This window comes from Sulfuricurvum sp. (assembly GCF_049277495.1).
Taxonomy (GTDB): Bacteria; Campylobacterota; Campylobacteria; order Campylobacterales; family Sulfurimonadaceae; genus Sulfuricurvum.
Window position 1 is genome coordinate 1 of sequence record NZ_JBASYM010000034.1, and the last position, 41,091, is coordinate 41,091.

32 protein-coding genes are annotated in these 41,091 nt (G+C 46.1%); 16 read left to right on the forward strand and 16 right to left on the reverse strand.

The genetic code is table 11. From position 1 onward, the window contains the following. Positions 1-201: 201 nt before the first annotated feature. From WAO38_RS06735 to WAO38_RS06770, 8 genes are all read left to right on the forward strand, one after another. Positions 202-1,260 carry a quinone-dependent dihydroorotate dehydrogenase gene (locus WAO38_RS06735; RefSeq protein WP_422235568.1) on the forward strand — a complete coding sequence of 353 codons (1,059 nt, stop codon included), beginning with the start codon at positions 202-204 and terminating at the stop codon, positions 1,258-1,260. A gap of 38 nt (positions 1,261-1,298) precedes the next feature. Then, the gene (locus tag WAO38_RS06740) at positions 1,299-2,558 is read left to right on the forward strand and encodes a M16 family metallopeptidase (RefSeq protein ID WP_422235570.1); all 1,260 of its coding nucleotides are present in this window, start codon (positions 1,299-1,301) and stop codon (positions 2,556-2,558) included. Next, positions 2,555-3,448, forward strand: a complete 894-nt coding sequence (gene dapA / locus WAO38_RS06745; RefSeq protein WP_422235572.1) for a 4-hydroxy-tetrahydrodipicolinate synthase — start codon at positions 2,555-2,557, stop codon at positions 3,446-3,448. Before WAO38_RS06740 ends, dapA begins: the two co-directional genes overlap by 4 nt. A gap of 6 nt (positions 3,449-3,454) precedes the next feature. After that, complete coding sequence (locus tag WAO38_RS06750) at positions 3,455-4,222, forward strand: enoyl-ACP reductase (RefSeq protein WP_422235625.1); 768 nt, start codon at positions 3,455-3,457, stop codon at positions 4,220-4,222. A 116-nt stretch (positions 4,223-4,338) separates the two neighbouring features. Continuing rightward, positions 4,339-4,887, forward strand: a complete 549-nt coding sequence (gene pgsA, locus WAO38_RS06755; RefSeq protein ID WP_422235574.1) for a CDP-diacylglycerol--glycerol-3-phosphate 3-phosphatidyltransferase — start codon at positions 4,339-4,341, stop codon at positions 4,885-4,887. Positions 4,888-4,889: 2 nt separating this feature from the next. Beyond that, complete coding sequence (gene rseP / locus WAO38_RS06760; protein ID WP_422235576.1) at positions 4,890-5,942, forward strand: RIP metalloprotease RseP; 1,053 nt, start codon at positions 4,890-4,892, stop codon at positions 5,940-5,942. Beyond that, positions 5,939-6,616 (forward strand): YggS family pyridoxal phosphate-dependent enzyme, encoded by a 678-nt coding sequence (locus WAO38_RS06765; protein ID WP_422235577.1) that lies wholly within the window; start codon positions 5,939-5,941, stop codon positions 6,614-6,616. Before rseP ends, WAO38_RS06765 begins: the two co-directional genes overlap by 4 nt. Positions 6,617-6,694: 78 nt before the next feature. Continuing rightward, positions 6,695-8,911, forward strand: coding sequence for an EAL domain-containing protein (locus WAO38_RS06770; RefSeq protein ID WP_422235579.1), 2,217 nt, complete (start codon positions 6,695-6,697; stop codon positions 8,909-8,911). Here WAO38_RS06770 and WAO38_RS06775 read toward each other — a convergent pair. The 10 genes from WAO38_RS06775 to efp all read right to left on the reverse strand — a co-directional run bounded on the left by WAO38_RS06775 (position 8,903) and on the right by efp (position 19,385). Beyond that, entirely contained in the window at positions 8,903-9,889 is a 987-nt protein-coding gene (locus WAO38_RS06775) for a sensor histidine kinase (RefSeq protein ID WP_422235581.1), read from the reverse strand. The two genes, WAO38_RS06770 and WAO38_RS06775, sit on opposite strands and share 9 nt — an antisense overlap. Further along, a complete protein-coding gene (locus WAO38_RS06780) occupies positions 9,889-11,127 on the reverse strand; it encodes a M18 family aminopeptidase (protein WP_422235583.1) in 1,239 nt (412 codons plus the stop codon). The genes WAO38_RS06775 and WAO38_RS06780 overlap by 1 nt, the downstream gene beginning before the upstream one ends. 9 nt (positions 11,128-11,136) lie before the next feature. Next, on the reverse strand, positions 11,137-14,673 hold the full coding sequence (dnaE, locus tag WAO38_RS06785; RefSeq protein ID WP_422235585.1) for a DNA polymerase III subunit alpha: 3,537 nt from the start codon (positions 14,671-14,673) through the stop codon (positions 11,137-11,139). 60 nt (positions 14,674-14,733) lie between these two features. Next, positions 14,734-15,180: a YaiI/YqxD family protein gene (locus tag WAO38_RS06790; RefSeq protein ID WP_422235586.1), complete on the reverse strand. Its 447-nt coding sequence runs from the start codon at positions 15,178-15,180 to the stop codon at positions 14,734-14,736. After that, the gene (locus WAO38_RS06795; protein WP_422235588.1) at positions 15,164-15,796 is read right to left on the reverse strand and encodes a DUF2238 domain-containing protein; all 633 of its coding nucleotides are present in this window, start codon (positions 15,794-15,796) and stop codon (positions 15,164-15,166) included. The genes WAO38_RS06790 and WAO38_RS06795 overlap by 17 nt, the downstream gene beginning before the upstream one ends. Further along, complete coding sequence (locus WAO38_RS06800; RefSeq protein ID WP_422235590.1) at positions 15,797-16,147, reverse strand: DUF3147 family protein; 351 nt, start codon at positions 16,145-16,147, stop codon at positions 15,797-15,799. It lies immediately after the preceding gene. Then, on the reverse strand, positions 16,147-17,412 hold the full coding sequence (locus WAO38_RS06805; protein WP_422235592.1) for a malic enzyme-like NAD(P)-binding protein: 1,266 nt from the start codon (positions 17,410-17,412) through the stop codon (positions 16,147-16,149). The genes WAO38_RS06800 and WAO38_RS06805 overlap by 1 nt, the downstream gene beginning before the upstream one ends. A gap of 31 nt (positions 17,413-17,443) precedes the next feature. After that, positions 17,444-18,175 (reverse strand): DUF1566 domain-containing protein, encoded by a 732-nt coding sequence (locus tag WAO38_RS06810; protein WP_422235593.1) that lies wholly within the window; start codon positions 18,173-18,175, stop codon positions 17,444-17,446. A gap of 13 nt (positions 18,176-18,188) precedes the next feature. After that, complete coding sequence (locus tag WAO38_RS06815; RefSeq protein WP_422235595.1) at positions 18,189-18,755, reverse strand: DJ-1 family glyoxalase III; 567 nt, start codon at positions 18,753-18,755, stop codon at positions 18,189-18,191. 63 nt (positions 18,756-18,818) lie between these two features. Beyond that, positions 18,819-19,385: an elongation factor P gene (gene efp / locus WAO38_RS06820; RefSeq protein ID WP_422235597.1), complete on the reverse strand. Its 567-nt coding sequence runs from the start codon at positions 19,383-19,385 to the stop codon at positions 18,819-18,821. Between the two features lie 204 nt (positions 19,386-19,589). Between efp and WAO38_RS06825 the strand changes: the two genes are divergently transcribed. The 7 genes from WAO38_RS06825 to WAO38_RS06855 all read left to right on the forward strand — a co-directional run bounded on the left by WAO38_RS06825 (position 19,590) and on the right by WAO38_RS06855 (position 30,238). Further along, entirely contained in the window at positions 19,590-20,966 is a 1,377-nt protein-coding gene (locus WAO38_RS06825; RefSeq protein ID WP_422235599.1) for a TolC family protein, read from the forward strand. Continuing rightward, positions 20,966-21,751 (forward strand): efflux RND transporter periplasmic adaptor subunit, encoded by a 786-nt coding sequence (locus tag WAO38_RS06830; protein ID WP_422235601.1) that lies wholly within the window; start codon positions 20,966-20,968, stop codon positions 21,749-21,751. Before WAO38_RS06825 ends, WAO38_RS06830 begins: the two co-directional genes overlap by 1 nt. An 8-nt stretch (positions 21,752-21,759) precedes the next feature. After that, complete coding sequence (locus tag WAO38_RS06835) at positions 21,760-23,349, forward strand: efflux RND transporter permease subunit (RefSeq protein ID WP_422235603.1); 1,590 nt, start codon at positions 21,760-21,762, stop codon at positions 23,347-23,349. After that, positions 23,349-25,058: an efflux RND transporter permease subunit gene (locus WAO38_RS06840; protein ID WP_422235604.1), complete on the forward strand. Its 1,710-nt coding sequence runs from the start codon at positions 23,349-23,351 to the stop codon at positions 25,056-25,058. The genes WAO38_RS06835 and WAO38_RS06840 overlap by 1 nt, the downstream gene beginning before the upstream one ends. A gap of 6 nt (positions 25,059-25,064) precedes the next feature. Then, on the forward strand, positions 25,065-26,870 hold the full coding sequence (locus WAO38_RS06845; protein ID WP_422235606.1) for a hypothetical protein: 1,806 nt from the start codon (positions 25,065-25,067) through the stop codon (positions 26,868-26,870). Positions 26,871-26,931: 61 nt separating this feature from the next. Further along, complete coding sequence (locus WAO38_RS06850; RefSeq protein ID WP_422235608.1) at positions 26,932-27,489, forward strand: protein adenylyltransferase SelO family protein; 558 nt, start codon at positions 26,932-26,934, stop codon at positions 27,487-27,489. Between the two features lie 169 nt (positions 27,490-27,658). Further along, positions 27,659-30,238, forward strand: a complete 2,580-nt coding sequence (locus WAO38_RS06855; protein WP_422235610.1) for a chemotaxis protein CheW — start codon at positions 27,659-27,661, stop codon at positions 30,236-30,238. Between the two features lie 2 nt (positions 30,239-30,240). Here the strand turns inward: WAO38_RS06855 and WAO38_RS06860 are convergent, their stop codons facing one another. Next, entirely contained in the window at positions 30,241-30,564 is a 324-nt protein-coding gene (locus tag WAO38_RS06860) for a thiamine-binding protein (protein ID WP_422235612.1), read from the reverse strand. Next, on the reverse strand, positions 30,561-33,500 hold the full coding sequence (locus WAO38_RS06865; RefSeq protein ID WP_422235614.1) for a MutS-related protein: 2,940 nt from the start codon (positions 33,498-33,500) through the stop codon (positions 30,561-30,563). Before WAO38_RS06865 ends, WAO38_RS06860 begins: the two co-directional genes overlap by 4 nt. Positions 33,501-33,620: 120 nt before the next feature. Between WAO38_RS06865 and WAO38_RS06870 the strand changes: the two genes are divergently transcribed. Next, the gene (locus WAO38_RS06870; protein ID WP_422235616.1) at positions 33,621-35,816 is read left to right on the forward strand and encodes an EAL domain-containing protein; all 2,196 of its coding nucleotides are present in this window, start codon (positions 33,621-33,623) and stop codon (positions 35,814-35,816) included. Between the two features lie 16 nt (positions 35,817-35,832). Here WAO38_RS06870 and WAO38_RS06875 read toward each other — a convergent pair whose 3' ends face one another. The 4 genes from WAO38_RS06875 to WAO38_RS06890 all read right to left on the reverse strand — a co-directional run. Further along, entirely contained in the window at positions 35,833-37,236 is a 1,404-nt protein-coding gene (locus tag WAO38_RS06875; protein ID WP_422235618.1) for an OprD family outer membrane porin, read from the reverse strand. Between the two features lie 138 nt (positions 37,237-37,374). Next, complete coding sequence (gene serA / locus WAO38_RS06880; protein WP_422235619.1) at positions 37,375-38,961, reverse strand: phosphoglycerate dehydrogenase; 1,587 nt, start codon at positions 38,959-38,961, stop codon at positions 37,375-37,377. After that, the gene (locus tag WAO38_RS06885) at positions 38,961-39,440 is read right to left on the reverse strand and encodes a hypothetical protein (RefSeq protein ID WP_422235621.1); all 480 of its coding nucleotides are present in this window, start codon (positions 39,438-39,440) and stop codon (positions 38,961-38,963) included. The genes serA and WAO38_RS06885 overlap by 1 nt, the downstream gene beginning before the upstream one ends. Before the next feature lie 4 nt (positions 39,441-39,444). After that, a partial coding sequence (locus tag WAO38_RS06890) for a 30S ribosomal protein S1 (RefSeq protein WP_422235623.1) occupies positions 39,445-41,091 on the reverse strand: 1,647 nt, incomplete at its 5' end.

Below are 41,091 nucleotides of genomic sequence, written 5' to 3' on the forward strand. Positions count from 1 at the left end.
CCACCGCCTGAGCACAATCACCCATGCCGATCTTATTTTGTATTTTGAAGAAGGGCGCATCATCGCACGCGGTACTCACCAAGAACTTCTCGAAACCTCTGAAAACTACCGCCGTCTTGCAGGAAAAATGGGAGAATAAACAGCCGTTAATGCTTTTTTGAGTATAATCGCGCCAACTTTAACCATAATGAGGCGGACGGTATGTTTGATTACGAATCTTTAAAACCCTGGCTTTTTAAACTTCAACCCGAAAGCGCCCATACCCTTGCCGAAGCGCTACTGCGCAGTGCAAGCTTTTGTCCTCCCCTGATCAATGGCTGGATGACCAAACATTTTGTAAGTCATCCTTCCCTGTCCCAAGAGCTTTTTGGCCGTACCTTTTTAAATCCGGTCGGCCTCGCTGCCGGTTTTGATAAAAATGCGACGATGTTCCACGGTGTGATGGCACTTGGATTTGGATTCAGCGAAATCGGTACCCTCACCCCAAAACCGCAAGAGGGCAATCCACGCCCCCGTTTATGGAGACATATCGAAGAAGAGACTCTCCAAAATGCTATGGGGTTCAATAACGACGGGCTCTTCCGCATCAGCCATCGTCTCAAAAATATCTATCCTTTCAGCACCCCTATCGGCGTCAACATCGGGAAAAACAAAACCACTCCGGAAGACAAAGCGATCAAAGATTACACCACCTTGATCAAAGCGTTGCATGAATATGCCGATTACATGGTCATCAATATCTCTTCTCCCAACACTCCGGGATTGCGGGATTTGCAAAATGAAGCGTTTATCAGCCAGCTTTTTGCCGAGGCAAAAGCGATTACAACCAAACCGATTTTGCTTAAAATCGCTCCCGATATGTCTGAAGATCAGGCAGTCGCTTTATGTGTCCATGCGGTGGAAAGCGGAGCAGATGGAATTATCGCAACCAACACGACGATCGATTATTCTCTCGTCTCTGAACCCGAAGAGATCGGAGGGCTCAGCGGTGAAGTCTTGCGCGAACGAAGTTTTTACATCTTCGACGCCATTGCACGCGAACTCTACGGAAAAGCTACACTGATCAGTGTGGGCGGCATCAGCACTCCCGAAGAGGCTTACCGTCGTATCCGTGCAGGGGCATCCCTCGTACAAATCTATACCTCGCTGATTTTCAAAGGGCCCGAAACGGTCGAAGAGATCAACAGCGGTCTGATCGATCTTTTGGCATCCGATGGCTATACATCGATCACGGAAGCAATCGGTGCGGATCGGCGATGAAAATCCTCGCCGGACTAATTTTGAGTTTAGGAACCCTTATGGCCTCATCACTACCTCACTTTGACACTAAAACCCTCTCTAACGGATTGCAAGTTGTTGCCATCCCGATGGATAACAATTCACAAGTTATCTCAACCGATATTTTTTATAAAGTGGGAAGCCGTAATGAAGTCATGGGCAAAAGCGGCATTGCCCATATGCTTGAACACATGAATTTCAAATCAACCAAAAACCTCAAAGCAGGCGAATTTGATGAAGAAGTCAAAAGCATCGGCGGTCTTAATAATGCCTCTACCGGATTCGACTACACCCATTACTACATCAAATCCAGCACTGAAAATCTCGGAAAATCGCTCTCGCTTTTTTCTGAACTGATGCAAAACCTCAATCTCAAAGACGATGAGTTTCAGCCTGAGCGCAACGTAGTCGCTGAAGAGCGCCGCTGGAGAACCGATAACAACCCGATGGGTTATCTTTACTTTCGCCTGTTCAACAGCGCCTATGTCTACCACCCCTATCACTGGACGCCGATCGGGTTTATGAACGATATTCAGACATGGACACTGGAGGATATCCGCAATTTTCATCAAACCTACTATCAGCCGAAAAACGCCATCTTAGTCGTTACCGGAGATATAACGGCGGAGAAAGTTTTTGATGCAGCGGAAAAACATTTCGGAAGTGTTCCCAACACTCTGGATATCCCTGCTGTGAAAACAATCGAACCTGAACAAGACGGTGCACGACGGGTTATCGTCAATAAAGAATCGGAAGTGGAAATGCTGGCGATCTCTTTCCCTATCCCTAATTTCCAGCATCCCGATCAGCCTAAACTCTCAGCCCTCAGCGAAATGCTCAGTTCAGGAAAAAGCTCACGCCTGAGCCGAATTTTGGTGGATGAAAAACGTCTTGTCAATCAGATTTATGCCTATAACATGGAAAATATTGATGCGGGCGTATTTTTGTTTTTAGCCGTCTGTAATAACGGGGTAAAAGCCGAAACTGTCGAGACTGAAATATGGAATGTCATCCATAACCTCCAGAACATGCCGGTGGAAAAAGCAGAATTGGATAAAGTGAAGATCAACACAAAATCCGATTTTATCTATTCTTTGGAGAGTTCGACATCCGTTGCCGATCTTTTCGGAAGCTACCTTGCCCGCGGTGACATTGCACCGTTGATGCAATATGAATCCGCTATCGAAGCACTTAGTCCGAATGAGATTCAAAAGGTTGCTTCGCAGTATCTCATTAATGAAAAATCGACTACCTTAATCCTCAGAAAAGGTCAAAAATGAATCTAGTAACAGGCTCAACGACAGCCTTGATAACTCCTTTTAAAAATGGAAAATTAGACGAGCAAAAATACGCGGATCTGATCGTACGACAAATCAACAATGGTATTAATGCCGTATGTCCTGTGGGGACGACAGGCGAAAGCGCAACATTAACCTATGATGAAGACAGACGCTGTATGGAAATTGCCGTTGAAGTGTGTCGCGGTACCTCGACCAAAGTATTAGCCGGCGCAGGAAGCAATTCTACCGCAGAAGCGGTAGAAGCGGCGAAAACGGCACAGAAATGCGGAGTTGACGCTATATTTTCCGTTGCCCCTTATTACAATAAACCTTCCCAGGAAGGTCTATACCAGCACTATAAAGCGATTGCCGAGTCTGTTCCCGAACTCCCTTTTATGCTTTACAACGTCCCGGGACGAACCGTAGTCGATATCAGTGCGGATACCGTTATCCGACTCTTTGATGATGTGAAAAACATCTACGGTATCAAAGAGGCGACGGGAAGCTTGGAGCGCACCATCGAATTGCTCTCACGCCGGCCGGATCTCAAAGTATTTTCCGGTGACGATGCCATCGATTTTCCGATACTGGCCAACGGCGGAGCCGGAATCACTTCGGTTACCTCGAATCTTTTGCCCGATTTGAAAAGTGCACTGGTAACCAAAGCATTAGCAGGTGACTTTAGCGGTTCAAAAGCGATAAACGACGCTCTTTTCCCGATCAATAAAGCGCTGTTTCTCGAATCGAACCCCGTTATGATCAAAGCGGCCATGTACATTGCCGGGTTGATCGATACACTCGAATATCGGCTTCCTCTTGTTGCCCCCAGCACGGAGAACATGAATCGGCTCGAGAGCATTATGAAAAACTACACAATCAAAGGACTCTAATTGAATATGCAAGGAAAAACACTACTCATCAGCGGCGGAACCCGAGGTATTGGTAAAGCAATCGTTTATGCGTTTGCGGCACAGGGCGTTAATGTGGCATTTACCTATAATTCAAATGCAGAAATTGCGGATGAAATTGCCAAAGATGTCGAAAAGACCTACGGTGTTAAATGCCGAGGCTATGCCCTCAATATCTTAGAACCCGATGAGTATAAAGAAGTCTATGCAAAATTTGACGAAGATTTCGACCGTCTCGATTTTTTTATCTCCAATGCAATTATTTCAGGCCGAGCGGTAGTGGGCGGTTTCGGACCGTTCATGCGTCTCAAACCTAAAGGATTGAACAACATATACATCGCAACGGTTGACGCTTTTGTCGTCGGTGCACAGGAAGCGGCAAAACGGATGGAAAAAGTAGGCGGCGGATCGATCATCTCCATGAGTTCTACCGGTAATCTCGTTTACACCCCTAACTATGCGGGTCACGGCACCAACAAAGCGGCAGTCGAAGCAATGGTCCGTTACGCGGCTGCGGAACTCGGTGAAAAAGGGATTCGCGTCAATGCCGTATCCGGAGGACCGATCGATACCGATGCGCTGAAAGCATTCCCGAATTATGAAGAGGTCAAAAGCGAAGTCGTCAAACGTTCACCGCTCAGCCGTATGGGTGAAGCGGATGACCTGACGGGGGCGTGTTTATTCCTCTGCGGCAACGGCTCATCATGGCTCACGGGTCAAACGATTGTCGTTGACGGCGGAACAACGTTTCAATAAATTTAATACGGCTGCGGGCAAAGCCCGCTAGCCTACGCTAACGCTGAGTTTCGCTCGGCGCGATGCCCACGCGCAGTTTCCGCGCTTAAAAAACCAAATCCGAAAAGGCAAACTTGGTGTTTAATATCCCCAATATCTTAGCATTTATCCGCCTTCTCATCGCTCCGGTGATGTTTTGGATCATTCTCAATCCTCAACTTTTCACCGATATGGGATGGCATATCAGCTGGAACTATTACATCGCGACATTATTATTCGTTATCGCGAGCACAACCGATTTTTTTGACGGGTATGTTGCCCGCGAACTCGATCAAATCACCATGATCGGACAAATCCTTGACCCTCTTGCGGATAAGATGTTAACATTAGCCGCATTTTTGGGGCTGATGATGACGGGCGCCGCATCTGCCTGGGCCATCTATATTATCATTGTCCGTGAACTCTTTATCACAGGGCTTCGCACTCTGTCGCTCTCTGAGGGGATTGATATCAGCGCATCTTGGGCCGGTAAAGTAAAAACGGTAGCCCAGATGATCGCTATCGGCTTTTTATTGATGCACTGGCCATTCGGGGATCTGCTGCTGTGGATTGCCGTTGCGCTCACGCTTTATTCCGGCGGTGAATATCTCGTCGGGTTCAGTAAAGCCTACAAAACGAAAGGATAACTGTGAGCTGGATTGTTGCCCTCGCCGTTTTATCGGCACTCATTTTCTTTCACGAACTCGGCCATTACAGTGCCGCCCGTTTTTTCGGAGTCTATGTCGAGGTCTTCAGTATCGGTTTCGGTAAAAAGCTGGCTTCGTTTACATGGCTCAATACCCGTTGGCAAATCTCGGCGATTCCTCTGGGGGGATACGTCAAGATGAAAGGCCAGGATGATCTCGACCCTGCTTCCACCAGTTCGGACAAGGACAGTTATAATTCTAAAAAACCGTGGCAGCGCGTTATCATACTTCTCGCAGGCCCGCTTGCCAATTTCCTTCTTGCATGGGTATTTTTTTACGCCATCGCTTTAGGGGGGCCAAAGACCCTTTCTCCGGTTATCGGAAACGTCGTCAAAGATTCTCCTGCTCAGGTTGCGGGACTCCAAAAAGGGGATATTATCCGTTCAATCAACGGAGAAACGATCACTGAGTGGAATGAACTCTCGGATGCGATCAAATCCTCCATCGGAGCCTTGAGCCTACGAGTTGAGAGAGACAATACCCTCCTTTCGCTTACCGTTGTCCCCAAAATAACCGAAACCAAAAATATCTTTAAAGAGAGTATTCAGCAGCGCATGGTGGGCATTGCACCCGCAGGCGTTACCCATACGATGGAACTCAGCACTGTTGATGCTCTGGGATATGCCAGTGAAGAGACCTACGGCGCCTCGTTAATGATTTTTCAGAGTGTCCAGAAACTCCTAACCGGTGTCGTACCGGCAAAAGAGGTCGGCGGAGTGGTCAGTATCGTCCAAATCACGGCCGACGCAACGGCGTATGGCTGGATGAGCCTCCTCTTTTTTTCAGCGCTTATCTCGGTCAACTTGGGAGTTCTCAATCTGCTCCCGATCCCCGCTCTGGATGGCGGCCATATCATGTTTAACCTTTACGAAATGATCCGCCGCAAAGCGCCCAGCGAAGCGGTGATTATGCAGCTTACAATCGGCGGATGGGTATTATTGCTCGGGCTCATGAGTTTGGGACTCTATAACGATATTACGAGGTTGATGCAATGACGACTCTGGAACAAAAACTCGCCTTTGACCGGATTATTGAGCGGGTTGAAAAAGCCCGTTTGCGTGTTGACGGTCATCACATCGTTAAAATTGTCGCTGCGAGCAAATATGTCGACGCAGAAGCCATCCGTTCTCTCTATGCCATAGGACAGCGGGCATTCGGTGAGAATAAGGTTCAGGACCTTATGAGCAAAAGCGAGGCACTGGAAGAGTTGCCGATAGAATGGCACTTCATCGGAACCCTTCAAAAAAACAAGATCAATCATCTCCTGAGCGTACGGCCGCACCTCCTCCATTCCATCGATTCCGTGGAACTTGCCCATGCCCTCAATGAGCGTCTGGAACGAAATGATATGACGCTGCGGGCCTTGATTCAGGTGAATTCCGCCTACGAAGAGTCTAAAAGCGGTTTCCTCCCCGAAGAAATCAGTGAAAACTACGCCCGAATACGCGAAGAATGCCCGCGATTGCACCTGCAGGGAATCATGAGTATCGGGGCGCATGTCGACGATCCGAAAACGGTTCGTAAAAGTTTTGAAACAACCCGTCGGATTTTTGAGTCTCTTCCGAATGCAACCACCTGTTCCATGGGAATGAGCGGCGATTTTGAACTGGCAATCGAATGCGGTTCCAATTTGGTTCGTTTAGGGTCAATTCTCTTCCCGAAACCCTGATTTTCATTCTATATTTATCACAATCGCCTTTATCCTATGTTATAATCAGCCTTTATAAGTAAAGGACAAAGGCGGCGAGTGCAAAAGATTAAACAACGGGCAACACTCTATGCATTAGGGTTGGTTGTTTTACTGATCGCCATCTTTATTGTTACAATCATTCAAGACAAAAAAAAAGTTTTAGACGAAAAAACTTCTGCACACCGGGCACTGTTACGCAACTCTTTTGATTTAGCGATGCTCGATACCCAAAAAGGTCTAAGCGAACTCGCCTGCAAGATTGCGGGGAACCGTGATATTGTTGACGCTTTTGCTGCACACGATCGGGAAAAACTCTATCGCCTATCCCTCCCCTATTTTCAAGATGCGAAAGAACGGGGGGATGTCGATACGAGCGGCTTTATCGGTGCAGACGGCGTCCATTTTCTCCGTATACAAGATCCCCGTAAATATGGCGATAATATTATCAAAAAACGTCCGGTTTTGGCCTATGCGATTAAAACACGCCAACCGGTTTCCGCGCTAGACGTAACCATCTATGATGTCGCCATCGTCACGATCATTCCAATCTTCAAAGACAACACTTTTATCGGAATTATTCAAACAGTCGCGAATATCGATAATGTGCAGAAACGGCTCAATGCCCATTCCGGGATTAAAAGTGCTATCGCATTCGACAGTAAAAAACTCGAACTGCTCATTCCCGGATCTAAAAATGTCATTTATGCGGGATATTCTCTTGTCTCCTTCAACGATCCGCTTTTTAAACGGCTACCGGCCGACTTTTCTTTTGAGCACAGTAACCGTTACACGATCGATACCCGGGATTATGTTGTCGCTTCACGTCCGCTGAATGATTTTCAGAACAAAACCATCGCGATGATGACCTGTGCCTTTGATATTACCAATGATGTTGCAGAGTACCGACAAGAGATCCGAAACCTTCTTATCGTAAGTCTCATTTTATTGAGCATCGTTGCCATTGTCCTCCATTACGGCTTTCGTATTTTAATCCGTCGAATCGATAAAGACACCCAAATTACACGCGAGCTGAACCAAAAACTCCAGCATCAGCTTCATACCGATAATCTGACGGCACTTCCCAATCGAAATGCTCTGATTCGAGATATCCATAGCAACCGTTTTTATGCGCTGATGCTGCTGAATATTGACAACTTTAAAGAGATCAACGATTTTTACGGACATGCCGTCGGGGATGAAACCCTTTTGGCAATAGCACATTCGATCCAAGAAGCCATTCATGACTTGCCGATGCAGCTGTACAAAATGCCCTCAGATGAATATGCAATTGCTCTGTATGAGCCGATGAAAACAGCGCAGCTTGAAGCAGCCCGTCTCAATATCGTCCATCATTTACAATCTCAATATTACGATTTACACGGTGCGAGTATCTATGTGACCCTGACGATGGGAATGGATATCGCCAACAGAAACCGCGACGCTGCGAATATCAGCCTTCTTACCAACGCCGATATGGCACTGAAATCGGCTAAGAAAAGACATCTTAATTATCTTCTGTATGATGAAACGATGCAGATCAAACAAGAATATCAGCATAATATTTTGTGGAGCAAAAAACTCAAAGAGGCGATTGAAGAGAAACGGTTTTGCCTCTATTATCAACCGATTTTTGACGCGAAAAACGGAGAAGTTGTCGAATATGAAGCGCTGATTCGTATGATAGACTCCAATGGAGCCATCATTGCCCCGGGCTATTTTCTCCCCGCTGCAAGACAATCCCGTCTTTATCCGTTACTCTCGCAGTTCGTTCTGGATGAAGTGTTCGCTATGCTGGAGAAAACTCCGCATACCTACTCGCTCAATCTTTCGGTGGATGATATTTTTGATAAGCCGACGAAAGAATTCTTGATCCAAAAACTCCGCACCTCGTCCCACACGAAACGGCTTGTCTTTGAACTGTTAGAGAGTGAAGGGATAGAAAACTATTCCGAAGTCTCATCCTTTATTGCCGAAGTCAAACAATACGGCTGCCGCATTGCGATCGATGATTTCGGAACGGGCTATTCCAACTTTGCCCACATTTTAAAACTCGATGTCGATATTCTCAAAATTGACGGCTCGCTGATCCGCAATATCGATACTGACACCAATGCGCAAACCATTCTCACCGCTGTAGGACAGTTTTCAGAACATTTAGGATTAATAACTGTGGCGGAATTTGTCCATTCCGAAGCGGTTTACAATAAATGTAAAGAGCTCGGCGTAGACTATCTGCAAGGATATTATCTCGGAGAACCGAAACCTCTAGTTTGAGAGGCTAAAGCGAAACCCTTTTCGCTCCCCTTCGCATAAAGCAATCTCTCCTCCGTGGGATTCGACAATGTTTTTTGAGAGTACCAGTCCCAGACCGTTTCCCCGTTCTTTCGTACTTTTAAACGCTTCAAAAAGCCATTTTTTGTTTTCGATGGCGATTCCGCTGTCGTAAATCTCAAAAGTATGGGTAACTCCTGAAGAGGTGTGAAGAATTTCGATAATACCCTCTTCCTCCTCATCAAGTTCGATTGCATCAATCGCGTTAAAGACGAAATTGCTAAAGAGCATCACCAGCAGATCCAAATCGCCGAAAAGTTCAAAATCCTCTTCCGGAAAGATGAATTCGATCGGTTTGGCATAACTGTAATAGCCGATGGCACTCTGCAGCGCTTCACGTATCTGCCACCAGCGCAAAGCATTTTTCTGGGCACTCACCCCTTTGGAAAACATCAGTGTCGCTTTGATAATCCTCTCGATGCGATACAGCGATTTTTGGATCTCGATAACGATCGGTTTGTTCTCCTCTTTGACCCGCTTGATCAACGTTGACGTGAGCAGCGCGATGGAGCCGATCGGATTACGTATTTCATGGGAGAGATGAGCAGCCATCTGCCCCATCGTCGCCAGATTTTCTTTCCGCTTCTGTTCGGTAATATCGGTGGCGCTGAGCAACCGTTTTTCATTGTGCCGCGCCGATTTGATCAGGTATGAACGATCGTTGAACATCATCTCGTAATCTTCTTCATCCAGACGAAGGGTATCAAACAGTTTTCCCAGCGCTTTTCCCTGCGAATTTTGCAGAAACACGGAACCGTCTTCTTCCACGATCCAAATAGCATTAGGAAGAAACTCGATCACCTGCTCGATCGTCGATTGCAGGAACTCATACGATTGGCGCAATGCCACATACTCTTCTTCGACCTTGTAGGTCTGATCGATAAGGGCTTTTAGCTCTGCGGGAGAGATGGCATCGCTCATCAAAAATCACCCAGGTGCATCAAAATACGGTAGAGTCCGTACGCGTCACTGGTGCCGGAAAGTTCGCGAATAGAGTGCATTGCCAGCGTCGGAACCCCGACATCAATCGTCTCAATCCCCAAACGGGCTGCACTGATCGGTCCGATCGTACTGCCGCATCCCATATCGCTTCGGGTGACAAAAGTTTGTGTCGGGATATGAAGCGCAGCGGCACACTGCACAAACCGCCCCATGGTTCGGGAACTGGTCGCATAACGCTGGTTTGAGTTGATTTTAATCGCAACCCCCTGATTAAGCAGCGGAGCGTGTTCACCCTCATGCTTGCTCGGGAAGTTTGGATGCTGTGCGTGGGCATTGTCACACGATACCATCAAAGATCGTCGCATCAGCGTCCCATATCCGTCACCTGCAATACGGCGCAGCGTCTCTTCGACAAATGTCCCTCCCGCACCTACATGTGAGTCACTGCCGACCTCTTCGTGATCCATACAGGCTAACATCATCGGATAAGAACTCTCCAACAGCGCCTGCAGCCCCACATAACAGCTGAGGAGATTGTCCAACCGTGCCGAAGTGATAAATTCGCTGTTGACTCCGATGAAAGAACCTTTTTGACAATCATAAAAACTGAGTTCATGGGCCAATAACGTGAGTTCACTGCTCTCTTCCTGAATCTGGGAGAGGATGAACGATTCGAAATCGACATCGCCGGTTGCGATGATAGGGACAATATCGGTTTGTGCGTTGATAGAGCGGGAACTGTTCGCTTCACGGTCGAGATGGATCGCGAGGGAGGGGATGATCGCGATCGGGCTGCTGATATTGATCAGCGCCTCTTTGCGTGCTCCTCCCTCGAGATACACGACTCGTCCGGCAAGCGCCAAATCGCGGTCAAACCACGGGTTCAGCAATACCCCGCCATAAGGTTCCACCCCGAGACGTTTGACCCCCGATACCGTAGTCAGAGGATTAGGTTTGAGACGCAAATGGGGAGAATCGGTATGGGCTCCGACAATGGTGTACCCTTTTTCCGCGCACGGAGGATAGGTAAAAGCGATGATCGAAGAGTCGTTACGGGTGACATAGTAGTCGCTTCCCTCTTGGAGATCCCACTCCTGATCCTCTTCCAAACGGATGAATCCGCGGCACTCTAATGTTTTTGCCATCCAATCCACTGCATGAAACGGTGTCGGCGACGCATCGATAAAATCAATCATCTCTTCATTAAATTCCCGCATTTTTATCTCCTAAATAATCTCTACTTCTTCAAGCCCCGAGAGCTCTTCTATTACCTTGTTATCCACCCGTATCGCTGAATCGATTACGACATCGGCAAGTTTCGAGACGATCGTGAGTTTGATCTCGCGGCGTCCCGGATGACGACGGACGAGGGTATAGAGTTTCTCCAGCGTTTCGAGATTGTCGCTGAGGCGGATACGTATTTGCAACGGCTCTTGCGGCGGGAGATTTTCGACGATCTTGGTCTCCACCTTTTTCGCCTCTTTTTTCGCTTCGGCGAGGGTCATGATTTTGGTCACGCTGATACGGGTGAACATCTCGGTATGGGTGACTTTGACCTTAAACGCGATCGGTTCGTCCTGATCCATTTTTTCGAGCTGTTCGAGCTTGTCAGAGAAGAGCATCATTTCGATGTTGCCGTGAAAGTCCATCAGACTGACCAATCCGAACATCGACCCTTTTTTCGACATTTTTTTCGTGATCGTTTCGACCTTACCGATGAAGATGGCACTCGACCCGTCTTCGATATTTTCGACCTCGGAGGAGAGGGTATAGTTGATCGCATCGATCTGATCGCGGAAATTATCGAGCGGATGACCGGAGACGTAAAAGCCGAGGGTATCCTTTTCAAAATCAAGAAGTGTTTTGAGATCAAACTCGTCCATGTTTTTGAGGGTAAGCTCAACTGCCGTCACCTCTTCGTCATCTCCAAAAAGGCTGAATTGGGCATCTTTTTTCAGAGACGACCCTTTTTTTGCCGTTTCCACAAGGGTTTCGACCTGTTCCAGCAGTGCTCGGCGCGAATAGCCGAAATGATCCAGCCCCCCTGCTTTGATGATACATTCGATCACCCTTTTGTTCACTTTCTGAGGTTCGATACGGTTGATGAAATCCTGGATGTCTTTAAACTCACCCTCGGTTCTGGCTTCGAGAATCGATTCGACGGCCGCTTCTCCGACCCCTTTGATCGCACCGAGACCGAAAAGTATCTGATCCTGGCCGTCTTTGTTGATCGCTGAGAACTCAAGCTGTGAATGGTTGATGTCGGGAGCTCCGAGGAAGATTTTCATCCGTTTCGCTTCGTCGATGTATTTGACGACTTTATCGGTGTTGTCTTTCTCCGAGGTGAGCAGCGCCGCCATAAATTCCTGCGGATAGTACGTTTTCAGCCATGCCGTCTGAAAGGTGACCATCGCATACGCCGCCGAGTGGGATTTGTTGAACCCGTATCCGGCGAATTTTTCGATCAGGTCAAAGAGTTCGGAGGCTTTTTTATAGTCTAATCCCTGATTTGCTGCCCCTTCACTAAACTCTTTGTTGTACTTTTGCATCTCTTCGATTTTTTTCTTACCCATCGCACGACGAACGATGTCCGCACCGCCGAGACTCATCCCTCCGACCGTTTGTACGATCTGCATGACCTGCTCTTGGTACACGATGACCCCGTAGGTCGGTTTGAGGATCGGTTCCATCGATGCGAAGGTATACTCGATCACTTCACGTCCGTGTTTACGTTCGATAAAACTATCCAGCATCCCCGATTCCATCGGTCCCGGACGATAGAGGGCGAGTACCGCGATCAAGTCCTCGAAATTACTGGGTTTAAGCCGCTTGTTCAAATCCTGCATCCCCGAACTCTCGATCTGGAACATCCCGATCGTATCCCCGCTTTGGATGATCCGATAGACCTCGGGATCATTTTCATCGATAGCGTGCCAGTCAACCTCTTTGTCGTAACGCTTTTTGATCAGTTTGATCGCGCTGTCGATGACGTCGAGGGTTTTGAGTCCCAAGAAGTCGAATTTGATCAGGTCGATATCCTCGAGGTAGTTAAGCGAGTACTGGGTGACGAACGTCTCCTCGCCGGAGGGTTTGTAGATCGGGGTTTTCTTCCAGAGCGGTTCGTTGGAAATAACGACTCCCGCCGCGTGCATCCCGGCGTTGCGTTTGAGCCCTTCGAGCTTTTTGGAGAACTCCCATACCCGTGCCGCCTGCGCGTCGCTTTCGATCAGCTCTGAAATCTTCGGCTCTTTCTGAAACGCTCCGGGTTTGAACTCTCCCCCTTTGGTTTTACCGTTGAGGGTGATTCCCAGCTCATCGGGGATCAGTTTGGCCATCATGTCGGCTTGGGAGAGGGGCATCTCTAAAACACGCGCAACGTCGCGAATAACCCCTTTGGCGAGCAGCGAACCAAACGTAATGATCTGTGCCACCTGCTCGCGCCCGTATTTACGCACGACGTAATCGATGATCTCACCGCGGCGCGCCTGCATAAAGTCCATATCGATATCGGGCATCGATACCCGTTCCGGATTGAGAAAACGCTCGAAAAGAAGGTCGTATTTCATCGGATCGATGTCGGTGATCTCCAAAGAGTAGGCGACGAGGCTTCCCGCTGCCGATCCCCGTCCCGGCCCGACAGCGATTCCCATCCGTTTCGCTTCGCGGACGAAATCCCAAACGATCAGCATATAGCCGGGGAATTTCATCTGATTGATCACCTGCATCTCGAATTCTAAGCGGTCACGATACTCCTGATGGCGTTCCGCAGGGACGTGCTTCAGACGCAGTTCCAAACCGATGCGGCATCGGTGGATAAAGTATTCGGAGTCTTCTTCGATCGTGAGCCCCTCTTCGAGGGCGTATTCGGTCGTAAATTTAAAATTCGGCGGTGTCGGATTTCCGAGTTTCAGTTCCAGCTGGCACTTATCGACGATTTCCTGGGTGTTGTAGAGCGCTTCGGGAATATCGGCAAACAGCCGTGCCATCTGCTCGGGAGATTTGATATAAAACTCATGAACCGAGTGGCGCATACGTTTGGGATCGTCGTAGAGTTTATTCATCCCGATACACATAAATGCTTCGTGATACTGCGCATCATCGGCGTAGGTGTAGTGGGTATCGTTGGTCGCGACGAGTTTGATCCCCGTCTCTTGAGAGATTTTGATCACCTGCTCATCGATGAAAAGCTGATCGGCAATCCCGTGACGCATGATCTCCATGTAAAAATCATCGCCGAAGATCTCTTTGTACTCCAGCGCGACCCGTTTCGCCTCTTCATATCCCCCTGCCCCGTTTTTCACGTTACGTTCGCTGTTAAGATTGAGGTGCCAGTTGATCTCCCCCTGCAAACACGCCGAAGTACAGATGATCCCCTCGCTATTCTCGCGAAGGAGCTGTTTGTTAATACGGGGAAAGTAGTAAAAGCCGTTGATATAGGCTTGGGAGGAGAGATACATCAGGTTTTTATACCCTGCTTCGTTTTTGGCAAACAAACAAACGTGAAAACGCTGTTTGATCGTTTTATCCCCTAACTCCTCGCCGTTATGGATGTAGGCTTCCATCCCGATAATCGGTTTGAGACCTGCCCCCCTCATCTGCTGATAAAAATCGATTGCACCGAACATATTGCCGTGATCACTCATAGCAACCGACGTCATCCCCAGCTCTTTCACCCGAGAGGCCAATGCGGAAATCTTGTTTGCGCCGTCGAGAAGGGAGTATTCGGTGTGTAAATGAAGATGGGTAAAAGGAGGGATGCTCATATCGGTGTGCCTTGAAAAAAAGTAAAAAGATTATAGTGTCTCACGGGTAAAGAGGAGCTTTCAAATCCGCTTTGATAGTAATTTATTCAGCCCGTCCGCAAATGCCCGCACCGTTTTTTCGCCGATGGCGCTCGGACCGCCCGTAATCTCCCCGTTGTTGCGGAGTTCTTCCATCAGATTGCGCATCGCGAGGAGATGTTTGATGTTATTTTCATCATAGATCGTCCCTCTCGGATCGAGGGCAACAGCCCCTTTCGTGACGATCCGGTCGGCGAGAGGAATATCGGCGGTAATAACGAAATCTTCCGCTTCGCACAGTTCGGCGATACGGTGATCGGCTTCATCGGGCCCTTGTGCCACCACTTCCATCGATACATGAAGAACATCGGGGATTCCGATCCTTTTGTTCGCAATAAAGATCGTCGTAATCTTCCGTTTTAATACCGCGCGGAGCAAAATTTCTTTGAGTGCATTGGGGAATGCGTCCGCGTCAACGAGGATTTTCATGGTTACCCGCTTTCTGAATCAATTTATCGTGGAATGCAGCGAAAAAAACGATCGCTGCGCTGCTTCCGATGAGGGCAAAAAACATATCCGATTGGGTATCCCAGATATCCCCCTGCGTTCCTAAAAACTCATCCGCACCCTGTCCCATCCATACCGCCGCTCCCCACTCGATAAGCTCATACGACGCGCTGATCGCGAGAACGATGCTGATGATAATAAAGTTCAGCATTCGGCGTCCGTTGACGTAGTTTCCGCGGATCAAAATCTCACGTGCGATCAATGCCGGACCGAATCCCTGCATAAAATGTCCGATCTTATCATAAGGGTTTCTATCAAGATCCAACCACTGTGCAATCTCAAATCCGAACGGAACGCGGGCATACGTATACATACCGCCAAAAATCAGTACGATCGAATGGATGAAAATAACCCAATAAACCAGCGACGTCAGCGGAAAAGTGCGATAGGTAAACGTCAAAATCACCAAGGCAATCATCACCGGGAGCGTTTCCATAAACCATGTCAGCGTATCATACGCGTATATCCCCGAATAGCCTAACAGACCGATGAGGATAACCGCTCCTAAAATGAGTGTTTTTGGATGAGAGGAAACCATTTACAGCAACTCGATTCCAAAATGTTTAAGAACCAACACTTCTATTCCGAAACAGGCGATCGTTAGAAGTGCCGATGCCCCCAGAGTCGGCCAAAATCCGATTTTAGCCAACATAACCGGAAACAGAAGAAACATCGGCATCGTCGGCAGAACATACCAAAAAACATACCCGACATAATTGCCGATTTTTTCCGTCGGCTGTTTTTCCATATACATCCAGATCAAAACACTAAACGTGACTAACGGCAAAGCGGTAATCAATGCACCCATTTTTTCGCTCCGCTTCGCCGCTTCGGAGATCAGAACGATCAATCCTGCCGTCAACAGATATTTCGCAATCAGCCAGCCCATTATGCCAACCGCTCGGAGAGTTCGCGTCTGTAGCGATCGATATCGAACGACTGAATCCCTGCAACACCGCTTTGCATCGCCGCTTGCGCCACACTGGAAGAGACTTCGACGATCAGGCGTTTATCGAACGGTTTGGGGATGATGTACTCTTTTCCAAAACTCAGCTCGCTCTTGTAAATCTCGTTAAGGTATTCCGGTATTTCGGCACGTGCCAATGCCGCCAAAGCTCTTGATGCGGCTACTTTCATCTCCATGTTGATCGTCTTGGCTCTCACATCCATCGCACCGCGAAAGATAAACGGAAAGCCCAGAACGTTATTGACCTGATTGGGATAATCGCTCCGTCCGGTCGCGATAATGGCATCGGGGCGTGCGGAACGGACATCTTCGGGGAAAAGTTCCGGAACCGGGTTTGCAAGGGTGAAAATAATCGGCTCAGGCGCCATGCACGCGATGTCCTCTAACGTAAAGCTCCCCGGTGCCGAAAGCCCGACAACCACATCGGCATTTTCAAACGCACTGCGCAAGCTCATCCCCTCAGGGGCAACAAATTCGAGTTTTTGGGCGTTAAGATCGCTTCGCCCCGCATGGATCAGCCCTTTTGAATCGGACATGTAAATCTCGCGGACTCCCATAAAACGGTAAATCCGTCCGCAGCTGATCGCTGCCGCTCCGGCTCCGACGATCACGACGCGGATCGTTTCCAGCGAACGCCCGGTCACTTGGCATCCATTCATGATTCCCGCCAATGAAATGACCGCCGTACCGTGCTGATCATCATGCATTACGGGGATATCGAGACGTTCGATCAGCCGCCGCTCGATCTCAAAACACTCAGGGGCTTTGATATCTTCGAGGTTAATCCCTCCGAACGTCGGGGCAATCGCCGCTACCGTATCGCAAAAACGCTCTATATCGGTTTCGTCGACTTCGATATCGTACGCATCCAAATCGCTGAACTTTTTAAACAGGATCGCTTTTCCTTCCATCACGGGTTTGGACGCCAATGCCCCCAAATTTCCCAGCCCCAATACGGCGGTTCCGTTTGAAATGACACCGATCAGATTTCCTTTGGACGTATAGCGGTACGCATCCTCGGGATTTTTTTGGATCTCCAGACACGGTGCGGCCACACCCGGTGAATAGGCCAGACTCAAATCACTCTGGGTAGCAAAAGGTTTCGTGATGAGCGTCGCAATCTTCCCGCCTTGCGGATGTTCATGGTAATCTAATGCTCTTTGATTCAGTATAGTGTCGTGACTCACGTCAACTCCTCATGCAATATCTTTAATTATACTATTGTATTTCTTCACTCACACAGCGCACATGTACCGATTCTTTTTTCGGTGCGGTTGCGATACCTCCGAGTTTGAATCCGACGACGTACGCTTCTTTGTCATTCAAGGAATCGCTTGTCCAGTAATAGCGCTGCATCATGACTCCGAAAAACTTCATATCGACCGTTGGCCGGGTAAATGCATAATCGACGATACCGTAAAGCTCATCGGTAGTCGGCAAACGCCAGGAACGCCCGAAAAGAGATAGATTTTCGCACATCTCTTTGGCATCGTCATAGGTGTATTTGGCACGTTTATCGGTCGCATCAAGGGATAACCACGTGATACCTGAATACGAATCGGCAGTCCCTTCCGCAGTGATTCGATAGTCTCTTATCCGTTGGGGCTTCACCTCATCGGTGCACGCCGCAGCGATGCGTTTCCATCCGGGGGAAAGGGTAATATTGCGTTCTTTGGGATAGAAACTGTAGCCGAGCATCGGCGTTTTGCCGCCGTCACCTTCGCTTCCCGTTCCGATTTCGCTGTTATCGGCAGGAGTCTGATCCGAAGACCAATAGCTGTACTTTGGGTTAAACGGGGTTGTTTGGGGAAGGGAATAGATTTCAGCGATACTCATCAGATGCCATGAAGGTCCGAATGAACGGCAATACTCTGAAGCACCTTCTTGCGTATACTCTTCGGCGGGAGCCAAATGAACGGCTCCCCATATACCGGGAGTAATGAGTGTCAAAAAAAGAACTATTTTAGAGAGTTTCACAATAATCGGCAAGCAGTCCGGCCCGAAGTTTTTCATATGCCGATTGGCCGAGAAGCTTTTTGACGATGGCAAGTCCGAAACAAATCGCCGTTCCGGGACCGCGGGAGGTCATAACGTTGCCGCTCACGATCACGGCATGCTTATCTCCCGAAAATCCCGCCACAGGAATATCGTTTTCGACGCCGGGATAACAGGTGTACCCCTCTTTCAGAACTCCCGCAGTATAGAGGGCATAAGGGGCGGCACAGATCGCACCGATATTTTTCCCTTTTGCATCCATCTCTTTGAGCAGTGCCTGAACCGCCGGATCGGAAGCCAACGCTTTGGTACCGCCTCCTCCGCCCGGAAGAAGGATCATATCCAGCTCATCTGCGGTGAGCCCTTTGATCGGACGATCCGTTTGGATCGTAATACCGTGAGCCCCTTTGACAAGATTATTCTCATCCAAAGAGCCCATGATGACATTGATTCCGGCACGGCGCAATACATCAATCATATTGATCGCTTCGATCTCTTCAAATCCGGTCGCGATCGGTACAAGTATCTTAAGCATGGAAACCTCCTATTGTTGATGGTCCATCGGAGTATCCCCCGATTGGCTATTCTAACACTGAGTTTACTTTACTTTTTCCATATATTCACCCTCAACGGTGTTAACGCGGATGACATCACCTTCTAAAACGTGGTAAGGAACCTGCACGACCGCACCGGTTTCAAGCGTTGCCGGTTTTTTAGAGGCACTTGAAGTATCCCCTTTAAAGTTTGGTGCCGTTTCAACAATTTTAAGTTCCATGATTTCAGGCGCTTCAACACTGATCGCGTTGCCGTTGTGGAAGATCATTTGAACATTCGTACCGTCTTTGATCCATTTCATCGCATCTTCACATTGATCGTACGTCAAACCAAGCTGCTCATAGCTTTCGTTGTCCATAAACTGAAGCATTTCGCCATCATCATACAAAAACTGCATCGTTGTGTGTACCAAATTCGGCACTTCGAATTTATCACCCGCATGGATCGTTTTTTCGATCACTTTTCCGTTAAGAAAACTTTTGACTTTACAACGGACAAATGCTGCACCCTTACCCGGCTTAACATGTTGGAACTCTACCACTTTGTACGGAACACCCGTAATTTCTAAACGTACGCCTTTTTTGATATCACCCATACCGATTGTTGCCATCAGGAAACCTTTTTCTGTCTTTATTTTGTCAGAATTTTACCCGAAACTGCGCTGAATTCCAAACCCTCTGTAACTTATGGTATGATCTTACCCATTAATTCTTTATCGTTTTAAAGGTTTTTAGCTCTAATAAATTGGTTAAAGTGTATAATGATTCTTATACATTTGATTATAATTACAAATACACCACAAGGAATTATCTGAATGACAACCCTTTCACGTATTTTCAGTACATCGCTTTTGATCGGCTCTTGCCACCTCATGGGAGCGGGACTTTCGCTCCCCGCCGCGTTGGAAATTTTAGACAATAACAATCTTGAAATCAAAACGACTGCACTCGATGTCCAAAGTGCCGCAAGCGATACCGCCATTGCAAAAGGGTACAATTTCGGCTCACTCGATTTTACCCAGACCGCAAGCCGTTCCAATGACGCGGGCAATGTTTTCGGGTTTAAACTCAGCTCACGGGAAGCAAGTTTCGGAGATTTTGGGTTTAATGATTTTTTGAACAATATGGGATTAATCGGTGTTGATAATCAACAATTGTTAGCCATCCAGCCTAAAGATTTAAACTACCCCGGCTACCAAAACTATTACCAAAGCAAACTCACCTACATGGTTCCTCTCTATACCGGCGGCAAATTGAGTGCCTACAGTGACATCAGCGAAAAAATGGAACAAATCAAAAAACTCGATGCCGATCATATGAAAACCGAAAAACGGTATGAATTGCGCAAAAGCTATTACGATATGGCACTGCTGCAAAGCTCCCTCGACCATATTAAAATCATTTATAAAAACATTATGACGTTGGAACATACGACCCAAATGATGATCAAAGAAGGGTATGCTAAAAAAGTCGACCTTCTCGAAGTAGAAGCCCGTAAAGCGAATGTTGAACGAAGCATTACCGAGATGGAAGCGAATCAAAAACTTCTCTATCACTACCTCAGTTTCCTTTTGAACCAAACGATCACCGAGATCGAACTTCCAAAAAACGACTATCCTGCTTCAGCTATCAGTGAATCTGACGTTTTGGCCAACAACACCGATCTTCAAAAAGCCTCCCAGGGATTAGAGATTCGCGAAAAGATGGTCGATCTCGCCTATGCCCCTTTCCTCCCGCAAATCGGAGCATTCGCCGAAGCTTCCAGCGCGGACAATACTTTTTTAGGTAATTTTAACGATCACAAAGCATATACGATCGGTGCCAAACTGAGCTGGAATCTCTTTAACGGAGGGGTCGACAAAAACTCTCTGGAAAAAGCCCGTATCGAAAAAATGAAAACATCGGCACAGGTAGAATTGGCCAAAAAAGGGATTGCGCTGCAGTTTGACAAAATCCGAACGGAAATCGACAGCCTCAATGCCCAAGTCAAAAGCCTTGAAAAAGAGTTGGAACTCTCAGAACAAATCTATAAAAACTACGAAGGACGCTATTCCGAGAACCTGGTATCGATGAGCGATGTGATTATCAAACAATCCATGCAGATCGAAAAAGTCTTGACCCTTCAATCGGTTAAAAATCAACGTAACGAGCGTATCTTCGCCCTCGAAAAACTTAGCAACGGAGTTAAATAATGAAATTTTGGATTACATCACTTGCATTGGGCGCTACCCTCAGCGCTGCCGGTCTCAGCCTCTCAGGAAGCGTTATCAGCGATAACCAGAAAATGATTACCAGCCGAAATATGGGATTTGTCACTTCCGTCAATGTCTCTGAGGGTTCGCGCGTCCGCAAAGGAGACGTTCTCTATACGATTGATTCCAGAGAAGTCGATTCGGCCAAAACACAAGTCGAAATGGGAATATCCCAAGCGGAACTCTCCCTTCAGATGTACCAAAACCAATACCAAAATCTTGAGCTCAACCTTGAACGGCACAAACGTCTCCTGCAGCAGGATATGGTCTCACGTTACGAAGTCGAAAATCTTGAGCTCTCCCGGAAGAATCTTCTGCACATGATTCAGATTTCCGAACGTCAGGTCAATCAGGCAAAAGCACGCCTTAAAGAGGTCAACAATCAGTACAACTACCTGAATGTCAGCGCCCCGAACAACGGTGTTGTCATCTCCAAAAATATCAAAGTAGGCGAGATGGCGATGCCGGGAATGCCGGCCATCGTACTGGCAGATTTGAGCGATCTCAAAATCGATGTAGAAGTAGCCGAAAGTTCTCTGCATCTCATCAAAGTCGGAAAGAGAGTCAAAGTCTCTATCCCCTCCGTCGGATTTGTAGGGATCGGAAAAGTGAGCGCCATAGTACCCAGTTCCAATCCGGTAACCCATTCGTTTAAAATCAAAATATCGTTCAAAGCCATGCAAACGGTCTATCCCGGAATGTACGCTACTGTCGAAATCGAATAGGAGACTGAATGCACGCACCCCATTCCTTTCAACCAAAAGATTCCGCCGGAAAACTTGCAAAAAGTTTTTTGCGTAATCCTCTGACCCCTATCTTAGGTATTTTTCTCCTCGTCATCGGTTATATGGCACTTATGCTCATGCCGCGTGAAGAAAATCCTCAAATGGTCGTGAGCGGTTCAACCGTGATCATCGCCCTCCCCGGTGCCACTGCCAGCGAAGTCGAAAATGTCATCGTCAAACCGCTGGAGCGCAAACTCAAAGAGGTCAAAGGGATCGAACATATTCACGGCATGGCGATGGACAATGTCGCCGTCTTGAACGCTGCTTTTTTTATCGGTGAAGCCAAAGAAGATTCCAATCTCAAAATCTATGACAAAATCATGCAAAATATCAGCATCCTCCCCAAAGGTGCCATGCAGCCGATTATCAAGCCTCTCGACATCGACGTCGACATCCCTATCGTATCGGTCGCATTTTATGCCAATAATCCGGATATGGATCCTACGGTACTTTATGATCACGTCAAAGAGATTCAGCACCATATCAACGGTTTGCCGAATGTCGCCGTAACCGATATCAAAGGTGCCAAGAAACATCAGTACAATGTTTTGGTCGATGTAAACCGTCTCTCGGGCTATAACCTCTCTCTGGGACAAATCGTCCAGGCCGTCCAATCGCTTTCGTATAATGTTCCGGAGATCAAAGGTAAAACGCAGGATAATCAAATTGTCATGATCGGCGTGCGTAATGCGATCGAAAGTGTCGAAGATGTCGGAAATATCATCGTTGCCCAAAATTTTGGTTCAGCGATCTATCTGCGTGATATCGCCACCGTCACGGCGGGTGAAGATATCCAGAACTTTAAATCGGCTCTGGTAAGCATCAAAGACGAAAACGAAAAATTCTCTCCGCTCAAAGACCAGGTCACCCTGACCGTATCCAAGCTTCAGGGAACCAACGCCGTTATCATCTCTGAAGCGGTCAAAAAAGAACTCGAAAAATACAAAGAACAGATGAAAAATGAGGGGATCAGCTATGTCATTACCCGCAACGACGGTGAACGTGCCAATGAAGCGGTGAATGAACTCGTCTTCCATCTGCTCCTCTCTATCGTCATTATCGCCATTTTGCTGGTCTTTGTACTGGGCTGGCGTGAATCACTGATCGTCACCTTTACGGTCCCTGCGATCTTGGCAATCACCCTGTTTGTCGCCTACATGACGGGACAAACGATCAATCGTATCACCCTCTTTGCTTTCTTGCTGAGTCTGGGGCTTTTGGTCGATGCGGCAATTATCGTTATTGAAAATATCCATCGCCATCTGCATGCTCCCGATGTTGCCGAGCGCGATCTCGATGAGCTGATGGTCGAAGCCACCGATGAGATCGGTGCCCCGACCAACATTGCGACTTTGGCGATCATCCTCACCATGGTTCCGATGGCATTCGTCGGACAGATGATGGGACAGTTCATGAAACCGATCCCCGCAAATGTCCCGGTAGCCCTGGTCGCTTCTTTGTTCGTGGCTTATATCTTTACCCCGTATCTGGCGGTACGATTGCTTAAAAAACCTGACCATCATACAGAGGCTCACTGATGTACAAAAAATTTGAAAATTATTTATTAGAGATTTTGAATTCTCCAAAAAAGAAAAATATGGTTCTTTGGGGGACATTGATCGCATTTATACTTGCCGTGGCATTGATTCCGACAAAACTGGTTTTAGCCAAAATGCTTCCGGGCAAAAACAATGATACATACTCGATTTATATCGATCTGCCAAACGGAAGCTCGATCGAGCAGACACGCCAAGTGAGTGATTGTACGGTCGGAATCATTCAACAAGAGCCCGAAGCGCTGGATACCGAAGTCTTTTTAGGCACAGGTTCCCCTCTGGATTTTGCCGGATTGATCAAAGGTTCCCATTTTAAGAACTCTGAAAATGTCGCCGAAATCGTTGTCAATCTGACCAAAAAGCATCACCGTGAAGAGCCATCCTACATGATGGTCCAACGTCTCCGTCCTGTGATTGTCAAACAATGTGAAAGTATCTATCCGCAAACCAGCATCAAATTTATCGAGCCGCCGGCAGGCCCTCCGACCATGGCGGCTGTCGTTGCCGAAATATACGGTTCAAATGCCGAAGGTATCCGCCATCTAAGCGAACGGGTCGAAGGGGTGTTTAAAAAAACAGACGGCCTGGTTGACGTCGATATCATGCAAGATGAGATCTTCGATAAGTTTGAAGTGCGTGTCAATACCGATAAAATCTCCAAATCCGGTCTCAATGTCAAACAAGTCAACGACATCTTGTATCTGGCATTCGAAGGAATGGGTGTTGCCGTCAAAAATTCCCAAAAAGCGACCGATCAGATTCCGATCTTTTTGACCCTGACTCCTGAGGGTAAAAAATTTGATTCTCGGGACCAAACAGCGATTGTACTGAAACTCGCCAGTCTGAAACTGATGAATCAGATGGGGATGATGGTCCCCATTACCGAAGTAGTCAATATCGTAACCGTCAAATCGAATCCGATGATCGCTTCCAAAGACCTTCACCAAATGAGCAACGTTTTGGCCGAAACCGATATGGTTTCCCAAGTTTATCCGCTGATGGCATCACGAAATACGATCCTCGATACTTTTGGCGATGAGTATGAAATTAGTAAAACCGGCCTTTTTGATCTTCAGCTTGTCGATAAAAAGAGCAAGCAGGTCTATAATTTAAAGTGGGACGGAGAGATGAAAGTAACCCTCGATACCTTCGTTGATCTGGGAGGTGCGTTCATTGCCGCACTGATTCTGATCTTTCTGCTTATGGTGGTCTACTATAAAAGCTTCGTCCTCAGCGGCATCATTTTACTCGGAAGCTTCCTCTCAATCATCGGGGTTATTTTCGGGCATTTGATTATGGATATCTTCACCACCGATACGTTCTTCCTGACGGCGACGTCATTGATCGGTTTTATCGCCCTGATCGGTATCAGCTCACGCAATTCTCTCTTGCTGATTGATTTCACCAAATCGCTGATGCAGGATAAAGGGATGCATAAAAAAGAGGCGATCGCCTACGCAACCGCAACCCGCGCCAAACCTATTTTCCTTACCGCGGCAGCGATTATCCTCGCTTCGACCCTTTTGGCCAGCGATGCCGTATTCGGAGGGCTTGGAGTATCCCTTATTTTTGGTACAATTGCAGCTGTCATCGCATCGCTCATTGTTGTTCCCGTACTGATTCATAATTCCGATTTGGAACGCCATTTCAACTTTCACGAACGTAAAGCGGTATCGATCATGGAGCCATAAAAGAACGTGTTTACCCCTATCACCCAGATATCTACCAATGTCATGAGCGATTTGCTTCATGTTGCCAATATTCGGGGTATCTCGGCTGACGGGATCGATTTTGACCTGCTCTCCTATGAGACCTATTTCAAAGGGACGGTCGAAGATGAGTGGGAACCTTTTGAGGGGAATAACCTTTTAGACCGCACGACTGAAGTAGAAATCCGCTCCAAGATTTTTTTGCTTCGCCAAGAATATGAAGTCCGCTTCCATGAATTCACACCTCACCCCTATCTTGATTTACGGATGAAGCTCGCTACCGACAAATATAAAAGCAAGGTCGTCGCCCTGATCGATCCCAGATCGACCATTCCCCTTAAAAAAGGGGTTCAGGAGTGGATTAAAGAGGCGTTGACGCGTAAGCAGCTTCGACATGGTTTGATGATCGGCCTGTATGAACAAAACCTTGATCGCGAAATCAACCGTTTACTCCTTAAAATTCAAAAAGAGGGACCGCTTAAAGCTCCCTACCGGCTTCCGATCGGTGAGTTTTTCCCCCCGATTCTTCCGACCAATGATGCCATTATCCTGCACTATAAACAAAATAAAGAGAAAAAAAGTCTCATTGAAGGGGTTCAGCCCGGCGAATTGATTTTCGAATATATTTTTCCAAAATATGGACGGGACGGAAGAGGATGTGACGGTAATTTTATCAGCGTTCCCGAGCCCAGTACCAAATATGCCGCCTACAATGCCATCGATGAAGAGACGATCAGCAGCGAAGAAGATCTCAACAGCATCCGCTTTTACGCGAAAGTGTCCGGTTTTATCGAACGTAAAAAAGGGGTCTTTACCGTCTCCCAAGAGCTCCAAATCGAGTCCGCCAGTTTCAAAAAAACCGGTTCCATTGAAACCGGAATCGATAAAGATATCTCCTTGAAAATCAAGCAAAACGTCTCCAGTGAAGACTCTGTCGGCACAGGGGTCAACATCGATGTCCAAAAGCTTGACGTTACGGGAACCGTTGGAAAAAATGCAAAAATCCAAGCCTGTGAAGTCAATATCGGGGCACAGACCCATCGTGATTCACAAATCAGCGTCACGGAAATCGCCCAGATTCATCTCCACCGGGGCAATCTTAAAGCCAGAGAAGCCCATATTGATATACTAGAAACCGGAAAAGTAGAAGCCGATATCGTCCATGTCAAAAAAATGGTGGGTGGCGAGATTATCGCTCGGGAGGTTCATATCGACCTGCTCCATTCCAACGCCCGGATAATCGCACTTGAATCGATTACTGTGCAAAACATTCAAGGAGAAGGGAACAATCTTATTATTGATCCCCATGCGATTGAGAGCTACCACGAAAAAATATCGGCATTGGAGATTCAACTCAAAGATAAAACGTCCCGTATCCAAATGCAAAGTAAAGAGTATATCACCCGCCAGCTCTCTTTTAAAGAGAAAAACAGCCGCATTAAAGAGATTCAACAGCGTGTCATCAATGCACAAAAAAGTGGAACCACTCCCATGAAAGCCGATCTTATCCGCATCCAGCAATACAAAACCGAAGCCGAAGCGCTCAAAACCTTTCTGGAAACGCTAAAACAATCCGAAGCAAAGCTTCATACTTTGCAAGACGAACTTAACAAACTCTACGAAGCCGATATTCATGCGCTCATCATCCATAACGGGCTCTATAACGGCCATAACCGGATTCTCGTTATCGACCCCAAAAACCATCGGGAATATTCGATTACCCCGCAGGGAAAAGCCACCAGAATCACCCTGCGTCAAGAGGGTGATGAGAAAAAATTTCTATTAGAAGCCTAAAAAATTCCAACTTCTTTTTCAAACCTCACCGCGTTTTAACTTCTTACGGTAAAACACTTGCATGAAATTAACAAACCTAATTCTTACTACCCCTTATTTATCTCTTGAGCCGATTTTTTACCATGAGGTTTCTCCCACACCTCTGAAAAATCCGCGCCTGATCAGCCACAATCCTCCCGCTGCTGAACTGATAGGGCTCGATCCCTCACGCTTAAATGCCAAAGAGCTGGAGGAACTTCTCAACGGTACCTTGCTCTTAGAAGGCTCGCGCCCCTATGCGATGTGTTATGCCGGACATCAGTTTGGATACTACGTCCAGCGTCTCGGAGATGGGCGTGCGATTAATCTGGGAATGACGAACGGCTGGAATCTTCAGCTCAAAGGTTCAGGGCAGACCCTCTATTCGCGTCAGGGCGACGGACGGGCCGTGTTACGTTCCTCTATCCGCGAATATCTGATGAGTGAAGCGATCGATGCTGCGGAAAAGAACGATTTTACCCTCGTGAATGACTTGCTCGCCCTGGCACAGAACCCCTATGATGAACATGAACGGTTTGAACGCTATGCACAGCCGACACCGCATGCATTCAAAAACCTCAAATTGAGCTGCTCTTCCTAAAGAGCTTCTCACCCCTCGCAACTGATAATTAATTCATCATGAGTAGTAATTAAATGGTAATAATTGAAAAATGTGATTAATTTTTGAGCAAAGCACCGGCTTCTTTCCTTCTTCTTCTCACTTATACTGTCACCGTAATTCAACCTAAATTATTTTGAGCAGGAATACTATGCAGCGCAATCATCTTATCGGTTATATGCCCGACGTCCAAAATTTTGAAAAAAATATGAATACCCTCTCCGGAAAATGGGATTTACTCACGCTTCTGGGTTCAATGTCCAATATAGGCATGGATACGAGTGAAACACGCAAAGCGTTTGAGGACTTGCTCGATGAGCCGCTAAAGCGTCTGATCGAAGAGACCTTTAACAAAAGTCTCAATGAACTCGAGTCAAAAGCACAAACAGCGATTGACATTCTGATCCGAAATCTTTTCGAGCGTACCGCCGATATCGGTTTTCTCGCTACCGATGATGATATCCGCGATTATCTTCTCTTTTTGCATTCGGCCGATATGACCGCCTCCGAAGAGATACGCGAAATTAAAATCAAGAAAAAAGAGGCACTTACGGAGCGATTTGCAGAATACGTATCCAAATACAGTGTCTATGAAAACATCATTCTCCTCGATCTAAAAGGGAAAGTGCTCGTACAGCTCGACACGGCTAATCCTGTCACCTTTTCAAAAGATCCTCTGATCCAAGAGTCACTGCGAACCCATCAAGGATATGTCGAAACCTATCGTGCAAGCGATCTTACCCATCAGAAACATTCCCTCATCTATTCTTATCGTGTCTGCAATCCCGATAATGATGAACCGCTGGGAGTATTGTGTCTTATTTTCCGATTTGAAAATGAGCTAAAAAGTATTTTTCATAAACTTACCCGTGACAATCCCTATATCGCACTCGAACTGCTCAATCCGCACGGGGAAGTGATCGCCTCGTCATCTGCCCATCATGTTCCGGTCGGTTCGCATCTGCCGCCGCGCAACAATGAGGACCAGCAAACGTACTATGCCGGTTTCGAATACCTCTACAAAGCGGTCAAAACAACAGGTTATCAGGGATACAACGGGTCAGGATGGATCGGACATGCAATGGTGCCGCTTCACTTGGCATTTCGCGCCTCATCGCGCTCCACATTTTTAAAAAATGATTTGTTCGATACGGTGGCCAATGCAAAAACCTATTATCCCCAAGAGCTCCAGGATATTTTGGCAAAAGCCAAAAAGATCCAGAGTGAACTGGACATCACCGTCTGGAACGGAAATGTCCAAATTGCCAATAAGTCCGGCCACGAAAGCCCCTTTACCAAAGCCCTTCTTTCGGAAATATCGAAAACAGGCGAAGAGACCAAACGGGTTTTTGATCATACGGTTGCCAACCTTAATACGGCAATGCTGATTCAGCATCTTGAAGAGTTAAAATTCCAATCTTCTCTCGCAATCGACATTATGGACCGCAATCTGTATGAACGGGCGAATGATTGCCGATGGTGGGCGCTGACAACAACCTTTCGCGAATCCCTCTCCCATACGCATCTGAGCGATGAAGAACGGGAAAAAATGAATACGATTTTAGAGTACATTAACGGTCTTTATACCGTGTACAGCAGTATGTTCATTTATGATCGCGAAGGGACTATTATCGCGGTCTCCAATCCGTCTGAGCATTCAATGATCGGCAAAAGAGTGGGATATTCATGGGCGCTTGAAACGCTGGATCTCAAAACCACACAGGAGTATGTCGTATCGGCGTTCGAACCGTCTCCTTATTATTCCAATCGTTCAACCTATATCTATAATGCCTGTATCCGCAATTTTAACGAGGAGAATGTCGGCGGAATCGGAATCGTCTTTGATGCCGAATCTCAGTTCGAAGCAATGCTGCACGACACGCTCCCAAAAGACGAAGGCCATCTCGTTCCGGAGGGGATGTTCGCCCTTTTTGTTGATCGCAGCGGACGTGTCATCTCAACTACAACTTCCACCATCAATGTGGGAGAAATACTCCAGCTTCCGGTATCCATTCTGGAACTCAGCCCCGGACAAAGCGATGCGCAGGTTCTCCCTTATAACGGAGTCTATTACACCCTCGGTGCAACCTGCTCAAACGGATACCGGGAATACAAACAAAGCGACGGATACGATAACGATATTATCGCACTCCAATACCGTCCTATCGGCGAAATGCAGGTTATCGGCAGTGAAGTTCCCCTGCAGCGTATCTATACCTACCCTAAAGCTAACGGTAATGAAGAGACCTCTGAAATATCGACCTTTTTCGTCGGAGGGTCACTCTTCGCAATCGAATCCAAAAATGTCGTCTGTTCCCTTGTTCATCAAGAACTCACCTCAATCCTTCACTCCAGTGAATACAATTTGGGTGTCATCAGCTATGACAAAAGGATGATCAGCGTTATTTCGCTTGCTAAATTGCTCGGAATGGAGAAAAAATACGATAAAGAGCGTGACACCGTCATTCTGGTAAAAGCGGTGATTGAAAAACAGGTTGTTTATCTGGGTCTGGCCGTGGATTCTATTTACAGCAGTCCTGAAATTCCGATCCGCTCTATCAGCCATTACAGCAATATTTTGAAAAATGAAAACACCCTGACCAAAGCGGTCATTATTCCCGATCATGCGGAAGATTTCGGAAATGAGATGATTTCAATCCTCGACATTCCGAAAATCTATATGCAGCTTGTGCAGCCCTATTCACATCCGATGCACAAAGTGATGGCGTAAGATTATTGATTGATTTTACGGCCGATTTTGGACTCAACCGAATCGATTTTACCTTTTAGCCGTCCGAGTTTTCCTTCTCGGATATCAAGCTTAATCGTCGAATACACTCTCTCGCATCCGGCTAACTGCTCGTAAGAGCGTTCAACCACGTTTAGTGCCTCTTTAATGCTCTCACACTCGACGATCGTTCCCATCGGGGTGAGTTGATAAGGCAATCCGCTCTGATCGATCATATCGATGATTTTGGCCACCTGATGAGAGACGGATGATCCCTCACGACACTCATCGCTAATCGGGAACATCGCAAACTCTAATAATACACTCACAGATCATCCTTCAGGGTATTTTCGCTGTAGCTGAGCCTCAATCCGTCCTCGCTCATGACGAAGCCGTGAATGGCGATTTTCCCCTCATGCACGAGGCGGTGATGCTTGGCACACAGCGGTATAAGATTATAGCGGTGGTTCATCCCGTAGTGACCGATCGATCCGCCGTCATCCGCATTCGCCTGCGGGACGATGTGATGGACTTCATCGACCGCTTCATCACATAAGGCACATTTGGTCAAAAAGAGTTTGGCGTTGTAGCGGCTCTTTTTCTCCCGTTTCAACAACGACGCTTCATGCGTTTTGTCGGTGATGCGTCCTCGGATCTCATACGCTTTTTTCAAAAAAGTCTCATCCATATGGAGCGATTTGGCAAACTCCAGTCCGTACAGCGTCGAGCCGCTCCCGATTTTCAGTTTGCGGTCATAGACCAGTTTGTCGCTTGCCTCATCGTAATAGACTCCCAGATGCAATAAAACAATCTCTTTCGCCTTTTCGATCTCACTGAGCGATGAGAGCTGATGCAAGTGGGTTGCAAAGATAAAGAGACTGCCGATCTCACGCAGTTTGAGGATCGCACTTGCGACAATCGCCAATGCCGATTCCGTCTCGGTTCCATGACTGATCTCATCTCCCAGAATGAGGGTATTGGGTGTCGCACGGTTAAAGATGTTGCGCAGTTCGAGCATCTCGACCGCAAACGTCGAAAGCCCTTTGTAGAGATTATCCTTTGAGACGATACGGGTCAGCAGTTTATCGACCGGGGCAAATCGGAGCATGGCGCACGGAACGAAAAATCCCCCCTGTGCCATCACGACCGCGAGACCGATACTCTTCATCAGGGATGACTTGCCGCTGGAGTTGATCCCATAAAGCAAAACCCCTTTGGCATCTTCGCCGCTCTCGAGGGTTGTGTGTTCCTCATAGGTATGCTTGTCTGCCGCGCCTAAAAACAGATCGTTCGGAATAAATATCCCGTTCTCTTCGCGTGATTCGATGAGAGGATGGCGCAGCCCGACGGCTTCGATAAACGCTTTATCGGAAGGAACGATAACCGGCCGAACGTAGCGGTACTGCTTGGCACATTTCGCACCGCTAAGCGATACATCCACAACGGCGAGAAAAGAGATTAAATGCTCGATCGCATGCGAATACCGTTTCTCAATCTCTTCGAGATATTCTCGGTAGCGCTCTTTGACCTGCGCGATCATCCGTGATTTTGCTCCGGCATTTTCGATCGAGAGTTCATCGAGGAGACTGGATGAGAGTTTAACGGTTGTTTTGAGTTTACGAACCTGAAAATCGCGGAAAAAGTAATGTTTCCCCTCCAACGTAAAAAAGCTGTTGTGCAAAGCCTCTTCAACATTGACATAACGGTTGCGGGTCATGAGCAGATGGTAGCCCTCACTCTCCAGCCAGCCTATCGAGGCATAGGAACCGCCCGATTCAAAAAAGGTATCGATATGCTCGATGATGGCGGTGAGCTTCGCTTCATTATTGCTCTGCAGCTGTTCCAGTGCATCGATTGCGGGATCGATCCCTGCGTTAAAGAGGTTCTCATCCACCTGATCCCGACGAAATTTGGCACACGATTCGATATTGAAAAGCCGGCGGAGTTCATTGGCGCAAAGGGAGCACTCCATCGCACTCGCTTTGTCATATCCTATCCCTAAGCGCTTGGCATCCTCAAACAAACTCTCCGCCGCAGAGAGCGATGCATGGAAATACGCGAGTTCAAACGGATGAAGTTTCCCGAGTTTGAGACGGCGCAGTATCCGTTCTAAGTCATACACCTCTTTGAGCTTTGTCTCCAGCGGAGCGATATGTTCGCCCATCTTATCGATCAGATCATAACGCTCTTCCAGGAGTTTGGCCTCACAGATCGGATTGAGAAGACGTTCTCGCAAAAGCCGTTTCCCCATCGCCGTCGACGTTTTATCCACCAGTTTGAGCAACGTCATCTCATCATGGTCACGCGAAATAATCCCCAGCTGCTCCGCCGCGTTATTCCCCAGATACATATAGCGCGCCGTCCCCAAAAAGGTCGGCCGATTCATCTTCTCGATAATTCCCGCATCATGATCGATAATGACGTTGATGAGGATACACAGCGATTCCGAAGCATACGGAAAACGTTCCAAATCCAGATACTCGATCGGACTGAGGAGTGAGCGTATCTGATAAATCCGCTCGAACAGTTCGTTTTGGTAATCGATCCGGATACGCTTCTCATTACGGGAGGTGCGGTGGTGATTTTTGATTTCAAGATACCGGCTTACCTCCTCTTCATCAATGTCCCCCGCACAGAACGTCACCACGACTTCAGAGGTTTGATAGCTTTGCAAAAGGGTAAAGACTTCATCGAGGGCGTAGGTTTTGTCCTCACGTGTCCCGTGTATCTCATTGATCAGCGTTTTTCCCGTCCCGACATCGATCGCCGAGTACCCGATTGAATAGACGCCGTTGTTTTGATCGATCAAAAGAGAAGCAATATAGTTTTCGCTCGCTTCGGCGATGTAATCGAAGTTCGTACCCGGGGAAATGATATTGGAGATGTATCGGCGGATATGGGGGACTTCCCCCTGCTGACGGACGAGGACAATCGTGTATTTTTTCGACTGTACCAAACGGCTGAGATACCGTTCGATCGACACCGTCGGAACCCCGGCCAAAAGGGGATTTTGAATCGAGTTTTCGAGGATTGTTTTATTTTTACGGGTGAGCTGGATATTGAGAAACTCGGCGACCTCTTTGGCTTTTCCGATCTTCATTGTTTCATTATTGACCTCGTAGACCTCGAAAAAAGAGCCTACTTCGATAATAACGAGGGTGTCAGGTCCGTATTTGGCTTCACATGCCGCTTGGAGTTCAAAATAGATTTCGGAGAGGAGCTTCTTTTTGTCGTTTAGTATTTCCCCGATTTCTTCCGTATTCATCCAAACTCCGCAATAAAAAAGTATTTTATTATAACCCAATGGCACTAAAAGCTATCTATGTTTTGATTAAGTGTTCGCTATACTGTAATCAAGAAAAGTCACAGTACATGAAGGTTATAAATGGACAAAATACGGATAAAGGCAACACTGCTTTCGATATTCATTGTCCTTTTATTGATCGGATACTTTTTTTTCAATGCAATAGAGAGTAAAAAGCATTCTTTAGATGAAAAAATGCAAGAACATCGTGAGCTGTTGCAGAATATCTATAAACTTTCCGTTCTCGGTGCCGAAAAATCCCTCAATAATCTCGCCTTTCAAATGCTCACCGACCAAAAAGTTGTTGATGCCTTTGAAGCGCGAGACCGTGATACTTTATACCGATTGGCTCTTCCATATTTTAAAGAAGCAAATGAGCGTAATGAAGTCCATTTAAGCGGTTTTATCCGAGATGACGGAATTCATTTTTTACGTCTTACCGATCCAAAAAAATTCGGTGACGACATAGCAGCGAAGCGCCCAATGATCGCTGAAGCGTTGCAAACACGTAAACCCATTGTTTCTTTGGACGTTACTCTTTACAATATTTCGATTGTAACGCTTGTCCCTGTTTTCAAAGAGAACCATTTTTTAGGCTTATTGCAAGCATCCGTCAAAATCGACAAAATACAAGAAAGTCTCGATACCCATGACGGAATTAAAAGTGCTCTGGCTTTTGACTCGAAAATTCTTCATAAACTTCTCCCCAATAAACATTTAAAAGAGTATGGAAAGTATGCACTTATTTCATCTAATGACCCGTTATTCGAATCTTTACCCAATGATAATTTTTTAAAAAATTCTTATCTCTACACCTACAACGATAGAGCGTATTTTATCGCTACTGAAGAATTGCGTACCTATGCCAATAAATCTTTGGCCAAAATAGTATGTGCGATCGATGTAACCGAAGATGAAATCATCTACAAACAAGAGATACGTGAATTGATCGTTGTCAGTTTCTTGGTACTGGTGTTATTGAGTATCGTTTTACATTTTGGTTTTAAAACCCTGATTGATCAGATCAATAATCTCTCGTCTCAACATAGTAAGCAGCTGCATTATCAGCTTTATAACGATGTCCTTACACGGTTGCCTAACCGTAAAGCGCTCTATGAAGATCTTTCTCATAATTATTATCGAGGTGTTATACTCCTCAATATCGATAATTTTAAAGAAATGAATGATTTATACGGACATGAGATCGGAGATAAAATTCTCAATGCGATTAGTGAATCACTTCAAAAAGCGGTCATCGATTACCCGCTCAGCGTCTATAAAATGCACGCCGATGAATACGCTTTGGCTCTAACAGAAAGCTTACCGGAAAACAAGTTTCAAAATCTATGTCTGAATATTTTGCATACGCTGAATGAAAAGTATTACGATATCGACGGTATCACTATTTTCGTAACCTTGGCTATGGGTGCCGATATTTGTTTTGAAGATGGATGCGATTTGATCGGACGTGCCGATATGGCTCTGAAAACAGCAAAAAAATCGGGGTTTTCGTTTGTCAAATATCATGACGAACTGCACATTAAAGAAGAATATTTAAATAACATATCATGGACTAAAAAACTCAAAGATGCGATCGATGATCACCGTTTCGCCCTTTATTATCAAGGAGTACATGATACATCTACCCAAGCTGTTATTGAATATGAAGCGCTTATTCGGATTATTGACAAAGACGGATCTGTTATTCCTCCCGCTATGTTTTTAGAGATAGCCAAAAAAACACGTCTTTACATCCATATCACCCATTTTGTTATTAATGAGATTTTTGTACAGCTGCACAATACACCGTACAGTTATTCGATTAATCTCACGTTAGATGATATTCTGAATCAAGAAACACAAAAGATGATTTATACTCTTTTAAAACAATCTGACGTCGGTAATCGACTTATTTTTGAGATATTGGAAAGCGAAGGGATTGAAAACTTTGAAGAGGTCTCATCTTTTATTACACGTGTAAAACAGTACGGCTGTAAAATCGCTATCGATGACTTTGGAAGCGGATACTCTAATTTTGCTTATCTAATGCGATTGAATGTCGATTATCTCAAAATTGACGGATCGCTCATTAGAAATTTGGATATTGACTTAAGTGCCCAAGATATCGTAAGAACGATTGTTGAGTTTGCTAACCGGCTCAATGTTCAGACAATCGCCGAATTTGTCTCTTCCAGTTCAATTTACGATGAGTGTAAAGAACTCGGTATCGACTATATACAAGGGTATTATTTGAGTCAACCCCAAGCTACTGTATAACGGTATTTAATCGCTTCTAAAAATCGTAATTAAGTACAAAATTGTGCAAAGTCATTCCATTTTTTCGGAAAATAAAATTGTATTCTGAAGCCCCCGCTAATTGATATGTTTCACCCCGAGCTACTTTTCGTACCAAAAGATATTCAGCTTTAAGCCCTTGGAGCATGCCGCCAAAGCGATAAAAAATATCAATATCCCATTGGGCATAGCTTGGAGTACCATATTTATTGTATTTCCACTGTTTTGGATCCGTTTTGGTATATTCTCCATAGCCAAGGATTATATCTAAGCCGTTTAAACCCTGCCCTGCAAAATTGTGTTCCAGCGTGCTCAACCATGCATGACAATTGCCGCTTCCGTCACTGCGTTCGCGTTTCTGAAAAGTAAACAACGGTTCTTTGCCCCACTCTCTCGGGAATAAAAAGCGCCCTTCATCCGTTGTCCGATTATACGCAAAAGTCAATTTCGAATTTTCATACTTTAGCGCTGTTTTGACTCCGTAGGTCTTGCTCTTTTCACCTTCTTGCATATAAGACTTCGCCCTCAAAGCATTCGTCGGGTTGAGATTGTCTTCACCGTTTCCACCATCGCCGGATTGGCGTTCATCAATATATTGCAACCCATAAGAAAGGTCAACGCCATTCATAGAATGTGAATAATTAGCTTCTGCATAACCTAAATTAAATATATTTTCCAAATAATAATCCCACATATCCAAGCGGAATCCGCTCTTCGTTTCATAGCGGAGATTTCCGATAAAAAGCCCATCCGATGAAGTATTATTATAATAGTTACCGGCGACAGTAGTATCCAGTGCACTCATCCCCATCTCATATCCGTATCCCAAAGAATCCTCGACACTTTTCCATTCAGGGGTATTCCTATTCCAAAAAGCATTGATGTAACCGGCTTGGGCACTCCATCCGCTCATAAATACCGAAGTAGCCCATATTCCTTGCTCCAGAGTAGGAAGCATACGACCGTCCTGCGGATTAACGAACGGCGTATCCAGTTTCATCCGCCCTAGCGTAATAGAACTTTTGTCATACAGGTAACGTAAATACGCTTCACCGATTTTTGTCACACTCGAAGCATCGTAATCAGTAGAGTCGACTAATCCGACTACATAACGGGAATTTTTATTGGATGCGAGAGGTTCAATACTCTGAGTAGAGACATTGTCATTAATGAAGTGAGTCGTATAAAGAGCTATAGTACCTTGCAAATTTCTCCATTGCGGAGTCTGATAAAGAAGCTTTCCCCCTATTGCCGTTGCCTCATAATCACGTAATGGGTCTTGATTATCCTCAACCATCGTATAACTGCGGATTTGCCCATGAAGTGTCCCCCATGATACTTCCGCGTGTACATGAGATGTCAGTATTAATAACGTATGGAGTGTAACTTTTATACTTTTCATCTCAAATACCCTATGTTATTTTAATTTAGCTAATCTCATATTTTCAAAAAGTACTTGATTATAACGCAGAGGGATTGAAAAAAGAGGATAATGAAAAAACTGCAAGTGACTCCCGCATATGCGGGAAAAGAAAAAAAATTAGATGCGTGCGTAAGAAACGCTGATACACGCTTTAAGCGCTGCAAGTTCTTTGAGGGTTTTATCATTCACGACAGAATCAACGATAATAACAGCGAGTGCTTCACCGCTTTTATTGCGACCGAGACGGAAATCGGCGATGTTCACTTCATGTGCGGCAAGAAGCGTACCAACCTGTCCGATAACACCCGGTACGTCGGTATTCTTGAAAAGGATCATGTTTCCTTTTGGTTCGACATCGACACCGAAACCATTGATATCAACGATGCGTTGAACATCATCACCGAACATCGTTGCACTGATCTCGATAACGTTTTTATCGGTTGTCAATTTGACGGTGACAAGATTTTTATAGACAGTGCTTGCAGGAAGCTCTTCTGTCTCAATCTTGATTCCGCGCTCGCTTGCAACGAAATCGGCATTGACGTAATTGATCGTATCCCCTGAAATTTCAGCCAATGCACCGACGGTAACAAAGGTTGCAAGGGAATTGACGTATTCGGCAATATCGCCTCGTCCGCTGACTTTGATCGATACGATCGGTGCTTTGTTCATCTGAGATGCAAGAAAACCGATTTTTTGTCCCATTTCCAGGAACGGTTTAACAAAAGCAGGGATCTTAGTCTCGTCAATCGGCAAATTCAATGCATGCGGATAAGCAATCCCTTTAGCCGCTTCGATCGCTTGCTGTGCTGCTTCGACACCGATGTTGTATTGAGATTCGAACGTATTTGCCCCAAGGTGAGGAGAGACACAGATGTTATCCAAATCGAGAAGTTTATTATCGATAGCAGGCTCTTTGTTAAATACATCAATACCGGCGAAACGGACTTTCCCTGATTTGAGACCTTCATAAAGGGCATCCTCATCGTATAATCCGCCGCGTGCACAGTTGATTAGAACGACTCCGTCTTTCATTTTAGCGATCTCGTCGGTATTAATCATTCCGATCGTCTCTTTGTTTTTCGGCGTGTGGATCGTGATGATATCACAGGCTAAAATATCATCGAAATTTGTCGTATACTTAACACCGACATCCGTCGCTTTGGAAGGGTGGATATAAGGGTCATACGCGATAACATCCATCTCAAACGCTTTTGAGCGGATACCGACACGGCTTCCGATATTACCGAAACCGATAACACCGAGTTTTTTCCCTTTGAGCTCATACCCGTACCATTTTTCACGTTTCCATACACGCTGATTTTTCAAATGATCATGAGAGTACGGGAACATACGCATACAAGAGAGCATATGGGTCATTGTCAATTCAACCGCAGCAATCGTATTCGCTGTTGGAACGTTCATAACGATGATCCCCTCTTTTGAACATCCCGGGATATCGACATTGTCCACACCGACTCCGGCACGTACGATCGCTTTCAATCCGCGCCCTGCTTCAATAAATTTATCATCGACATCAGTTGAACTGCGGGTGATCGCGACATCCGCATCTTTGATTACGTCTAAAAGAGCTGTTTTGTCCATATCCGCAGCAAAAATCATCTCTACCTTGTCATCACGTCGAAGAATATTCAATCCCTCTTCATGGATGTGGTCACATACGACAATTTTAAATTTTTCCATTATTTTTCCTCTGTGTACGGCGATACGGTCGCCGTGATTTGGTAGGTTTTTAGTTTTGTTACAAGGGATGCAAGTTTAGATTGGTCGGTCGAATCGACCGTGAGGGTCATTACTTTACCCTCTTTGTGCATAAAATAAGGGAGTGCACTTTTTTTAAGTTCTTGTTTAACACAAAAGAGTTCGTACGAACTTTTCAGGCCGACAGAGAGTCTATACACTGCCGAAGCACTGCTTTCCCCGCCCATATCAAGTTTTAAACTCACCTCATTGACCGGGTAAAAATAGCCTTTCTCCTCACTGACGGAGAAACGGCTCATCCAATTCTTCTGCCCCGTAGGAGTCTCTGAAGATTGAATCTCATCATACTCAACAGCTTCCACTTTCGGAGCTGCCGGATTGATTTTATACAATAATATGACAATAAAAACGGCTACACCGGATGCTATAAGAGGAAATAGCCAGTAAGTAGCGCGTCGCATTAAATTATTTCAATTGGTCTTTAATCAAATCACCCAGACTGTGTGAATCATTGTCATTGATTTCATCCAACATTTTTTGGTCTTTAATACGCTCAAGTTTTTTCACTGAAAGACGGATACGATCACGTTTAGCATCAATGACTAAAATTGCCGCTTCAATCGTTTGTCCGATTTCCAACTCTTCCGGAATAAGAGGGTAAAGATCTTCGTTACGGATAAGAGCGTCAACGCCCCCTTCCAAAGAAACAAATACACCGAAATCTTTCACATCGCGAACCGTTGCCTGTACGACTTCGTTCATTTTGTGGTTGGTTGCAAATTGGTCGATCGGGCTCTCTTCCAATGATTTACGGTTCAAAGAGATTTTTTCATCTTCTGCATTGATTTTTGCAATTTTTACTTCGATCTCTTCACCGACTTTGAGAGTTTCTTTACATTTGACGTTTTTGTCCCATGAAAGATCTTGATTATGCAATAATCCCTCTACTCCGCCGACTTTAACAAATGCACCGAAATCGGTCAATGACGTAACCGTACCGGTAACGACATCACCCTCTTTGAATTTTTTGCTGAACTCTTCGAAAGGTTTCGGCTGAAGACGTTTGTACGATACACGCAATTTATGAGTTTTAGAGTTGATTTCGATAACTTCTACATCGATCTCTTGACCGACAGTGAGGTAATCTTTAGGGTGTTTAATATTTTTATCCCATGTGATTTCAGAGATATGCAAGAACCCTTCGATATCGTTTCCGAGGTCAACAAAAATACCGTACGGCTCGATGTTGCTGACGGTAACGGTGATGGTATCGCCCTCTTCCAATGCTTCTTCAACTTCTTGCCACGGATCTGATTGAACCGCTTTGATCGAAAGTGAAAGATGACGCTTGTCTTTATCGTATGCGATTGCTTTTACATTGACAACATCGCCCTCTTTGTAAAGCTTAGAAGGGTTAACCGGCCCTTTGTAGCTGATTTCATTGTAGTGAACCAAACCGTCAATTCCGCCGACATCGACGAACATTCCGTAACTTGTGATTTTTTTGACGGTACCTTGGATAACTTTATCCTCTTCCATCAATGCATCGATTACTTCTTTTTTGCGCTTACGCTCATCATTGAAAAGTTTGCGGCGAGATACAACGATCGATGCTTCTGCAGGATCAACTTTGACCACTTGTGCTTTGATGGTTTTACCGACAACTTGATCAGTCTCTTTGAACGCAGCCAATGAACGTGGAAGGAAGAAATGGACATCGTCCGCTTCCAAAAGGTATCCGCCTTTGTTTTTCTTCGTAACCAGTGCTTCAATCACAACCGATTCGAAATCATCTTTGTGCTCATTAATAAACGCAAGAGTTTTTTCTTGCTCAAGTACTTTTTTGTAGGAGATTTTTGGACGCTCATTGTAGTGTCCCATCACCATTACCATAATTTTATCGCCGACGTTAAAAAGAAGATTTCCCTGAGCATCACGGATTTCATCCAATGAAAGGATCCCCTCAAGTTTCTCACCGACGCCTACCAACGCGCGGTTGTCACTCTCTTGGATCTCTACTACTTCACCTTCTGTAATGAGTGTAGATTCTTGCTCTTTGAAAGATGCCTCTAACATCTCAGCAAAATTTTCTTCTTCGAACGATTCGTTATC

What these genes read in the sequence shown, in the direction of transcription:
- WAO38_RS06735 (WP_422235568.1), top strand. Translation starts at nt 202, where the DNA reads ATGTTTGATTACGAATCTTTAAAACCCTGGCTTTTTAAACTTCAACCC.
- WAO38_RS06740 (WP_422235570.1), top strand. Translation starts at nt 1,299, where the DNA reads ATGGCCTCATCACTACCTCACTTTGACACTAAAACCCTCTCTAACGGA.
- dapA (WP_422235572.1), top strand. Translation starts at nt 2,555, where the DNA reads ATGAATCTAGTAACAGGCTCAACGACAGCCTTGATAACTCCTTTTAAA.
- WAO38_RS06750 (WP_422235625.1), top strand. Translation starts at nt 3,455, where the DNA reads ATGCAAGGAAAAACACTACTCATCAGCGGCGGAACCCGAGGTATTGGT.
- WAO38_RS06765 (WP_422235577.1), top strand. Translation starts at nt 5,939, where the DNA reads ATGACGACTCTGGAACAAAAACTCGCCTTTGACCGGATTATTGAGCGG.
- WAO38_RS06775 (WP_422235581.1), bottom strand. Translation starts at nt 9,889, where the DNA reads ATGAGCGATGCCATCTCTCCCGCAGAGCTAAAAGCCCTTATCGATCAG.
- WAO38_RS06780 (WP_422235583.1), bottom strand. Translation starts at nt 11,127, where the DNA reads ATGCGGGAATTTAATGAAGAGATGATTGATTTTATCGATGCGTCGCCG.
- dnaE (WP_422235585.1), bottom strand. Translation starts at nt 14,673, where the DNA reads ATGAGCATCCCTCCTTTTACCCATCTTCATTTACACACCGAATACTCC.
- WAO38_RS06790 (WP_422235586.1), bottom strand. Translation starts at nt 15,180, where the DNA reads ATGAAAATCCTCGTTGACGCGGACGCATTCCCCAATGCACTCAAAGAA.
- WAO38_RS06795 (WP_422235588.1), bottom strand. Translation starts at nt 15,796, where the DNA reads ATGGTTTCCTCTCATCCAAAAACACTCATTTTAGGAGCGGTTATCCTC.
- WAO38_RS06800 (WP_422235590.1), bottom strand. Translation starts at nt 16,147, where the DNA reads ATGGGCTGGCTGATTGCGAAATATCTGTTGACGGCAGGATTGATCGTT.
- WAO38_RS06815 (WP_422235595.1), bottom strand. Translation starts at nt 18,755, where the DNA reads ATGCTTAAGATACTTGTACCGATCGCGACCGGATTTGAAGAGATCGAA.
- efp (WP_422235597.1), bottom strand. Translation starts at nt 19,385, where the DNA reads ATGGCAACAATCGGTATGGGTGATATCAAAAAAGGCGTACGTTTAGAA.
- WAO38_RS06825 (WP_422235599.1), top strand. Translation starts at nt 19,590, where the DNA reads ATGACAACCCTTTCACGTATTTTCAGTACATCGCTTTTGATCGGCTCT.
- WAO38_RS06830 (WP_422235601.1), top strand. Translation starts at nt 20,966, where the DNA reads ATGAAATTTTGGATTACATCACTTGCATTGGGCGCTACCCTCAGCGCT.
- WAO38_RS06835 (WP_422235603.1), top strand. Translation starts at nt 21,760, where the DNA reads ATGCACGCACCCCATTCCTTTCAACCAAAAGATTCCGCCGGAAAACTT.
- WAO38_RS06840 (WP_422235604.1), top strand. Translation starts at nt 23,349, where the DNA reads ATGTACAAAAAATTTGAAAATTATTTATTAGAGATTTTGAATTCTCCA.
- WAO38_RS06850 (WP_422235608.1), top strand. Translation starts at nt 26,932, where the DNA reads ATGAAATTAACAAACCTAATTCTTACTACCCCTTATTTATCTCTTGAG.
- WAO38_RS06855 (WP_422235610.1), top strand. Translation starts at nt 27,659, where the DNA reads ATGCAGCGCAATCATCTTATCGGTTATATGCCCGACGTCCAAAATTTT.
- WAO38_RS06865 (WP_422235614.1), bottom strand. Translation starts at nt 33,500, where the DNA reads ATGAATACGGAAGAAATCGGGGAAATACTAAACGACAAAAAGAAGCTC.
- WAO38_RS06870 (WP_422235616.1), top strand. Translation starts at nt 33,621, where the DNA reads ATGGACAAAATACGGATAAAGGCAACACTGCTTTCGATATTCATTGTC.
- WAO38_RS06875 (WP_422235618.1), bottom strand. Translation starts at nt 37,236, where the DNA reads ATGAAAAGTATAAAAGTTACACTCCATACGTTATTAATACTGACATCT.
- serA (WP_422235619.1), bottom strand. Translation starts at nt 38,961, where the DNA reads ATGGAAAAATTTAAAATTGTCGTATGTGACCACATCCATGAAGAGGGA.
- WAO38_RS06885 (WP_422235621.1), bottom strand. Translation starts at nt 39,440, where the DNA reads ATGCGACGCGCTACTTACTGGCTATTTCCTCTTATAGCATCCGGTGTA.